Source organism: Paenibacillus sp. cl6col (genome assembly GCF_900102125.1).
GTDB classification, from domain to species: domain Bacteria; phylum Bacillota; class Bacilli; order Paenibacillales; family Paenibacillaceae; genus Paenibacillus_B; species Paenibacillus_B suaedae.
Map to the genome: position 1 here is coordinate 230,687 of NZ_FNAZ01000006.1, position 57,671 is coordinate 288,357.

55 protein-coding genes, 1 pseudogene and 1 riboswitch (2 of these 57 running past the window's edge) are annotated in these 57,671 nt (G+C 45.7%); of the genes and pseudogenes, 12 read left to right on the forward strand and 44 right to left on the reverse strand.

The features are described from left to right. Positions 1-1,172, forward strand: the 3' portion of a protein-coding gene (locus tag BLS15_RS17230) for a glycoside hydrolase family 19 protein (protein WP_028532776.1). Its footprint begins 73 nt before the window's first position; only the last 1,172 of its 1,245 coding nucleotides appear in the window; its start codon lies off the left edge, out of view; the stop codon is at positions 1,170-1,172. 136 nt (positions 1,173-1,308) lie between these two features. Here BLS15_RS17230 and BLS15_RS17235 read toward each other — a convergent pair whose 3' ends face one another. Beyond that, entirely contained in the window at positions 1,309-2,865 is a 1,557-nt protein-coding gene (locus BLS15_RS17235; protein ID WP_028532775.1) for an ABC-F family ATP-binding cassette domain-containing protein, read from the reverse strand. Between the two features lie 249 nt (positions 2,866-3,114). On the opposite strand from BLS15_RS17235, the gene BLS15_RS17240 reads away from it, so the two are divergent. The 3 genes from BLS15_RS17240 to BLS15_RS17250 all read left to right on the forward strand — a co-directional run bounded on the left by BLS15_RS17240 (position 3,115) and on the right by BLS15_RS17250 (position 4,426). Beyond that, positions 3,115-3,696, forward strand: coding sequence for a TetR/AcrR family transcriptional regulator (locus BLS15_RS17240; protein WP_028532774.1), 582 nt, complete (start codon positions 3,115-3,117; stop codon positions 3,694-3,696). Between the two features lie 62 nt (positions 3,697-3,758). After that, positions 3,759-4,109, forward strand: coding sequence for a DMT family transporter (locus tag BLS15_RS17245; protein WP_028532773.1), 351 nt, complete (start codon positions 3,759-3,761; stop codon positions 4,107-4,109). A gap of 2 nt (positions 4,110-4,111) precedes the next feature. Then, positions 4,112-4,426 (forward strand): DMT family transporter, encoded by a 315-nt coding sequence (locus BLS15_RS17250; RefSeq protein ID WP_021255599.1) that lies wholly within the window; start codon positions 4,112-4,114, stop codon positions 4,424-4,426. 83 nt (positions 4,427-4,509) lie between these two features. Here the strand turns inward: BLS15_RS17250 and BLS15_RS17255 are convergent, their stop codons facing one another. From BLS15_RS17255 to BLS15_RS17285, 7 genes are all read right to left on the reverse strand, one after another. After that, positions 4,510-5,964, reverse strand: a complete 1,455-nt coding sequence (locus tag BLS15_RS17255) for an Msr family ABC-F type ribosomal protection protein (RefSeq protein ID WP_028532772.1) — start codon at positions 5,962-5,964, stop codon at positions 4,510-4,512. Between the two features lie 206 nt (positions 5,965-6,170). Continuing rightward, on the reverse strand, positions 6,171-7,100 hold the full coding sequence (locus tag BLS15_RS17260) for an aminoglycoside phosphotransferase family protein (RefSeq protein WP_028532771.1): 930 nt from the start codon (positions 7,098-7,100) through the stop codon (positions 6,171-6,173). Between the two features lie 108 nt (positions 7,101-7,208). Beyond that, positions 7,209-8,024, reverse strand: coding sequence for a membrane protein insertase YidC (gene yidC / locus BLS15_RS17265; protein WP_021255596.1), 816 nt, complete (start codon positions 8,022-8,024; stop codon positions 7,209-7,211). Then, positions 7,979-8,329, reverse strand: coding sequence for a hypothetical protein (locus BLS15_RS17270; RefSeq protein ID WP_021255595.1), 351 nt, complete (start codon positions 8,327-8,329; stop codon positions 7,979-7,981). Before BLS15_RS17270 ends, yidC begins: the two co-directional genes overlap by 46 nt. A gap of 276 nt (positions 8,330-8,605) precedes the next feature. Then, positions 8,606-9,376: an ANT(4')-I family aminoglycoside nucleotidyltransferase gene (locus tag BLS15_RS17275; RefSeq protein WP_028532770.1), complete on the reverse strand. Its 771-nt coding sequence runs from the start codon at positions 9,374-9,376 to the stop codon at positions 8,606-8,608. Between the two features lie 303 nt (positions 9,377-9,679). Next, positions 9,680-10,654 carry a phosphotransferase enzyme family protein gene (locus BLS15_RS17280; RefSeq protein WP_021255591.1) on the reverse strand — a complete coding sequence of 325 codons (975 nt, stop codon included), beginning with the start codon at positions 10,652-10,654 and terminating at the stop codon, positions 9,680-9,682. Between the two features lie 369 nt (positions 10,655-11,023). Continuing rightward, a complete protein-coding gene (locus tag BLS15_RS17285; protein ID WP_021255590.1) occupies positions 11,024-11,761 on the reverse strand; it encodes an RNA polymerase sigma factor in 738 nt (245 codons plus the stop codon). Positions 11,762-11,998: 237 nt separating this feature from the next. Between BLS15_RS17285 and clpP the strand changes: the two genes are divergently transcribed. Then, on the forward strand, positions 11,999-12,577 hold the full coding sequence (gene clpP, locus BLS15_RS17290; RefSeq protein WP_021255589.1) for an ATP-dependent Clp endopeptidase proteolytic subunit ClpP: 579 nt from the start codon (positions 11,999-12,001) through the stop codon (positions 12,575-12,577). A gap of 555 nt (positions 12,578-13,132) precedes the next feature. Continuing rightward, a complete protein-coding gene (locus BLS15_RS17295) occupies positions 13,133-13,450 on the forward strand; it encodes a magnetosome magnetite crystal formation protein family (RefSeq protein ID WP_021255588.1) in 318 nt (105 codons plus the stop codon). A gap of 141 nt (positions 13,451-13,591) precedes the next feature. Here the strand turns inward: BLS15_RS17295 and BLS15_RS17300 are convergent, their stop codons facing one another. Further along, positions 13,592-14,209 carry a hypothetical protein gene (locus BLS15_RS17300; protein ID WP_021255587.1) on the reverse strand — a complete coding sequence of 206 codons (618 nt, stop codon included), beginning with the start codon at positions 14,207-14,209 and terminating at the stop codon, positions 13,592-13,594. 227 nt (positions 14,210-14,436) lie between these two features. On the opposite strand from BLS15_RS17300, the gene BLS15_RS17305 reads away from it, so the two are divergent. The 3 genes from BLS15_RS17305 (at position 14,437) to BLS15_RS17315 (ending at position 17,339) form a co-directional block, all read left to right on the forward strand. Beyond that, positions 14,437-14,835 (forward strand): hypothetical protein, encoded by a 399-nt coding sequence (locus BLS15_RS17305; RefSeq protein ID WP_028532769.1) that lies wholly within the window; start codon positions 14,437-14,439, stop codon positions 14,833-14,835. Between the two features lie 220 nt (positions 14,836-15,055). After that, positions 15,056-15,157: riboswitch (purine riboswitch) on the forward strand. A gap of 162 nt (positions 15,158-15,319) precedes the next feature. Next, entirely contained in the window at positions 15,320-17,071 is a 1,752-nt protein-coding gene (gene ade / locus BLS15_RS17310; protein WP_021255585.1) for an adenine deaminase, read from the forward strand. Positions 17,072-17,159: 88 nt separating this feature from the next. After that, positions 17,160-17,339: a nucleoside/nucleotide kinase family protein gene (locus tag BLS15_RS17315; protein ID WP_021255584.1), complete on the forward strand. Its 180-nt coding sequence runs from the start codon at positions 17,160-17,162 to the stop codon at positions 17,337-17,339. A gap of 86 nt (positions 17,340-17,425) precedes the next feature. Here BLS15_RS17315 and BLS15_RS17320 read toward each other — a convergent pair whose 3' ends face one another. The 19 genes and pseudogenes from BLS15_RS17320 to BLS15_RS17405 form a co-directional block, all read right to left on the reverse strand. Continuing rightward, a complete protein-coding gene (locus BLS15_RS17320) occupies positions 17,426-18,214 on the reverse strand; it encodes a class I SAM-dependent methyltransferase (RefSeq protein WP_081819910.1) in 789 nt (262 codons plus the stop codon). A gap of 3 nt (positions 18,215-18,217) precedes the next feature. Next, the gene (locus BLS15_RS17325) at positions 18,218-19,261 is read right to left on the reverse strand and encodes an AraC family transcriptional regulator (protein ID WP_231515131.1); all 1,044 of its coding nucleotides are present in this window, start codon (positions 19,259-19,261) and stop codon (positions 18,218-18,220) included. A gap of 65 nt (positions 19,262-19,326) precedes the next feature. Beyond that, positions 19,327-20,550 carry a cytochrome P450 family protein gene (locus BLS15_RS17330; protein WP_021255581.1) on the reverse strand — a complete coding sequence of 408 codons (1,224 nt, stop codon included), beginning with the start codon at positions 20,548-20,550 and terminating at the stop codon, positions 19,327-19,329. 43 nt (positions 20,551-20,593) lie between these two features. Then, a complete protein-coding gene (locus tag BLS15_RS17335) occupies positions 20,594-21,226 on the reverse strand; it encodes a TetR/AcrR family transcriptional regulator (RefSeq protein WP_021255580.1) in 633 nt (210 codons plus the stop codon). Positions 21,227-21,700: 474 nt separating this feature from the next. Beyond that, entirely contained in the window at positions 21,701-22,231 is a 531-nt protein-coding gene (locus BLS15_RS17340) for a GNAT family N-acetyltransferase (RefSeq protein WP_028532766.1), read from the reverse strand. A 20-nt stretch (positions 22,232-22,251) separates the two neighbouring features. Next, positions 22,252-23,418 (reverse strand): bis-aminopropyl spermidine synthase family protein, encoded by a 1,167-nt coding sequence (locus BLS15_RS17345; RefSeq protein ID WP_021255578.1) that lies wholly within the window; start codon positions 23,416-23,418, stop codon positions 22,252-22,254. 410 nt (positions 23,419-23,828) lie between these two features. Further along, positions 23,829-25,310 carry a protein adenylyltransferase SelO gene (locus BLS15_RS17350; RefSeq protein WP_021255577.1) on the reverse strand — a complete coding sequence of 494 codons (1,482 nt, stop codon included), beginning with the start codon at positions 25,308-25,310 and terminating at the stop codon, positions 23,829-23,831. 175 nt (positions 25,311-25,485) lie between these two features. Continuing rightward, positions 25,486-26,019, reverse strand: a complete 534-nt coding sequence (locus BLS15_RS17355; protein ID WP_028532765.1) for a hypothetical protein — start codon at positions 26,017-26,019, stop codon at positions 25,486-25,488. A 66-nt stretch (positions 26,020-26,085) separates the two neighbouring features. Continuing rightward, positions 26,086-26,511 carry a hypothetical protein gene (locus BLS15_RS17360; protein ID WP_021255575.1) on the reverse strand — a complete coding sequence of 142 codons (426 nt, stop codon included), beginning with the start codon at positions 26,509-26,511 and terminating at the stop codon, positions 26,086-26,088. A gap of 53 nt (positions 26,512-26,564) precedes the next feature. Next, on the reverse strand, positions 26,565-27,062 hold the full coding sequence (locus BLS15_RS17365) for a hypothetical protein (RefSeq protein ID WP_021255574.1): 498 nt from the start codon (positions 27,060-27,062) through the stop codon (positions 26,565-26,567). A 185-nt stretch (positions 27,063-27,247) separates the two neighbouring features. Then, positions 27,248-30,436, reverse strand: coding sequence for a bifunctional cytochrome P450/NADPH--P450 reductase (locus tag BLS15_RS17370; RefSeq protein ID WP_090512948.1), 3,189 nt, complete (start codon positions 30,434-30,436; stop codon positions 27,248-27,250). A gap of 153 nt (positions 30,437-30,589) precedes the next feature. Next, a complete protein-coding gene (locus tag BLS15_RS17375; protein ID WP_021255959.1) occupies positions 30,590-31,156 on the reverse strand; it encodes a TetR/AcrR family transcriptional regulator in 567 nt (188 codons plus the stop codon). Positions 31,157-31,229: 73 nt separating this feature from the next. Continuing rightward, on the reverse strand, positions 31,230-31,841 hold the full coding sequence (locus BLS15_RS17380; RefSeq protein WP_021255960.1) for a class I SAM-dependent methyltransferase: 612 nt from the start codon (positions 31,839-31,841) through the stop codon (positions 31,230-31,232). Between the two features lie 53 nt (positions 31,842-31,894). Next, entirely contained in the window at positions 31,895-32,809 is a 915-nt protein-coding gene (locus tag BLS15_RS17385) for an NAD(P)/FAD-dependent oxidoreductase (protein ID WP_090512953.1), read from the reverse strand. Positions 32,810-33,029: 220 nt separating this feature from the next. Next, entirely contained in the window at positions 33,030-33,446 is a 417-nt protein-coding gene (locus BLS15_RS17390; RefSeq protein ID WP_021255962.1) for an SRPBCC family protein, read from the reverse strand. Continuing rightward, a complete protein-coding gene (locus BLS15_RS17395) occupies positions 33,443-33,772 on the reverse strand; it encodes an ArsR/SmtB family transcription factor (protein WP_021255963.1) in 330 nt (109 codons plus the stop codon). The genes BLS15_RS17390 and BLS15_RS17395 overlap by 4 nt, the downstream gene beginning before the upstream one ends. A gap of 84 nt (positions 33,773-33,856) precedes the next feature. Next, positions 33,857-34,003 (reverse strand): annotated as a pseudogene (locus BLS15_RS29585) (DoxX family protein); the annotation flags it as partial. 237 nt (positions 34,004-34,240) lie between these two features. Continuing rightward, complete coding sequence (locus tag BLS15_RS17400) at positions 34,241-34,834, reverse strand: YdeI/OmpD-associated family protein (protein WP_028532763.1); 594 nt, start codon at positions 34,832-34,834, stop codon at positions 34,241-34,243. 177 nt (positions 34,835-35,011) lie between these two features. After that, positions 35,012-35,419, reverse strand: a complete 408-nt coding sequence (locus BLS15_RS17405) for an RrF2 family transcriptional regulator (protein WP_028532762.1) — start codon at positions 35,417-35,419, stop codon at positions 35,012-35,014. Between the two features lie 244 nt (positions 35,420-35,663). Here BLS15_RS17405 and BLS15_RS17410 point away from each other — a divergent pair, with 244 nt between their 5' ends. Then, positions 35,664-37,208: an FAD-dependent oxidoreductase gene (locus BLS15_RS17410; RefSeq protein WP_090512958.1), complete on the forward strand. Its 1,545-nt coding sequence runs from the start codon at positions 35,664-35,666 to the stop codon at positions 37,206-37,208. 96 nt (positions 37,209-37,304) lie between these two features. Here BLS15_RS17410 and BLS15_RS17415 read toward each other — a convergent pair whose 3' ends face one another. From BLS15_RS17415 to BLS15_RS17445, 7 genes are all read right to left on the reverse strand, one after another. Then, a complete protein-coding gene (locus BLS15_RS17415; protein WP_090512963.1) occupies positions 37,305-39,347 on the reverse strand; it encodes a M56 family metallopeptidase in 2,043 nt (680 codons plus the stop codon). After that, positions 39,340-39,726 (reverse strand): BlaI/MecI/CopY family transcriptional regulator, encoded by a 387-nt coding sequence (locus BLS15_RS17420; RefSeq protein ID WP_021255968.1) that lies wholly within the window; start codon positions 39,724-39,726, stop codon positions 39,340-39,342. Before BLS15_RS17420 ends, BLS15_RS17415 begins: the two co-directional genes overlap by 8 nt. Before the next feature lie 246 nt (positions 39,727-39,972). Beyond that, positions 39,973-41,847 carry an ABC transporter ATP-binding protein gene (locus BLS15_RS17425; protein WP_090512967.1) on the reverse strand — a complete coding sequence of 625 codons (1,875 nt, stop codon included), beginning with the start codon at positions 41,845-41,847 and terminating at the stop codon, positions 39,973-39,975. After that, positions 41,844-43,571 carry an ABC transporter ATP-binding protein gene (locus BLS15_RS17430; RefSeq protein WP_090512972.1) on the reverse strand — a complete coding sequence of 576 codons (1,728 nt, stop codon included), beginning with the start codon at positions 43,569-43,571 and terminating at the stop codon, positions 41,844-41,846. The genes BLS15_RS17425 and BLS15_RS17430 overlap by 4 nt, the downstream gene beginning before the upstream one ends. After that, on the reverse strand, positions 43,568-44,065 hold the full coding sequence (locus BLS15_RS17435) for a MarR family winged helix-turn-helix transcriptional regulator (RefSeq protein WP_021262764.1): 498 nt from the start codon (positions 44,063-44,065) through the stop codon (positions 43,568-43,570). Before BLS15_RS17435 ends, BLS15_RS17430 begins: the two co-directional genes overlap by 4 nt. Positions 44,066-44,396: 331 nt before the next feature. Further along, positions 44,397-45,182, reverse strand: coding sequence for an alpha/beta fold hydrolase (locus tag BLS15_RS17440; protein ID WP_090512976.1), 786 nt, complete (start codon positions 45,180-45,182; stop codon positions 44,397-44,399). Positions 45,183-45,403: 221 nt separating this feature from the next. Continuing rightward, positions 45,404-46,105 carry a CPBP family intramembrane glutamic endopeptidase gene (locus BLS15_RS17445; protein WP_021255973.1) on the reverse strand — a complete coding sequence of 234 codons (702 nt, stop codon included), beginning with the start codon at positions 46,103-46,105 and terminating at the stop codon, positions 45,404-45,406. 87 nt (positions 46,106-46,192) lie between these two features. Here BLS15_RS17445 and BLS15_RS17450 point away from each other — a divergent pair, with 87 nt between their 5' ends. Then, entirely contained in the window at positions 46,193-46,939 is a 747-nt protein-coding gene (locus BLS15_RS17450; RefSeq protein ID WP_021255974.1) for a MerR family transcriptional regulator, read from the forward strand. A 165-nt stretch (positions 46,940-47,104) separates the two neighbouring features. On the opposite strand, the gene BLS15_RS17455 is transcribed toward BLS15_RS17450, so the two are convergent. The 5 genes from BLS15_RS17455 to BLS15_RS17475 form a co-directional block, all read right to left on the reverse strand. Next, positions 47,105-47,740, reverse strand: a complete 636-nt coding sequence (locus BLS15_RS17455; protein WP_090512981.1) for an RNA ligase family protein — start codon at positions 47,738-47,740, stop codon at positions 47,105-47,107. Between the two features lie 14 nt (positions 47,741-47,754). Further along, a complete protein-coding gene (locus tag BLS15_RS17460; RefSeq protein ID WP_090512986.1) occupies positions 47,755-48,714 on the reverse strand; it encodes an AAA family ATPase in 960 nt (319 codons plus the stop codon). A gap of 77 nt (positions 48,715-48,791) precedes the next feature. Then, a complete protein-coding gene (locus tag BLS15_RS17465; protein ID WP_021255977.1) occupies positions 48,792-49,370 on the reverse strand; it encodes a DNA-3-methyladenine glycosylase I in 579 nt (192 codons plus the stop codon). A 201-nt stretch (positions 49,371-49,571) separates the two neighbouring features. Continuing rightward, on the reverse strand, positions 49,572-50,873 hold the full coding sequence (locus tag BLS15_RS17470; protein ID WP_090512989.1) for a WD40 repeat domain-containing protein: 1,302 nt from the start codon (positions 50,871-50,873) through the stop codon (positions 49,572-49,574). Between the two features lie 42 nt (positions 50,874-50,915). Continuing rightward, entirely contained in the window at positions 50,916-51,977 is a 1,062-nt protein-coding gene (locus tag BLS15_RS17475; RefSeq protein ID WP_090512993.1) for a suppressor of fused domain protein, read from the reverse strand. Between the two features lie 258 nt (positions 51,978-52,235). Here BLS15_RS17475 and BLS15_RS17480 point away from each other — a divergent pair, with 258 nt between their 5' ends. Then, entirely contained in the window at positions 52,236-53,237 is a 1,002-nt protein-coding gene (locus BLS15_RS17480) for a cation diffusion facilitator family transporter (RefSeq protein ID WP_021255980.1), read from the forward strand. 153 nt (positions 53,238-53,390) lie between these two features. On the opposite strand, the gene BLS15_RS17485 is transcribed toward BLS15_RS17480, so the two are convergent. From BLS15_RS17485 to BLS15_RS17500, 4 genes are all read right to left on the reverse strand, one after another. Further along, complete coding sequence (locus tag BLS15_RS17485; RefSeq protein ID WP_090512996.1) at positions 53,391-54,038, reverse strand: NAD(P)/FAD-dependent oxidoreductase; 648 nt, start codon at positions 54,036-54,038, stop codon at positions 53,391-53,393. A gap of 187 nt (positions 54,039-54,225) precedes the next feature. Then, positions 54,226-55,680 carry an MBL fold metallo-hydrolase gene (locus tag BLS15_RS17490; protein ID WP_090512999.1) on the reverse strand — a complete coding sequence of 485 codons (1,455 nt, stop codon included), beginning with the start codon at positions 55,678-55,680 and terminating at the stop codon, positions 54,226-54,228. Between the two features lie 82 nt (positions 55,681-55,762). Then, positions 55,763-56,962 carry an FAD/NAD(P)-binding oxidoreductase gene (locus BLS15_RS17495; RefSeq protein ID WP_090513002.1) on the reverse strand — a complete coding sequence of 400 codons (1,200 nt, stop codon included), beginning with the start codon at positions 56,960-56,962 and terminating at the stop codon, positions 55,763-55,765. Between the two features lie 261 nt (positions 56,963-57,223). Then, positions 57,224-57,671, reverse strand: the 3' portion of a protein-coding gene (locus BLS15_RS17500) for an MFS transporter (RefSeq protein ID WP_090513005.1). 776 nt of this gene lie beyond the right edge of the window; the window shows 448 of its 1,224 coding nt (coding positions 777-1,224); its start codon lies off the right edge, out of view — the gene reads right to left on this strand; it ends in the stop codon at positions 57,224-57,226.

Consider the following 57,671-nt stretch of genomic DNA (forward strand, 5'->3'; position numbering starts at 1 on the left):
CTGCCTTTGCTGCTTTATCTTCCCCATCGTTAACGGTTAGTTCTTCGAATGCAGCTTGTGCCTTGAGCTGGAATGCGATTAGCGGAGCTACAGGGTATGATATCTATCGCAACGGCAATTGGTATAAATGGACAAATACGTTGTCCTACTCTGATACGGGATTGACCAATGGATCAACCTATACGTATGCGGTTGCTGCGCAAAATGACAAGACTAGTCCGGTAGAGACATCCCCGCATAGCGCCAGCAAAGCTTGCACGCCAACTGCCTCAGGCGGCAGCACATTGCCAGCCCCTACTTTATCGGTAAGTGCATCGAATGGAACCTGCAGCTTAAGCTGGAATGCAATCAATGGCGCTACAGGCTACGACGTCTATCGCAACGGCGATTGGTATAAATGGATCAGCGCTTTGTCCTTTTCCGATACGGGATTGGCGAACGGAACAACCTATACGTATACGGTTGCCGCGCAGAATGACACGACAACTCCCGTTACTACTTCCCCGCAAAGCTCCAGTAAAACTTGCAAACCTGTTTCTGGCGGTACTGGTGGGGGCTTTGTCGTTACCGAGGCTCAATTCAATCAAATGTTCCCTAACCGCAATCCATTCTATACTTATTCCGGTTTAGTATCCGCTCTGTCCTCCTACCCTGCCTTTGCCAATACAGGAAGCGACACACTCAAAAAACAAGAGGCAGCAGCTTTTCTAGGAAATGTAGCCCAAGAATCGGGACATTTAAAATACATCGTCGAACTGGATACGGCAAATTACCCGTTTTATTGTGATAACACGAGTGTTCTCTACCCATGCGCACCTGGTAAGCAGTACTATGGAAGAGGCCCGATCCAATTAAGCTGGAACGTCAATTATGGAGCCGCTGGCGCTGCATTGGGACTTCCGCTTTTGACCAATCCAGATTTGGTCGCGCAGGATTCCTCAGTAGCATGGAAAACAGCCTTGTGGTTCTGGAACACACAGAACGGAGCAGGGACTATGACACCGCATAATGCAATCGTCAACGGCTCAGGCTTCGGGGAGACTATCCGTTCGATCAATGGGGCGAAGGAATGTAACGGCTTAAATCCAGCCGCAGTAGAGAATCGGGTCAATTTCTTCACGATTTTCGCTAATTTGCTCGGTATCTCAACGGGAAACAATCTCAGGTGTTAGATTTGGAACTGATGTGCATAACAAACTTTTCTTCGAGCAGGTACGGAATGGCCATATTAAATGAACTTAGTCAGTCTGTGTTCATGTACAAAAAAACGACTCCGTGGTAACAGAGTCGTTTTTTTTACATATTCAATTAAAATACTTTTGTCGTCCAAGATTCACAGTTCCATGTCTCTGTCACGATATCGCGATAGAATTCAGGTTCGTGGGAAATAAGCAGGACGCTGCCTTTGTACGCTTTAAGGGCACGCTTCAGCTCTTCCTTCGCATCGACATCCAAGTGGTTCGTCGGCTCATCGAGTACGAGCAAGTTTGTCTCCACGTTAATGAGCTTGCACAAGCGAACTTTCGCCTTTTCCCCACCACTTAGCACCGCAATTTTACTTTCGATATGCTTCGTTGTCAGTCCGCATTTCGCCAGTGCTGCACGAACTTCGAATTGTGTAAAGGAAGGGAACTCCTTCCAGATCTCTTCGATACATGTATTGTAATTCGCGTCTTTGACTTCCTGTTCGAAGTACCCGATGTCCAGGTTGTCACCTTTCTCTACAGAGCCCGAAATTGCAGGAATTTCGCCCAAGATGCTGCGAAGCAATGTCGTCTTACCGATGCCGTTCGCGCCGACGAAGGCGATCTTCTGGCCGCGCTCCATACGGAGGTTCAATGGACGGGACAATGGCTCATTGTAACCAATTACCAAGTCTTTCGTCTCGAATACAAGCTTGCTGGAAGCGCGGGAATCCTTGAAATTGAACTGCGGCTTCGGCTTCTCCTTCGCTAGTTCAATCACTTCCATCTTGTCGAGCTTCTTCTGACGGGACATCGCCATGTTGCGTGTCGCGACGCTCGCTTTGTTGCGTGCAACGAAGTCTTTCAGGTCAGCAATTTCCTGCTGTTGGCGCTTATACGCAGATTCCAGCTGCTGCTTCTTCATTTCATAGACTTCCTGGAACTTGTCATAGTCGCCCACGTAGCGGTTAAGCTCCTGATTCTCCATATGGTAGATCAGGTTAATAACGCTATTCAAAAACGGAATATCGTGTGAGATGAGGATGAATGCATTCTCGTACGCTTGCAGATAACGCTTCAGCCATTCGATATGCTGTTCATCCAAATAGTTCGTAGGCTCGTCCAAGAGCAGGATGTCTGGCTTCTCAAGCAATAGCTTTGCGAGCAGCACCTTCGTACGCTGACCGCCACTCAAGTCATGTACGTCTTTGTCCAGGCCAATATCAACCAAGCCAAGTCCTCGAGCAGTCTCCTCGACCTTCGCATCGATCAAGTAGAAGTCTTGATTCGTAAGTGTGTCTTGAATCGTACCGACTTCCTCTAGAAGCTTCTCTAGTTCCTCTGGCGTTACGTCACCCATTTTGCCATACATGTCGTTCATTTCTTGTTCCATATCAAATAAATATTGGAACGCGCTTCTCAATACATCACGAATAGTTAGACCCTTGCTAAGTACGGCATGCTGATCGAGGTAGCCGACGCGCACGCGCTTGGACCATTCAACTTTGCCTTCATCCGGCTGTAGTTTGCCAGTAATAATATTCATAAAAGTGGACTTGCCTTCTCCATTGGCGCCAATCAGTCCAATGTGCTCGCCCTTGAGCAGGCGGAAGGATACGTCCTTGAAGATCGCACGGTCTCCAAAGCCGTGGCTGAGTCGTTCTACGTTTAATATGCTCATTCATGACACCTTTTCTTATAGTCTTTGTACTCGATATATTATAAACGTTATCGAGCTTAAAAGTAAGCGTAAAATAGGTTTCTTCAATTTTAAAGAATGTATTGTGCCTTTTTGCCGATATTTGCATGAAATTGATTGTTGCTAGCGTATATTGTATAAGCATGTTTGTTCATTTGACAACAGTTCGTCTTCTCCTATAAAATGAATGATAGTCAGTCATTTGTGATCGAGTTAGAGGAGGTCATACTCATCGAAGACAAAAAGGAACGTATTGTTCGTGCGGCTATCGAAGTATTGTGCAGCAAAGGCATCGAAAAGACGAAGGTATCTGATATCGTGAAGGGAGCCGGGATTGCACAGGGCACATTTTATCTTTACTTCCCTTCTAAGCTGGCTGTCATGCCTTCTATTGCAGAAGTCATGGTGCAGAAGATTATAGAAGCGCTTCAGAGCTCAGTAGATCAGAACGCCCCATTTCAGGGTCAGATCAAGTCTTTTATTGCAACGGTGTTCCAACTTCACCATGATAGCCGAGAGCAACTAGCGCTGCTGTATGCAGGATTAGCCTCCAGTGAGCATCTTAAGGAATGGGAATCCATTTATAAGCCTTATTATGACTGGGTTACTGCACTGCTCGATAGAGCTCAAGCTAACGGATCAATCCGGAAATCGCTCAACACTGCTAGAACGGCGCGAATTGTGATTGGGGCCATTGAATCCGCAGCTGAGCAAGTGTATCTGTTCGATCAAGCGGATGAATCAGAAATACAAGCGCAAGCGGAGGAAGTATACGCCTTCGTCACTCACGCACTAGGGATTCAGGTCCTGTAGTTCAAGGGCCTATCTTTTTGTCTACAAAATGACTGAATGTCATTCATATTAAGAGAGGTGTTATCATGAATCGTTCATGGATGTATGTGATGCTCACTTGCCTGTTCGAGCTGCTGTGGGTATTCGGCTTTAATATGGCCTCATCGTGGTGGCATTGGGCCATTATTCTCGGAATCATTACTGTTGATTTTCATTTCTTGGCTAAGGCTTGTGAGAAGCTTCCTACCGGTACCGTATATGCGATCTTCGCAGGTGCAGGGACAGTCGGTACGGCACTAATGGATGTATTGTTTTTCGGCGGAAGTCTTAGCATAGGCAAAATTGGTTTTATGATTGTGCTTGTTGCAGGCGTAATTGGACTTAAATTGGCAGATCAAGCTGCCACGGATCATAAACAGAAAGGAGTTGCGTAACGATGGGATGGCTGTTTGTTTTCCTAGCGGCAATGTGTGAAATGGTCGGTGTAGTCGGACTTAAAAAGTATTCCCAGCATAAAACGCTGCAAAATGGAGTGATCTTCTTAGGTGGATTCGGAGCTTCTTTTGCCCTACTCTATACTTCATTCCTATATCTTCAGGTTAGTGTCAGCTATGCAGTATGGGTCGGAATTGGTACTGCTGGAGCCGTTCTTCTCAATATGATTTTCTTCGGTGAAAGCAAAAGCCCAGCGCGTATCGTGAGCCTCATCGCCATTATTATTGGGGTTACGGGTCTGAAAGCTTTGTCCTAAAGAACTTCTGAGAACACAACTGAACAAATAACAGAAAGCCGCCAAGTCGAACTTGGCGGCTTATTTTGGATGCTTAACTACGTTTACATTACATGCAATTTGCGATCCGAGAGATGGAAGTGGACATCTGCGGCATGCTCCACGAACTTCTTGTCATGAGACACGAAGATGATCGTTCCCTCGTATGCGGCAATGAACCGCTCCAATGCTTCTATAGCAAGAATATCTAAAAAGTTGGTCGGCTCGTCCAACAATAGTATGTTATATTCCCCTAGGAATAGCTGGCACAGCTGGAGACGAATCGCTTCCCCACCACTTAAGGATCGGACACTCTTCTGAATGTCAGTCCCGACGAACTGCATAGCATGCAGCACACCTCGCAAAAAACCTTCCTCATAGTCGGAACGGTTTTTGACGAATTGCAGTACGGACTCATTGCTTGTATATTGATAACTCATTTGACGGAACCAGCCTATTTTCGCTTTTGGGGAAATGGTTAAGCCTGCCCCCGCATTTGCTATTTGTGCTAATAGAGAGCTTTTCCCGCTTCCATTTGCACCCGTAATCGCTATTTTCTTCCCCTGAGGGAGCTGGAAATTTACATCTTTAAGTAATACAGTGTCACCCAATTGGAGCGTGAGTCTGTCCGCCATAATGGGAAACTTATTGTGCAATTCTACTGTTTTCGCTTGGCGAAACACGATCTGTCTCTCTTCCTGTACGGCCTCTACTTCTTGAAGCTTTTCCATACGATGTTCAATAGCGCGAGCGGCACGATGGACTGCTTTTTGACTGGTGCCTTTCGATTTGGTTTCGAACATGCGGTTTGCCAATGCCTTCGACTCTTTCTTAGACATACTGCCTGCTTGCGCAATCTTTTCGGCTTTCTTCATTTTCTCTTGTACAGCTTTTTCTAGGCGGGTTTTCTCCTTGATAAACTGCTCGTGTGCTTGCATCTGCTGTTCGCGCTCCAGACGCTTCGCCTCGACGTAATCGCTGTAGTTCCCTGAATATACACGCACCTTGCCTTCATGCACTTCCCAAATCGTCGTGACGAGCTCATCCAGTACTTCACGATCATGACTGATCAGGACAAGCGCTCCGTAGTAATAGCGAAGCTCATCGAGCAGGAACGCAATGCCCGCTTGATCTAAATGGGTTGTTGGCTCATCGATGAGCAGCGCTTCATAATAATGAGTCAGCATGTGCGCCAGTTTCAGCCTTGTCTGCTCCCCGCCGCTTAAACCCTCAGTATGATTCGGAATCGCCAATCTGCCTAGTAACGCTGGATCTGCTTCAGCATCTGCAGGCGCCTCCATTTGCTCAAACAAGCCATACTCGACATGCCGCTTCACGTTCCCGCTCGTGGGTTGAACAGTACCTGCAATCAACCTCAGAAGCGTGCTCTTCCCTGCCCCGTTCTTGCCAACGATGCCAATGCGGTCAAACTGATGTACAGCTAACCGGTCAATCTTGAGTATCTCTTTATCTAAATACGTCATTTCGACGTTTTCGAGTTCAAAACAAATGTGTTCCATCTATTTGCTACCTCCGAAATATCATCATTTCGTATCGATAGCCATAGGAATGGTTACGATACGAGCTTCTATCTGGTTAAGAAGAAGCCCGTATTAATAGAACAATAAAAACTGCATGTATCTTACCTCCTGCGTCGCGTAAAAGCATGGGAGCCTATTTGACTCCATTCCAACATATAGCATTTGGTTTGATGCGTCAATCATTCTTACCAGGTACCTTGCTCGTTCATGATTGCCTCGGCAAAGGCTACCTTTTGGAAAAGGGCAGTATATTCCTCAGGTGTCGAACCGTCTTCTACACACCAACACATTCCCATTGTCGTTTCTACATATAAGCACTTCCTAATCATAGGATGCGGAATCGATAGCCTGCGTGCCAGCGTGATCATGATACCATCTATCTTCTCATAGGATGCTGCAGTTATTTCGTTGTCGAACTCATTTAAAATAAATCGAGGAATATCGAATATAGGATCACCGATCACACCCTTCGGGTCGATGATCACGTATTCCCCATCGCTGCTGAGCAGCATATTATCATGATGAAGATCGCCGTGCAGCAGCAGATTTTGGGAATAGGACGAAGCAATGGTCAAGCATATATCTCTTGCTCGTTGCATGTGTCTAGTTAATTCAGGGCAATCGTGACGCTGACTCATGTAAACTGATATTCGTTCTACCCAACCGATATAGGTTGGGTACTTTTCTTCCTCAACAGCCGATATATGTAAATTCGAATATAAGGAACAGAATACTTCCAATCGTCGCTGTATGGAACTCTCATCCCGCAAGGTAGTCCCCGGCTGCAAACGTTCTAATAGGATTACGCCATTCTCTATATCCGCCTCATATACCTTGCAGAATCGCTGCCCCTTATATTGACGCAATGTCGAAACTTCCGTCCAAATCGTTTCCGATGGTTGTCCTATTTTAAGTATCGCATGCCCAAATTGTTCCGAGAAGCAAGTGAACACTACGTTTGCTGAGAAGGATGGAATCAGCTGCAATGAGGACAACGACCACTTCTCGGCATAATCATCGAGATGGAGCAGCATCTGTTCATAAAATGTATTTCCAAATCGCTTCACGATAGTTTCGATTTGCTCCTGCGTAAATATGCTAGATTGGCACTCCATACCCATTCCCTCCATTGTTTAAATATCTTTTTATCCATTTTCAAGTAAATAAAAAGCTGCCCCACTAATTCATTCAGGACAGCTTTGATTGCCTTGTTGTTACGCTATTTAATTGTTGCTGATCGTTGCGGCAGGTTCTATCTTCGTCTGATACAACTTTTTCGCAAGCAGTGTTTGCAGAATAACGAACACGCCGCCTACACACCAATACATCGGTATGACTGCGGGAGTGGTCAGGGAAAACACGGTCATCATAATGGGAGATAAGTATCCCATAAATGCAAACTGCTTGCTCTGCATCGGATCCATGCCGATTTGTGTAGCCTTATATTGAAAGAAGTAGATGATCCCAACGAGCAGTGGGAGCACAATGTCTGGTCGTCCGAGCTGGAACCATAGGAACGAGTGTGCAGCTACTTCCGGTGTGAACTTAATGGCATAATACAATCCGGACAAGATAGGCAGCTGGATAAGCAGCGGCAAGCAGCCCATTGCCAGCGGATTCACCTGATGCTTCTGATACAATTGCATCATCTCTTGCTGCATCTTTGCTTTTGATTCCGCATCCTTCTTATCCTTATATGCGTCTTGAAGAAGCTTCAACTCTGGCTGCAAAACGTCCATCTTCTGTTTCATCTTCTGCTGATTGCGATACTGTCTCATCATGAGCGGCATCAGCGCTAATCGTACGAGCAGTGTGAGCAAAATCAATGCCAGACCATAGCTTCCTCCGAAAAATGCCGCGAAATGTTGGATCAGATACACAAACGGGTACACAATATAATGGTTAAAAAATCCTGGCGTATTAGCATCAACGGTGGCATTAGCCCCGCTTATCCCGCATCCGCTTAATAGCACGAGGAGCACCAGTGCCCCGATTAAAATGAACTTTCGCTTGTAGGTGAATACATTGAACTGCTCCATAATCGTCCTCCTTGATTGGGTAACGTTCTGATTCCAATCAAGGAACGGCAGTCTCCAGAATCTCCATCCGGCGCTTCTTTTCGCTTCACGCTTCTGGTTAGCCAGTGATGTATCTCTGTCCGACCGACGATCCGTTCCTGATGAGGAACAATCGCGACTCGGCCTCTGTATGCAGGGACTAAGAAGCGATCGACTGCGACATACAGATGTGCAACGTAAGCATACGTCAGTGAGCATATTAGACCGATCGAGATCAAATACGGAATCAAATCAGAAGACATCAGATCCTGGAGTTCCAACAGCAATGCATTCACCTCCCTTTTATGCAGATGACTACAGTATCTCATATGGTAAGACAAGTTTCAATTCGGGGAAAAACGAACAGTTGGATACAAACTCGAAAAACAAGTATGGATCTCGAAAATAGGAAGAATCGTCTTCTATCTATTGAAAGAACCATCGGTTCATTGGCCGCCACCAGTTGAAAAATAAAAAAGCCCTGCTTAGAGCAGAGCTTGTGTACATAAAGTCCATATTGTGATTTGATGAAAGGTCAGCAATCGCCATTTAACCAGGAATTCTTAGAATGGAATACGTTCCGAATGAATCTTGTAACCATACTCTGCAGCCCATGAGACGAGTCCATTCCAGAACTGTTCGCACGCATCAATAATTCGATCCGGTTCAGACAACTGACCAGACATGACCATATTGGCGACCGCGTCATAGCCATCTGGGCGCTCTGGCAGCTCCAATGATTCTGGAAGTACCCTAGCTCCTGTCGAGTACAGCTTCCGATTGTGAAGACCGATTAACATGGCGCCGTATTTGGCAAATTGCATAGCTAAGTAAGGAAGATAGCTTTGTGTGCCGGTTCGATTTGCATTCCGGAGCTTTCCAATGAACTCATACATTTCTCCCACGAGCACTTCATTAATTGAATTAGAGAAATCAACACTTGAGGGTGAATGTGCCGCTTCCTTCAGCTTAGAAAAAAATCCATCCGGATCGTACAGACTTAGCGGTGAGAAGAATGGCCCGTGTGTTAATGGCCAGTCCCCTTCCACTGTGGCAGCATCGTTTAGAACCACACTCGCACTTCGAACATTCACTTCGGCCTTCCAAGGCCCCGATGACCATTCGTAACTGAAGTCTACCTCATCGTCAGCGTCTTTCAGCACACAGAACATCTCAATGTCCGAGTAAGGGCCGTCCGTGCCTCGGGATACGGAGCCGTACACCCCGATTGCAATAATTTGCTCGCCGTATACCTCCTGCAAACGGTCGGCGATCTCATAACAGGTTGCCAGTCTTTCTTGTCTTGAAATTTCAACAGGTCCATTCATGTTCATTTGCGTATCTCTCCCTTGGACTGTGTAATTGCAATGAGTGGATACAGTTCATGAATGGCGGGCCACGGGCTTAACGAGGTACTTTCTTCGCGTGCATAGGAACCCCTCCTCTTAATCCTACCGATTGTCCACGGAATAAATGTTCTTCCCCTATCTTATCAAACCTCTAGGCTGACTAATTGGATGTAGATATGCAACAAAACACAATAGCGCCTCAATCTTCACGTATTTATCTTAGGATGGAGGTGCTTTTAGCTATCATATCTAGCTATTGTCATTGCTTTAAGCCTTTCTAACCTACTCCTATACCTGATAAAATATTCGCTCCCCTGCTAAGAATGGCAAACAATGATCAACACAAAACTTCGGCATTTTCTCCCGCATCCAATTATGTACGGACTCGTTCCCCATTTGAAACGCGTAATATCCGATAATCGAAATCAGCATCATGCCTTCGATGAGAACAAGCTCGTCCGCAGCTTTGTTCGCAGTTCCGTAATATCCCTCTAGGAATATATCTCTGTGTGCTGCGGGAGCCATCATCGCCCCCATGGCGATGTCTGTCCAATCGTATCCTGGGCCGAAGAATCCGAAGTCAATGAAGCTTAATTGTCCTTTAGGAGAAATAATCATATTACCAAAACCTAAATCACCGTGAATAAGTCCCCATCTATCCTCGGTTCCGAATTGCTCAAGTTTATCGTTGATAAGATGAATGCATTTCTCGATGATCGCGACATCTGAAGGCACAAATAAACCGAGTTCCAACCCTTTATGTATTGTTGAAATTAAGCCAACATTATATGCAATCCCTTGCTCTGGTCGATTCTTTACCCGATCGCGCGGATACTGACGGTAAAATCCATGGAGTTCAGCAACTTGAGATCCGAGCAGCTTGACCAATTCTGGCTTCTGAACGTCTTCTTTCTGAAGATCCCTGCCTTCCAGCCATGTTAGAACCGAACAGTTCAATCGCTGCCCTTCATGTTCGATGACGGTAATCAATTCCCCATCTCGATTGCGCAGCGGCGATTGCACCAGCAGGCTGCTCTCCTTCGCCAAGGCTTCCAGCATGAGCAGTTCACCTAGCAAACCTTCATAAGTATGTTGCAAGCCTGTCATACTTTCTTTAAACGGCTGATGAACACGTAGGACATAAGTTCTGCCGTCAGCGTCGCTCACTTTATATGTCCGATTCTCATTATGCCTCAGGAAAATGATCTCAGGCTTTTGGAAGCGAAAACAGTGTAAAATGTGATGTAATTGTTCATCTGTCATCTTCAATATTTCCTCTCATTGTTAAAAATGTAGACATGTCTGAAATACTATATAGTTAGTCTACTTCCTAATGTTGGGATTGTCTACGACAGGGGTGAAATGGATCGATTCAAAAGCGGCCATGCTCGAAATTGGTACGAACAGCAATTAGAAAGAATGAGCAAAGGGAAACGTCCATCCCGATTATCGTGTTTGGTTATCATTATTGAAGTATTTTATGGAAGAGGAACACGGACAATCGCCTTCAGCACCAACCAAGTGACACATGCTGAAGACGTTTGCCCATATCGACGTGTATGCATGAGGCGGGCAAAGCGATTCACAGATTATCCAGAAACAGCATGCTGCATTGCTCCATACGAGCTTATTTTATGCAGCTAGTAAGGCTTCGAAATGATGGAACATCTGCTTATAAGCCCGCTGCTTCTGTTTATAACGCATCTGATTCGACCTAGAGTACATATTTAATACAGGAACGAGATCCTGTTCTCCCTGCACAAGTCTCAATACCTCATTGACTTCTCCATTGACAAATGCAATAGCGAGTGCCCGTATGTGGCTTTGAGCTTCCACATTATCTGGCAGGGCCGCTTCTTCCATGTATTCATCTCCCTTCACATCAAGCAGCACCTTCCGTGCTCGATGATATGCAGCCTTCACCGCCCCTTCCGTTGTCTTCAGCTTATTTGCAGTGTCAGCAACAGAATACCCGAGTACGCTGCGCATAAGGAGGACGGTTCTTTGCAGAGGAGACAAGTGTGTCATCATATATTGGAAGGCGGCTTCGATGTCAATTGTACTATTCTCTTGTATAGGATCATTGTGTTCTTGAGATTGAAGCTGCTGCTTTACCAGAATTTGATCCAATCGATGTCTTCGGCGCACTTGGTCAATCCAAGCGTTCTTGGCTGTACGCAGCAGCAGCGCTTCAGGATTGTTGTGTTCTATCTCCTTGTTACGGGCTAGAATCTTGACCCACGTATCCTGTACGAGATCCTCAGAATCCCATTTGGAATGTGTGAGAGAGAGGCAATATCTGTTCAGTACGTCGTTCAACTGCTCCAGATTAGGTTGTTCGACGCTCTGCACTTGATCTAGATTGGTCATCCTTCACAGTCAACTCCTTCATTCGCTCGTTCTCGCTTTCTCTTCATCAGCCTTCTTCATCCCTAACATGAATCGTTCATGGCGGCAATTATTTATCTTCTAATCAGTAAACGAACGAAGCATGCATTGCGTTACGCAACCTTGTGAAAAAAACTTTTGTCCTCTGAAGCGTATCTTCTGCTGCGATCCATTCGTTTTCTGAATATTCCACAGTGGAAAAACAGAGGAGGTATTACCATGTCCAACTATATCCCATATGTTGTTGAGCAAACGAGTCGAGGCGAACGCTCCTACGACATCTATTCCCGATTGTTGAAGGATCGAATTGTTTTTGTCGGTTATGAAATTAATGATAGTCTGGCCAATAGTGTTGTTGCGCAACTCCTTCTTCTTGCAGCAGAGGATTCAGACAAAGACATTTATATGTACATCAATAGTCCAGGAGGCTCGGTCACTGCAGGATTTGGCATCTATGACACAATGCAATACATTAAGCCGCAGGTTCATACCATCTGTACAGGATTAGCCGCCTCCTATGGCTCGATTCTGCTGTTAGCTGGAGCCAAGGGCAAGCGCTTTGCACTACCCAATAGCGAAATCATGATTCATCAACCCCATGGAGGCGCTCAAGGACAGGCAAGCGACATTGCCATCAGCGCCAAACGCATTCTCAAGATGCGTGAGAGACTTGTGCAATTAATGGCTGGCCATACTGGTCAGCCCGTCGAACGAATTGAGAAAGACATGGATCGCGACTACTTTATGACTGCAGAAGAAGCGCTGGAATATGGGATTATTGACAAGATACTCAAGTAGTACGTGACATAAAGCGATCAAGCTGCTATCCATGTGCATTAGTCAGCTTGATCGCTTATGATCTGCTTTCTTTATTAAATCTAGCCAATCGACATGCTTGTAATTCCTCCAATTGCACTTTATCAATAATTTCCTTAGCAGCGAGTCAGCTGATAAGCGAAGCTAATATGATGGCGGAATGCATGACGGCAAGATACAACCCCTTCTTAGATTCGTGATATCCGATTATCGGATACCCATCCCCAGGCAGGCCTCAAGCTAACCTCGATGCTTCTCAGATGAAGCTCTTCCCCACCTTTTATCGTATGGCGATGCGTCTCATAAGCGCGATGGACAAGTTTCGTTGGAAATGAATTCCCTTGAACTTATTATAGGAATCATGCATGTAAGCAGTCAACGGATGGACTACGAGGCGATTCGAATGATGAAACTTGCCCCAGGCTTACAAATTCGTAATGATATTGAAAGCTTGATCGATAGGTAGAGCCAAGTTCTTATTGTATGATTTATGTATCAGAACAAGACAAGAACAATAACTACTAGAGGTGAACATAAATGAAAGAAAATAAAGTAATATCGGCATTATCGTACTGGAGCGTTCTCTTTGCGCCTATCTTATTCCCTGTTTTAGCCTGGATTGTTGGAGATTCGGTAACAAGAAGCCATGCCAAACGTGCGCTATGGACTCACCTTATTCCAAGTATCGCGGTCATTATTGCGGTAATGTTGTTTGGCTTAATTGGGGTTAGTGTACGCGACATTGGCGTCGCATGGGGAATCGGTGCAATTATCGCATTTTGTATATGCGGAGTGATAAGTGTGTACTACTTTGTATGGAATATTATCAAAGGGATTCAGGTTATCAATTCTTAATTCATTTCGAATAAGATTCTTCTTCCCTGCATGACTTGAAATTATATACGCCACACAAAGGTACCTCTTTCGAAATGGGATAGAGGTACTTTTTGTGGCGTATCCTATTTATATTCAAATGATAGCATTTCCCTTAATTCTCTACAAATTTCCCCGACATTCATATTGGAACGAAGGCTCAGTCTGTATAAAATAACCATTTCTAACCCTAGCGACCCAGTTCTGGAACAACTCTTTCCATTCTACAGTTCCGAAGAAATCATTGAGCGGCTTCGTCGAATCCCATTCGATAATAAAATAAGGTTGAACTAAGGGATTCCAGATTCCGATACTGTTTACTCCCTTTTCCTTAATCAACAGCATAGGCAATCCGTATAGATACGCCATAGAAGGTTCAATTTGCAAGAACGGTGCTCCCTCCCAAGACGGCGCTGGTGGTTGTGAGCCAGTATTGGTCTGCGTATACATTGCGAACACCTGCTGCAAATTAGTGGCGATGAAACCGTAGCTGGATAGGATCATACGGCGTACACTCGTTAAAGTTTTCTCCGGGTACTGTTCTGTATCGGGCAGCGTACGAGGAAAGAGAAGCGCGTTCTGAATCTCTGTAATTAAGCGACTTAAAAATCTCAACTGTGTATTATTTAGTGTGCTAGGATGGCTGAGAAATACAGGAACACGGAATGCCATATCAGCAGTACTTTGCAATATTTCCATCGAGCTGTTGCAGTGGTCATCTTCAAACCCATGATTGCACAAAATTACCCCCCCTATCATTACAATTATATGAAATGATCATGAAAGATGACGCGGTCAACCAGCTAGAAATAGAGGTGAAATACGCCTGTTTTGCATGTGCTGTCCAGGTTCAAGACATAATTTCATTATTCTTTTTTCAAAATTATTAAGCAATAAGCCGTTATTTTCCGATAGATAACATGAAAGCAAATTACTAATTACATGCAAAATGATGGAGGGTTACATAGATGCGTATTGAATCTTATTATCGAATCCCGCCTACCGCGAAGCGATCCAAAGCACAATCTGAGCCGTTATTTGCGGACACAATGAAGGAAATTCAAAAGCAGGAATCAGATGAAAAAGAGAACAAAAAAGGAAAACTCGTAACGGCCCGTGAAGACGGCTATATTCGGCAATATCTCGTCAGACCAGACGGCAGCAAAGTATTGTTAGGCGAAACAAAACAGACTTTTGGTGAATTCATTGGCAATGCTGAGTCGTCCGTAGCTCAACAGCCGGTTAACAATCTATCCAGCAATTCCAGTCAAAGTACGCAAGATATGATGGCATTATTGAATTTCTATGCTGGAGCAGTAATTACGTCACCAGTGAATCAACAGCAGCTAAATGCTTTGAAGGATTAGAAGTGAATTCACAAACGAACAGAGGGATACTCACTCCCTCTGTTCAACTACTTCCCCATTTTCCATATGGACCTACAATGATGGTTTCATCACTCATTTCCACTTTACCCTATATTGCTTCCCATTCCTGTGTTTTCTCTTCCTCTTATTACAAACAATTGATCTGCTAGGAACAAGCTCCCGGGTTGACGGGAATAATGGCGCCCTATACAATGTAGAGAATTACAACCGTATACTTCTTCGTATAACTTTGGAAATATGGTCCAATCGTCTCTACCGAGCTGCCGTAAACAGTTTGACTACGAGGAAAAGAATGCTTGCTATGTGGAATCGGATTGAGCGCTAACTCTTCTATCTATCATGGACAGGCTGTTCTTGCTCCTTAACGTCAAACTTTAGTTATCAGAACTAAAGTTTTTTTGTATTTATATGGGTGCTTTATCCCCACACTATTCATACAACGAGAAAAGGAATGTGATTTCGAATGAATTGGAGCAAGCAGCATTGGAACAATCGAATTGCCGCAGCGGGCAGAATGAAGTCTGCTGATCTTGTCATTACGAACGGAAAGATCGTTGACGTCTTCAATCTAGAAATTATGGAAGGTGATGTCGCGATTGTAGATGGCATTATCGTAGGAATTGGCGGCAGCTATGAAGGAGATCGCGTCATCGATGCGAAAGGCCGCTATATTGCACCCTCTTTCATCGATACGCACGTTCACATTGAATCTGCTATGGTTACGCCATCCGAATTCGCTCGTGTTGTACTTCCGCATGGAGTTACGACGGTCATTACAGATCCCCACGAGATTGCAAATGTTGCGGGAGCGGATGGCATTCAATATATGCTCGATGCCTCTGAAAATCTGCCGCTGGACGTCTTTGTCATGCTCCCATCGTGTGTTCCTTGTACGCCATTCGAGCATGCCGGAGCGAAGCTGGATGCTGCCAGTCTGGAACCCTTCTACACTCACCCACGCGTCCTAGGATTGGCGGAAGTGATGGATTACCCTTCTGTACGCCGTGGTGATGCGGATATGGTGGACAAGTTGTTATCATCGCATCGGCACGGCAAGCTGATTGACGGCCATGGTGCTGGATTAGATGAAGAAGCTATCAATGTGTACCGAGCTGTAGGCATTCGCAATGACCATGAATGTGTGACAGCTGAGGAAGCAAAGGCAAGACTGCGCAGAGGCATGTATGTCATGCTGCGCGAGGGATCGGTTGCGAAGGATGTTGAGGCGCTCATCCCGGCTGTTACAGCGAGCAATGCCCGCCGCTGTGTGTTCTGTACCGACGATAAGCACTTGGATGAGCTGCTCCATGAGGGCAGCGTTGATCATAATGCACGCCTTGCTATTCGATACGGTCTTGATCCGCTGCAAGCGATTCAGATGGCTTCTCTGAATGCAGCTGAATGCTTCGGCTTGCATGCGAAGGGTGCGATTGCCCCAGGGTACGAGGCAGATCTGTTATTGTTGGATGACCTGCAGGAACTGACGATTGCTCAGGTGTACAAAGGCGGAAGCTTAGTCGGCGAGAATGGCCAGTATACAGGGCCGAAGATCCAAGCAGCTGATATCCCTGCCCCTTTATTGAGGACCGTACATCTGTCTGAGATTACGGAGCATGATCTGCAAATTGAACTGGGTGAAACAGAACGACACTGCCACATTATCGGTATTAATCCGAATAGTCTAATCACGACACATCTTATCGAGGAAGTAGACGTAGCGAATGGGTACTTCTGCCCTTCTACCAAGAAGGATCAATTGAAGATCGCCGTGTTCGAGCGACATCACCATACTGGCTGTGTTGGACTAGGCATTGTGAAGGGATTTGGCATACAATCCGGAGCGATTGCCTCTACCGTAGCACATGATTCGCACAATTTAGTTGTAGCCGGAAGCAATGATCAGGATATGCTGACAGCTGTTCAGGCGCTGCGTGACATAGAGGGCGGCTTGGTTGTAGTAAGCCAGGGCGAAGTTCTCGCATCCATCGAGCTTCCACTGGCAGGATTGATGGCGAAGGGCGAATATACGGAGGTACTTGATCGGATGGAGCGTCTCAATGATGCATTGGCACACATTGGAGCTTCTCAGGAGTTCAATCCTTTTGTCACCTTGTCATTCCTCTGCTTGCCGGTTATTCCGGAACTGAAGCTGACCGATATGGGCTTGTTTGATTTTACTAGCTTTACGCATATTCCAGTGTCCGCTCATTCATAAATCAATCTGATATTACCATCCCATTCCTACACGTTTTGACCTGCAAATAAGAGAATGGATGCTGCTCTATCACATAAGGAGGAGCAATATGTTGCGAAGAAAGTTAATCGCTGAAATCGCGGATCGAATCGTAGATTTGAGATTAGACCATCCGATTCGTGTGGGGATTAGTGGAATCACTGCATCTGGGAAGACAACACTTGCAAATGAGCTAGCTGAGGAACTTCAATGTAGGCAGAGGCGCGTGATTACGCGGATATCATTGTGATCAATAACGATACTAGCAATCCTTACGTGGTTGCATGAACCGAAGAGGGCGGCTCTCGTGTGTAGAATGAGGCCGCCCTCTTCGATTTATTTATGAAGCTCGTAATAGATCTCTTCTGCCTGCTGGAAATCAACATTATTTTTATCAAAATCGGCATATTTATGAGCGATCACGAACCCGCATTGCTCAACGATGCTATCGAATTCATTCGGTTGATAAAGTCTTAAATGAAAATCCTCGTATTCGGTACGTACAGATCTATTATCGATATACAACTCATAGGAAATCATCGAGTACAAAATTTGTTGATCCGTATCGTAAGCATGCTTGCTTCGCAGTGCTACTTCTACGGAGTCCTTCCCTACCCTCCTGCCTTCCTCGAACGCTGCCAATTCGAATTGCTGTTGATTCATGCTAGTTTCTCCAATTCCACGATAAGGAAGGTCGGATTCAACACTTAACACGATGCGACCTGTCGGAGTTAGACAATTCTTCATAACTTGGAGAGCCTTGATTACCTCGTCCCGATCCGTTAATAAGGAAAATGATCCGGCTGCAATAAAGATTAAATCATACTTCGCAATCGACGTATCAAAGTTGTTGAAATCACATATATCAATGCGTGTACTGAAGCCTAATGATGTGAGCTTCTCTATACATCTATGTATCATATCCGCAGACAAATCGAATCCATCGATCTGATAACCTTGTTCAAGAAATGGGACTAGAAAACGGCCTGACCCGCACATAGGCTCTAATATTCTCATAGTCTTATCGGCATAAGACATCCAGAAGTCCATTTGTTCCTTCGGTGCCTCTGGCTTATCCAAATCGTAAAATAAGGAGCATAACTCTCCATAATATTGCTTCTCCATACTCTATTCCCCCTGAGCAGTTGATTTTTGGACTGGGACATAAATATCCATGACGACATTGCGATGTCCGTGGCAGCGTTCATCATAAAATTCAAAATCGAGCTTGGATTCATCGTATACATATTCACTGTTCGGGAACCATTCCTCGAAAATGTAGGTCCAGGTTGCTTGAACGGCCGCAGCTAGCGGATCTGCATCATAAGCTGCATCGCTTCCGAAATAATCGACTGGCGGTGTTGTGAAGACGGCATAATGTGCCTCAGGAACTTCGACAGTTATCATGTCGGGAGTAACCTTGCTATAATCTTTAACGATAACGCCAAATAAATAGACAATATTCCCTTCATCTGATGCGGGGATACAGATTCCTACCTCGCCGTGCTCCGGCGGAGTTAATTGCTCATACATCTTACTTTCCAAATTGTCTCCGATATACATATCCCAATAGGCTGCGATGTCTTTCGTATACCCGTTCGCCAGATTCGTGTAAATGCCATAGCCAGCTACTTTGAATTCGGATTTCGTTACAAAAATAGGGTGCATTCTGTCTCCCTCCAAATGAATGTATAGATTGCTTGAATGCCATGCTTTGAACTTAGTAAGATAGACGGTCGGACTGTAGCCAAATTCTTTGCGGAAGGCTTTGGAAAAACCGCTTGCTGTTTCGAACCCGTAATCTAGGGCAATATCAATAATTTTACGGTTCGTGAGCAGCGCTCTCCTTGCCTGAATCAATCTTTTCTTACGCACAAAATCCATCAGAGGCATACCTTGGTGGACGCTGAATACTCTGCAAAAATGATATACCGAGTATCCGATATGCTCTGCAATTTCAATGGCAGTAAGCTCTCTGGTTAGATTTGTTTCGATATACTCGATACTGCGCTGAATATCGTCCTTGTAATCCAATGCAAAATCTGTCCTTTCCTCTAGCAGTGGTTCGTTGTTACCTTTATTGTATCTGTTCTGTGGGATAGATGCTGTTCCAATCTTGCTAAAGGCTTGTATGTTTGCAAAAAAAGAAATGTCCTCAAGCTTGCGTATCATTGATACGACAAAACCTGAAGACATGTGAACGTCGAATTACAGTCAAGTGAACCGTGATGAAGAGCCTAAAACAATACAGGCAAGCTCGCAAGTGAACGCATTGAGTCCTTGTTATAGGTCAGATGCTCGGGATCAATTGCCAGGCGCAGATTAGGCAGTCGTCGCAGCAGTGTGCGGAAAGCAACCTGACCTTCCAATCGGGCCAATGGGGCGCCTAAGCAGTGATGAATTCCCTTGCCAAAGGTTAAGTGCTCATTCTCTTCACGCGTAATGTTCAGAGTACCGGGATTTGCAAACTTATGCGGATCAAAATTGGCTCCGTTCAGCGTAATCACAATCATTTCGCCTTTGCGGATCGTCTGGCCGTGAAGCACTATATCTTCGCCCGCAATTCGGCTGCCAAGCAAGACTGGACCAGCGAAACGCAATAATTCCTCCACTGCGGAAGGCACCAAAGAGGAATCGTTCTGGAGCAGACGCATCTGATCAGGGTGCTGAAGCAGAGCCAGCGTGCCGTTGGCGATCAGATTGAATGTCGTCTCATGTCCGGCGGAGATAAGCAGCCATATGGTCGATAGGAGCTCATTCTCGCTTAAATGATCACCTTCGTCATAGGCCTGAACGAGACTGCTGATTACATCGTTCCCAGGATGTTTGCGTTTCTCGACTAGAAGTAATTGAATATATTGAATAAATTCATTCAGTGTGGCAACAACCGCCTCACTTTCCTTCGGATCCAGTGAGGCTTGCCCAAGTGTACGCGTCCATTCTCGAAATTGACTTCGCTCAGCGACGGGAATGCCAAGCATTTCCGAAATGACGGTGATAGGAAGCGGATAGGCAAAATCCGATACAAGATCCATCTTTCCCTGCTCCTGCACAGCATCCAGCAATTCATCGGCAATCTGCTGAATACGGGGATGTAGCTCCTCAATCATGTTGGGGGTGAAGGCTCTGGATACCAGCCTGCGCAGCCTGGTATGATCGGGCGGATCAACAGTGAGCATATTCGGCATGTTGATCACCCATTCCATCAAGGCATTCACGGATGCGTTCTCCTCTATGGGTTGTTCCCTTGGTGTCAGCTTGCGGATGTCTTTGATGAAGCGCGGGTCTTTCAATATTGCAACAACATCATCGTGGCGAAATGCGAGCCATGCTTCCCCCATGCCAAAAAAATTATCAAGGCGGTACAGCGGTTCCTGCTGCTCATAAAATTTCGCATAAAATGAGACGACATCGTGCATTGGTTCCGTAGAGATAAAATCGTCACTCGTTAATCTCTTCATATTTTCGCTCCTTTTCACATTCGCCGTTTCCATAATCATTGGGTCATGCATTCGTGTCAGTCGTGTCCGATGCAATTCCATGACGGATCATGCAGCAGAAGCTTTTCATCTCATCAAGCAAGACATCAAGGCATTCTTCCTCAATGTTATCAATATCCTTGAGCTCCTCAATAAACTTCCTTTGGAAATGCTCTAGCGTAATCTTGATTAGCTCAAAAGCTTGCTTGCGCGGAACGCCTTCTCGCAGCTGAACTTTTTCAAATAATCGTTCCCACTCTTGATACCTGAGGGCAATTGCGTGCCCATACTTCAGCTCAATGTCTTCTTTCAGTTCATCAGGCATCAAATAGAAAGCCTCGTACACCAATTTGTACTCATTCGCGTGTTTACGAAAGTAATTGAGTTTTAAGCGGCTTATCGTATCTATAGCCTCAAAAAAATCCTCGTTATCGAGTATGTAGTCCGCTCGAATTTTGCTTGATAACTTTTCAATGCAATGATCCAATAAGCTGAAATACAGCTTCTTCTTGCTGGTGAAATGATGAAATATTAAAGCCTTCGATGTGCCGGCTGCTTCAGCCAGCATCCCGGTCGAAGTGTTTTTATAACCATTGCTCGCGAATACGGATATGCAGGCCCTCAACACTTTTTCTCTTTCGTAGAGCCTTACAGGCAAAGCTTCTCCTCCTTCACTTTTTACTAACCTTTCGGTCAGTATCGATCATATGATGAAACGATCCAAATATGCCGCCCTCATCCTTTTTCATTATGAAATTAATCTCAAGACAAAAAGAGTTCAAGCCAATCCCCTCTAGGGAGACTGGCTTGAACATCTAAACATAAAATACGAGTGTAAACACCCGATTACTTCGTTTATTATTTCAGCAGAAATAGAATTACATGATTGTACTCGAAATCGATATAAAAGCTTAACCCGATGGATCATTTTTTAGTTCTAGATGCAGCAATGGAAAAGGTCGGCCTGTTCCATCGAGAGCTGAACGCCCTATCTATACGTACGAAGCCATATGTCTACTAATTGTTCATGGCATTTCGCATCATACGCGACAATTGGGTACCTCATTATCGACTCTCCCATGTATGGCTCGCTACCTGGCCTGATCATCTGCATACCGGCCAGAACGACCATTTATTCAAAAAATTCACTTGGATACTGCACAACCCCGGAAGCGTGATTCAGAGCGTGCTCTTGCAGCTCCAATGCCATAAATACCTCGTCAGGCACTTCAAAAGGTGGTTGTATCCCCCATATTGAGGCTTTCTTGAAGCCGAACTTCGGATAATACTGAGGATGACCCAATACGATCACAGAACTGTATTCCAACTGTACAGCTAGTTGCAGTGCATCGCGGATCAGCTTCTCTCCAATTCCGAGAGCTTGGTATTCCGGTAACACGGATACGGGAGCCAAGACGAGTGAATCTACGGTGTGCTGATCTCCACGAATTGTTATTCGAGATAACAGGATGTGACCGACGATACGATCACTGAGAACAGCGACTAAGGATAACTCCGGAATGAATGCGTCGGATTGCCGGATACGGGATACTAATTCATGTTCCTTTTGATCACTGAATTCCAATGAGTCGAATGCCTGTTTCACAACGGATTCAGTCACTTGGTAGTCTGCTTGTGTTTCTTTTCGAATGATGATGTTCATGTTTTCTCCTTCTTGATATATCATAATGTTTTCTTATTCATGAAATCAAATGTATCGTTGCCGCATGAGTGGCAGCCTCGGTGCTTGAGCTGCTCTATCGTTGCGATATCACATTGGCAGCCAACCGTGATCTTGTTCCCGCACTGTTTACATTTGTACGTACGCATCGTCTGCCTCACTTCACCTGTGTATAATGCATCCTCAAATGTCCCTGAGCAATCCGGTATGGTACGCTCAGTCGTTTTGAGAATGATCATCTGGCTCCGATTCGCGATAATCTCTGCTCCTTCGTATTCATTAAATCGCGGCATTGTTGCACTGGTCGTCACCCCCATTCTTAGGAACTCACGCTGCATCGTAAACATGTAATCAGGTGACTTATGTGCGAAGGATAAGAAAATTGGCAAGCCTTTTCTCTTCCGCAGTGCGCTAATACCTCGAGATACGAAGAGGCTCATCCCCTGCAGCGTATACGGGGGATCTGTGAAGAAACAATCGAACTTCCCTTGCAAGTTTGCCGGCAGTGGTTCTCTTAAATCGTGATAGATGCATTGAATCGGCAATCGTTTTTGCTGTGCCACATCATGAATGTAATGTAAAAATCGCTCATCCATGTCAACGACATGCACTGCTGTTTTGGAATGTCTCCTATTAGGGAATAGAGCTTGAAGCAGCAGTCCAATTGATACGCTAACCAAATCGTCGTCGCCCACACACATAATCTGTTTCCCAATTAAGAATTGCTGCTTCAAACAAAGCACTGCTCTGCGTAAGCTAGTCTCCGGTGTACATTTGGATTGATCGATCCGAGTATCGGCCTGTGGACGATACTTCATGATTTCCCGCAAATCGGCTAATACATGATCCAGATCGGGATGAATCCCATTTTCGAGAGACATCAGCTCTTGATAAAGGTTTCTTTGGATTCCACGATACCCCCATTGTTCCTCAACCCATGCTTTCCCTTTCACGGTACAGCGTGCTCCTTTATCCTGAACAATGGCTCCGACCTTGATAAGTTCCCGTTTAACGGCAGCAGCAGTTGGTATCGGAATAAGAGCTTTCCGGGCCAATTCTTTGGTAGAGATTCCAGGGTTCAAATAACATTCCAACAAGAGCTGCTCAATGACAGTGATCCCTTCTTCCAAGCGTACGCCTTCATTTGCGATATCGATAAAATTGCGCATTCGGTAATTCCTCCTTGTTGGCGGAATGACGCTCATTCATGTCACATAAAAAAGGCGCAGAATGAACAAACGTCATTCTACGCCCTTCTTGATTGATGCCTAAATAAGCCCCCAAATAAAGCAAAAATCCGTGCTTCAAGAAGCACGGATGCGGGTTCAATAAATAGGCATACTTATGACCTAAGGCAAGTATGATATCCGTTGTTCTTAACTAATTCCGAGGGTACGCAAAGCCACAGCAAATAAATATTGCTAAGCAGCAACACTTCTCACTGGCATTACATATTCCTCACTATGGAATTTGATTAGTTAAGAACGACCGCCAACATCAACATCTCTCCCTAGAAAATTTATGCATTTATCGTAACACCTTGTAATTGTACATGTCAAGTTACTGATTGTACTCTCTATCACGTCCCGCAATAAGTTCGGTAAGGACGGGAAGGCGTAGGCGGCAATTCGCAGTATTCATCCTGATCCGCAGAGTACGCAAATGGATTAGCGAGAACATCCAACAGCCGCTTCATCACGCTGAAATCCCCTTCTTGCGACGCTGCATCCAAAGCTTCTTCAACTCGATGATTGCGCGGTATGACGGCTGGATTGCTGCTGCGCATAAGCTGAAGTGACTGTTCCTTGGATTGCGGTTGTTTGGCTAGTCTTGCTTGCCATTGCTTATGCCATTGTCCATACTCGGTGCTAGCGAATAAAGATGACTCTTTCTCGCCCGTATTGAGGGTCAATGCACGGAACGTATTGGTATAATCAGCATGATGCTTCTGCATCAGATTCAGCAGGTCGTTAATCAAGGCTTCATCGTGCTCTTCTTCATTGAATATGCCTAACTTTGCTCTCATTCCAGCCAGCCAGTGACTATGATACAGCTCAAAGTATTCATTCAGGGCATCCTCGGCCACTTCCACGGCCTTCAACTCGTTGTCATGCAGCAGCGGCAAGATGGATTCCGCGAACCGGGCAAGGTTCCACCCGCCAATATTCGGCTGATTGCCATATGCATAGCGGCCTTCTCGATCAATAGAACTGAAGACGGTATCTGGATTGTACGCATCCATGAAGGCGCAAGGGCCATAATCAATCGTTTCACCGCTAATCGCCATATTGTCCGTATTCATGACTCCGTGAATGAATCCGACAAGCTGCCATTTAGCGATGAGCGATGCCTGGCGCTTTATAACCTCTTTGAGCAGGATCAAATATCGGTTGTCACTGTTGTCTGCTGCTCCTGGGAAGTGCCTGTTCAGCGTATAATCAGCCAAAGTATGCAAATCCTCGGCACCGCACCAATTGGATACGTATTGAAATGTCCCGACTCGTATATGACTCGCAGCGATACGAGTGAGTATCGCGCCCGGTAGCTCTGATTCACGTATGACTCCTTGACCGGTGGACACTACCGCTAAGCTGCGTGTCGTTGGAATGCCAAGACCGTACATCGCTTCACTGATGATGTATTCTCGCAGCATCGGCCCGAGGGCGGCTCGACCATCACCACCTCGTGAATATGGGGTTCTGCCGGGGCCTTTCAATTGAATATCGAATCGTTCATCCGTAGGCGTAATATGTTCGCCAAGCAGAATTGCTCTTCCGTCCCCCAGCATATTGAAATACCCGAATTGATGTCCAGCATAAGCTTGGGCGAGCGGCAGCGCCCCTTCTGGAATCGTATTGCCGGCAAGCGTAGCTACGCCATACTCGCTTCTTAATGCTTCTGCACTCAATCCGAGGGAGGCTGCGAGTGATTCATTCAAAACACGAAGTTCCGGCGCTCGGACAGGAGTTGGATTCAGCTTGGAGTAAAATGAATGTGGAAGACGGGAGTAACTGTTGTCAAAGTTCCATCCTGCGTCTAAATTAGAAGGTTTCTCGTCCATTGTATCTCCTTTTCATTCCTGCTATTTCGTATGTATCGTGCTGTTAGGGTTTGCTAACGTATATTTATTATACCTGTTCAGGTAAGCATGCGGCCAAGGTAAAGATAGATAAATCACCGAAATTACGCATTACCCTTCTCTATTCTTCTATTGATGGTGATAAGTTCTGTATAAATTAGCTTGCAAATAACTGAAGAATCTCAGCAATAGTGGGAGCAAGCTGGCGATTGCCATTCTTGATTGCAGTGAAAGTAGGCACTGCCTGCTTCAATAAGTTATAGCTATAGTAATAATAACTAAAGAACGGAATTGGATCATATCCAGGCGGTTCACCTTCCTCCCACTGTTCCTCATCCTCTTCCTCGCTCTCCGGCCATAAGTACTTTTCTTCTAGTAAGTCTTCCATCTTGTCAACCGCTTGCCCCACCTCCATGTCTTGAAAGGCTAATGCGGAGGCAACAGCCGGGTAAGGCGTCATTTCGTTTTCCGTAATTTGTTCTGGTTGGCTAGCTCGATCCGCCAGCTTCTGCAGCAACACAAGCAGTACCCATGGCGTTACCTGCCACAATGTCCCCTGATGCTCGATTAAATTAGCCAATTCATGATATTGTCCTTCTTCAATCAGTTGAGGAATGTCCGTTCCCCTTCCATAAGCGGTTGTCATTCGCTGCCATGGAATACAGTCTAATGAGGCAAGCTTGCTATTCATCGCATTCTCTCCAATCAAGTGTATGTATTTCCCTCGATATACCCTTGGTTCGCCTTCACGCTTTGCTTATTTCTCTTGATTGTTCAAGTATTCTCGATATAACCATAGTGCTTCATCCAATTGATCTTCGCTTTCCAATAATACCATCACTGCATACGAGATCATGTCTACCCATTCATCCATTTTTTGAACTTGTTCTTGGGAAAGCAGGCCATTGCTCTGCAGCATGCCGTCAGGATATAAAGCCCATGCTCGGGATAGCTGACAGATGCTCCAGAAGCACGATATCAAGATTCTGTTTACTTGCGGCTTCGCGAACTCATCAGCCAGAACTTCAATGATCTTCATCAGCTCGTGGAAATTATCTTCAATCAATTCACCGCGAAAAGGTCTCAGCATGCCCAAAAATCCATTCGACATTTTTTCGTGTTCGAAATCGTCATGATGGAAAGCATGGCATTTAAGAAGAAATAGCGCCTCGTCTTTCGTCATCTCATCTCCTCCTTTCTGAAAAAAGTTAGGTTCAATAGAAGCACTGTTACTACCTACAAAGAGTTTTCTCCCGTTATCTTACAGTTCTCGATAACCAGCCATAAATTGATCTCGTCGTAGTCTACGACGAACCCTTCTATACAGTAGCTTGGATATAAATATTGTGCAGGCGTTAGTTCTCTTAGTTTATTATAATCTGTTACGGCATAAGCATCATCGCTCAAACGGATGATCGCTCCTTGCGGATAAAACATCGCAATTTCCCCGCTTACCGGACTCCCTGGGGGATACTGCTTCTTCGTTATCTTCCATGCCGCTAGGTTAGGCTCAATCGCTTGCTGCCACTCGATTTCAAATTGTTCCTTCGTAATGATACGATCACCCGCCTCAATAACTACTTCTTGATCGCACAACACAAAATCGGGCGCAGTGGAGACCTCGCTATGTAAATCGCCATGTTTGCTTATTTGTCGATAAGCTGTTCCGTTCTCGTCAATCTCAAAATAGTACATTTCGTCTTCCTCGACCCCGGCAGCTTCAATATATATCATTGTTATTCCCTCCTACTAGTCTGCGATGCTAGAAAGTCTACCGTGCTGTCAACCTCCAATCAAGTATATAAAGCCTGTTCTTGCAACACAATCACACGAATGACCTAGTTAGCTGTCTAAATGGTAAAGGACGCCCATCTAGGGCGCCCTTGTCCTGCAACTCGTTTACAACTTGTTTTGGCTAATTATACTTTCCTGCCTGCCCATACATCCTTCACATATCTCCCGTCGGATCCAAGCTGCTCCAGCCATCTGTCTGCTTTCGTCTCGCTAACACCATGAACGTCTTGATACATTTGCTTAAGTGTTGCCTCCACATCTGGTGACATAGCGCTCCCGTCTCCGCACACATAGAACTGTCCCCCTTGATCAAGGAGACCGATCACTTCTTGCTGACGCTGCTTGATCAGGTGCTGGACATAGGTTTTTGATTGACCCTCGATACGAGAGAATGCGGTGTGTACCGTAACAATCCCCTCTTGTTGATAATGCTCCAGTTCTTCTTCATAGATGTGATCCGTCGCATCTCGACAGCCGAAATAAAGATATGCGCTGCCGAGCGGAATCCCTTGCTCCTTCATGGCTTGCCGAGCTTGAAGAAATCCACGGAATGGCGCAATTCCTACCCCCGGGCCTACCATAATAATAGGTGTGCTTGGATCCTCTGGCAGCCGGAAATTGGACTGCGGTGGCTGAATAAACATCCTGATGGATTCGCCTGGTTGTCTGTCGGCAAGATAGTTAGAAGCAACTCCACGATATTCATGGCGTCCATCCCAAGCCGGACTCTGTACGACCCCTACCGTAAGACTAATCTGATTCGGCTGTACACGAGGAGAGCTGGATATCGAATAGTATCGTATTTTTAGTGGCGGGAGCAGCTCTAGAAAGCGCTCGAATGTCATTGAGCAAGCTTCATATTTCTCAAGTAAATCTAACATTGATATTCGCTTCTCTAGGATATTCCGCCTATAGTCTTCTGCCTCAAGCAATGCTTCTAATTCAATTCGATGCGGAGGACATACCGTCAATGCGGCAAGCTCGCGAATTTGCGCTCGGCTGGCAGGCTCCTGAAGTTCGACGCTCCGGCTTAGAAGATCATGTATCAACACAGGTCGATGTAACGGCAAATGGGAAAAACGGTTCTCTATTGTTCGCAACACCACGTGATCGCTTCCATTTAAGTCAAATCTGCTTATTACCCGTTCGACTAGATTATCCGAATTGATAGGGAACACACCTAAATGATCCCCTTCAAGATAAGACACTCCTTCAGGTAGTTCAATCTCGATATGACGTGTACTACGCCCGTTTCCTCCCCTTTGCAGCTCGTGATTGTCTATGACCGTTGCACAATGGACATGGTATGATTCGGCAAACGGTGATTCAACCGATATGTTTACAACCTCTACAGTTAACGAAGAAGCTGTCGATTCCTCTGTTCCATCAATTCCATCAAATTCTAATTCCAGTGAACGCATAACTGCTGGCCACAGCATAGCGCGCCACTCCTCCACTTCGGTTTCGAAGTCACCGCTGGCATCGCCATGGCCGACATGCAGCAGTCGAGTTGCTCCTTTAGCCGCGAGTTGTTCATCCATGAACATGGGAATGCTCTGATAGGTACTAGGCCAGTTATGATCGCCGCAACCGAAGACGCAATAGCGAATTCCTGTCAATGCTTCCGGCCCCACTTCCTTCAGCCACTTCATGAAGCGTCGTGCATTGCTGGGCGGTTGACCGTTATATGATGCTGTTATGATATAGGTGATGCCTTCCTTGGGAAGACCATCTGCATAATCGTTAAGGGGTGCGACTTTACTTAGGAAGCCTAGTTCACGTCCTTTCTCTGCCAGTTCGCGGGCAACGCCCTCTGCTGTGCCGAAATTAGAGCCGTATAATACGAGGAGCGGCGTATTGTGAAGGGATCGTTGAGGCTCTCGGCTTAAGGCGACTCCTTCATTAGACGGGTCACGATTTTCAATGTGAATGGCTGCGGCTCCGATTTTAGTGCGTCGCGGACGGACTTGCATGGTAAACCCTTCGGGCTTGATGGTCAGCGACTCCATAAGCTTCAATTGATAATTGGTGTGATCGATGAGTTCGAAATGTTTCAAGATTAAACCAAGCATTAGTGTCGCCTCTTGAAGAGCAAATTGCTGACCGATACAAGCGCGTTGACCGATTCCGAAAGGCTTATAAGCATCATGAGGGATTTGGCTTGGATCCTCGAATCGCTCTGGACGAAATTCGTTCGCATCAGATCCCCATACTGCAGCATCTCGGTGCAATTGAGGAAGCAGCAGGAGCAAGCGATCTCCCTTCTTCATCTCATATCGATCCGCGAGCAGCGTATCTTGCTTCACATGCAAGTTGAACGCGGGTGCTGTTGGCCATAATCGCAGCGATTCATCGAGAATCATGCGGATGTATTTCAAATTCTTGATCTGTGTGTAGGTGGGAACGGGATCTTTCAGTACACGATCTACTTCCTCATAGCCTTTTTGCAGCTTATCGCGATTGTTCAGCAGAAAATACAGGGCGAAGGACAATAATCCGCTTGTTGTCTCATGTCCGGCTACTAAGAACGTAATAATTTGATACCGAATGTTGGCGTCGTCCAGAGCTTCACCTGTGTCTGGATCCTTGCCTTGCAGCATGTAGGCTAACAAGTCATCTGCCTCTTCGTGTCCGTGCGCTTTGCGTTCAGCGATCATTTTATCGACTAAGGAGAACATGACATCAATGTCCTGCTGGAATTGCCGCCGGGTTTTGACCATAAGCTTATCCTGAATGCCAAGCCGCTGCGCTTGATTCAAGGATTCATCCAATGCCCGAACCATACTTGTTACAAATGGGTGGGGCTGATCACGGTAGAAGCTGTTAAAGCGGTAATTGAAGCCGCATAGCCCGATCGTATCCATCGCCAGTCTTGTCATATCCTCCGGCACCTCGATATGATCATCGGGATTTAGGCGCCACCACTTCTGGATTAACTGCATGGCGAGATCCAGCATCTTGTCAAAATAGCCCCGCATTGCTGTTCGGCTGAAGCTCGGGAGCAAAATATTATGGGCCTTCTTCCAATTGGGCTCCTCCGTCTCAGAAGTAAATAAACCATCCCCTGCAAATGCTCGCACATTGTTTAATACGGTTTTATCTACGATTTTGCCGAAGCGAGCAGTGTCGCTAAATTCCTTGGCCAACTCGTACCCGGAGACGACATGAAGCGTTCCAAATGGCAGCTTCATGCGGTAGATTTCACCGTATTCATCAGCAAGATTCATGAAAGATAAGATGGGGGTATTCGGATTCAGTTGAGGAATGTTGCCAAGAGGGCCGTAGGTTTTGGGTTGTGGAATCGCAATAGACATATGATATTGCCTCCTCTATATGGAATACAGATTCGTTCGTAAGAGGTAGCTCATGGATGTCAGTGTTACATTGCAGCAATAAACGATTGAAGTCAACAGTAGACAGGTAGGAATGAATATTCATTCCGTGTTGCAGAAGGGAACACAATCGAGTTAATGAACTCGGATTGCATTCCAGCAGCATTCCTCCACTCCTACAAGGAGTTCGTGCGTTTCATCGAGCACTTCTGCCCGGATTGTTTCGAACAATTTGACAAGCGCCCCGTAGAAGATAGAGATTAACGCATTTGGCGGCAATGGAGAGATAACGTTCTGCTGCTGGCCGTTGAATAAGAAGTGGCGAATAAAATCCATGCCTATTTCAAATGTTTTGAGGCTTTTCTCGTCCAATAATCGAGGATTCAAGTGAGAGTCAATGAACGAGAAGGCTTCCCTGTTCTCTTTCGCGAAATGAATGGTCTGAACAAAAATGTGATGAAATTGTTCGCGGACGGTTGCAGAATCAGGAAAGCCTTGTTTAACGGCACGGAAGAACTGCTCGGTGCATTCTTGAAACAAAGAATTCAGCAGCTCCTCCTTGTTCTCAAAGTAACGATAGATGGTGCCTGTGCCAACCTTGGCTCGTTCAGCGATCATCGGTACGGTAGTCGCGTCGAAACCGCGGTCAGTAAATAAATGCAATGCTGCGAGTAAAATATCGTCTCTTTTGTTCGTGGTCACTAGCTATCACCCTTTTCGCAGAATGAACGTTCATTCCCTTACATAATATCCCATCAAAAAGGGCGGTTCAAGATCAAATTGTGGCGGATCGATGTCTAGCGATCACTTGAATCACATGAGCTAATCCGGTATGGCCCTTTCCTTCCACTCGGTTCTGTTCCCCATAATAGAAGTGCAGAACCTCAAGCTCCTTGCACCAAGCTAGCATCCCAGCTGGGTCATATAGCATATCAATATCCGGGGGGCCGCCTGTTCCATAACGCAGCTGCTCCTTCGAATATACTTCAAGCATAATGATGCCCCCTGGCTTCACGGCCTGCTTCAGCTTATTCACAATTAAGCCTTGCTCACGTTGGTGAAAGTGGCCGAAAACCATAATTGCAGCATCGTATTCTTGTTGAGCGATATGATCCGTAAGGAGATTTGCCTGCTTGGTATGCACTCGAACATTGTATTTATGAGCCAACTTCTCCGTTTTGTTGAGACCGTTCTCGGAGTAATCAATCGCTGTCACTTGATGTCCAGCACGAGCTAAATAGATGGCATTTCTGCCCTCCCCCTCCGCAAAAGCAATGATAGTTCGGCAATTCTCAAGATGATGAGCTTGTTCTCGGATAAATGCATTTGGCTCTTCTCCGTAGTAATATTCTGCTGAACCGTAACGCTCATTCCATGGAATGTTCATGTGTTACCCCTCCAATAAAGGTTTGAATGACTACCAAAGTGATTTCGTCCTATCTAGTGCTCCCCCTGTTCGAATTCCTCCTCGGTCAATTCTCGATTAATTTGCATTGCGATTCGACTGCCGTCTGCTGCAGCGAATACAACTTGGGAGGGAGAAAAGGAAGCCGCATCCCCTGCTGCGTAAACACCCGCTATCGTAGTTCGCCCTGAATCATCTGTTTTAATCCCTCCAGTCGCGGTCAATTCACAGCCCAACTGTGCAGCAAATGGTGCACTTTGTTCAAACTTGGGAGTGACGAAGCCACCTGATCTTGCAAGCTCTGTTCCATCTGCAAATCGGAGATGTTGTAGTTTGTCATTATGTCCGATAAAAGCGGCTATCGGTTGTTCCATGACCTTCACCCCTTTGGATTGAAGCTGCATCTTCTGCTCGTGTGTAAGGGTTGAGTGCCCGTTCGTACATAGGGCCAAATCCTTGCTCCATTGATAGAGCAATTTGACGGTGTGAAATCCAGCAGCATGCTCAGACACGACCACAAGTGGTTGATCGCGCAATTCCCAGCCGTCGCAGTATACGCAGTTGAACAAGCTTTTTCCGTATAGCGGAGTGAATCCTTCAATTTCCGGGAATATCTCCTTGACCCCTGTCGCAAGTATCAATTTCTTCGCTTGAATGCGCTGACCCATTGTGTCGTGTACGATAAAGACACCATCCACGTTAACAACTGTCGTAACTTCAACATGCATCAGACGGATGGATGGATAGCGGCCTAGTTCTTCGTGCGCGATGCGCCGGAATTCTGGAATCGTTACCCCGTCCCTCGTAATAAAACCATGGGATGCATGTGTCACCGCATTTCTAGGGCGATTGTGGTCGAACAATACGATGCTTCTTCTTGCTCTTCCGAGTACAAGAGCAGCGTTCAATCCTGCAGGTCCTCCCCCAATGATGGCGCAATCGTAAATCATGATACTCATCTCCTCACTAAATAGGATATTACAGACTGATAATATCTATGATAACATATTCTTCTCCGATTTATGAAGCAGATAATACTCGCGTTATGGCGGTGAGGTTGTATCATCGAAAATATACAGAAAGAACCCTCCTGACTTGGAGAGTTCTTCTTAATAAGTGATAACTGTGCCCATCATGCTGATTGCTGCATTATTGTGTATTTCTTTATTACTAAGCGAACACTTTCTCAAGCTCGCTGCACCACTTCGTCCAGCCATACTTAGCACCTGCAAGTGCTTGTTCATTGGAGATTCCGGTTTGTTCGAGATGAAGGTTAACGCTTCCGTTCCCTAAGTCTTGCAGTGTCCAAGTGATCGTGTGCTTCTCCCCGCTTTCCCATGTATAGGACAGCTTGTTGGGTTCGTCTACAATCAGTACTTCTCCATCAATAATTCCATTCCACCATTCGTTCGGCTGCGTGCGGAACTGAAAATGGTGTCCAACGACGGCTTTAAAATCATTTTCCATTGCTTCACCAGTGTGGATGTTGTGAACCCACTTGGCAAGCTTGCTGGAATCGGTTAATGCGGACCACAACTTCTCAATTGTAGTCTTGTATTGAAAATCCAGTGTTAATGTTACACTCATTCTTCTTCCTCCTCTAATAAATGTTGCAAGCGCAACATATTCAAACCCCAGAACTTGCTGTAGAAAGCCACCCAGTCTTGGACTTCTCTCAGTGGTGCGGCATTCAGCCTAAATCGTGTCTCTCGGCCGACTTTGCGGTCATATACCAGTCCGGCTTCTTTAAGAATTGTCAAATGCTTGGATACCGCTGTACGCCCCATTTGAAATTGTGCCGTTAATTCATGAAGCGGTATCTCCTCTTTCTCTGCTAACAAACGAATGAGTCTCCGCCTAGTTGGATCTGCAATCGCGTCAAACACATCCCGCAACTGATTATTCTCACCCACAACAACCTCTCCAATATCTTACATTCTGTAGTAGAAATCTGTTGGTGATATGAGGGATCAGCTATGACTACTTCTATCACCTCCTTAGAGTTTACGGCTATTTTGACACAGTGTCCATGAGGCGATGTTCAGTGCTGCATAAGAAAGCGGGAGGATCGCATAAAAACCGTAATCACCATAATCATTAGCAAACGCATGAGAGAGATCTGCACCAGTCATGACAAAGAATATTTCAGGTGAAACATAATCAGGTTCGCAAATTTCGCTATGACTGTCTTCAAAAGAGACACCTTTTGGTGTCGGTTTTATTATAAGACACCAAAAGGTGTCCTGTCAACGGTTGATTTTCATGCGCCCGATCCAACCCCTATTGTTTGTATTGGCATGCATATAAATAAAAAAAACCGCGCAATGCGCGGATCTACATGAAGGTATGTTCTTGTCCACCTACGATTATCGTCAAATAATCTAATCTTTTAATCCCTTTCCATCAAGAATTTGCTGTGTATATTTCTCTACCCTTGATGTTCGCGTTTTGGATTGTTTGGGTTCTGAGAAATAATACAGGTATTGTCGTTGACGCCCTGGCGTTAACGCCTCAAATGCTTCTTTCAAGGCAGGGTTTTCATCGAGTTTAACTTGAAATTCTTCGGGAACTGTGTACTCTGCCGTTTGCTTAAAGTTCACTTCCAACCCCGCTTTTTCAACGTCAATGGCCTCCTTAATATAGGCCTTCAAGATATCTTCCATCTCAACGATTTCTTGAACATTGGTGAACCGAATCTGACGGGCTGCTTGTACATTCTCCGTCTGTTGGATGAGAATTCCGCTTGGATCTTTTAACAGGGCCCCTTTATGAAACAGAAGTGCACAGTACTCTTTAAACCCATGTATTAAAACGATGTTTTTGTTCTCATAGGTGTAGCATGGGTGCATCCACTTATAATCTTCGGTCAGCTCGCAGTCAAGAACGATATGTCTAAGCTTCTCATATTCTTCTTTCCACGTTTTCGCTTTCCGTAAAAATTCATCGACCTTCGGATTCAATTGACGATTTGACATCAAGACACACACCTCTTCACTTTTCGTTCAGCGGACAGTTCAAATCCCATGAGATTTATTCTATCCCCCTGCATGAACACTTCATATTAATTTGTAGTTTGGAACATTCGACATTTCGAGATACACATATTAACAACAACATTAGGTACTAGACGAAATGATCTCCATTTCAGTAGATTACGAATGCGATTTTTTATGGAGTTGTTGAGCGATATCGACTAATTTCTTATTCTTCAGATGATTCTCCATCTTCTCTTCTGCTTCCTTCATCACGGCTTGAATCAGGCATTCTTCGCCGTGGACGAAGTTACATTCGAATAACGAGGTCGAGCCTTCGATAGCATGGATAATATCCAGAAATGTGATATCGTCTCGATGACGAGTCAGGCGATATCCCCCATTGGCTCCCGAGATCGATTCAATCATGCCGGCTTTCACAAGTCTCGTTAATATTTTGGACAAGTACGTTGGGGACACGCCCTGGGATTCTGCTAACTGTTGTACGCCAACTGGCTTAACGGTAGAAGCCTCAATCAGCATGAGCATAGTATGGAGCGCATAATTCGTTGCTTTTGTAAATTTCATGGACAACCCTTCTTAATCATAGATTTATGATATCGATAATATCCGCGAATGGCTAGCATGTCAATTAGACTGCAAGGCATCGAACGATTCGAATTATACCCTAGAAGCGCTGATATTTCCTTTCTTCGTCATACGATGTTTGTATTCCCTAGTCTGTATGTATGATTTCAATCAGATACTGATTAAACACGGATTCCCAAGGAAATGAATAGACAAAGACAATCTATATAGGAGGTTCGCTACTATGCACAATGATTCATCGTCCATTCAAGATCTCCCCCAATTTCCTGAATCCTATTGGCGGGACTCCGCAACGATTCCCTCCTTCCCGAAACTTGCTAAACATACGGAAGCAGAAGTTGTAGTAGTTGGAGGCGGAATTTCCGGCATAACAACGGCCTACCTCTTGGCACGGGAAGGACTCCGCGTCGTGCTTGTTGAAGCAGGTCAGCTGCTGAATGGCACGACTGGTCATACGACGGCCAAAATAACAGCGCAGCATGACCTTATTTACGACGAGTTCATTCAGCATTTCGGTCAAGAACAGGCAAAGCTGTACTATCAAGCGAATATCGAGGCAAAGCAATTTATTAAGCATATGGTTCATGAACATAAGATCCCATGTGATTATGAGGAACGGGACGCTTATATTTATACAAATTCGGATGAGTACCTGCCGAAGCTTCAAACGGAGTTCGCTGCCTATGAGAAGCTCGGGATTGACGGTGAATTGGTCACTCAAATCGATCTGCCTGTGCCGATCAAGGCGGCCCTCGTAATGCGGAATCAAGCCCAATTTCACCCGGTTAAGTATTTGGACAAGTTAGTTCAGCTGTTTGTGGAATTAGGCGGGCAGATCTATGAACATACCACTGTAGAAACCATCGATAAGGGTACGCTGCCGACCGTAATTACGCAAGATGGCTTCAAGTTAACCTGCAAGCATGCCGTTTCATGCTCCCACTTTCCTTGTTATGACGGGATGGGATTTTATTTTGCAAGAATGCATGCTGAACGCTCCTATGTTGTGGGCATCCCCAATAAAAATGTTCAATTGTCAGGCATGTATATTAGCGCAGAGAACCCAAAACGCTCGATCCGTACAGCGGCATTGGATTCCGGTGAAAGACTGATACTTATTGGTGGTGAAGGTCATAAGACCGGACAGGGCATTTGCACCATTAAGCACTATGAAGCACTGCAAGCATACGCGAATGATGTATTTGGGGCAGCAGAAATATCGTATCGATGGTCGGCTCAGGATTTAGTTACTTTGGATAAAATGCCGTATATCGGACAAATATCTTCTTCAGTACCGAATGTTTACGTTGCAACCGGATACCGGAAATGGGGCATGACCAATGGCACGGCTGCTGCGCTCCTGTTGAGGGATATGATTATGGGCAGAGAGAATGCCTATCAGGAACTATATACACCGTCGCGCTTTCATATCGATCCTGATGTGAAAACATTTTTCGCTCAGAACGCGGATGTAGCCAAGCATCTCATTAGCGGCAAATTGGAGCGTGTTCACAACAAACCTGAGAATCTAACGAATGATGAAGGCGCTGTTGTATCGATTGACGGTAGAAGAGCTGGAGCTTATCGAGATGATCAGGGCATGCTTCATATCGTTGATACCACTTGTACACACATGGGTTGTGAGCTGGAATGGAATCACGGCGAACGAAGCTGGGATTGTCCTTGCCATGGGTCAAGGTTCTCCTATGAAGGCGATGTATTAGAGGGCCCGGCAGCCAAACCATTGACCAAAATACAGGAATCCTGAATCTTGATGATTCAGGACTCCTGTCATGGATTTATATAATACTTGTTATGCACGACTATGTCTGAGGTCGTCGTTATTTGGATATGAAGGTCTGCTTCAATTCGTGTAGTCGTTGATCATCCATATATCACCGTTCTCGTTAAACTCTATCGCAAATATACGCTCTCCATCTTTGACAAATTGAGCACTGCCGGGAGCCTTTGGATTTCTCTGCATTTCATATTCATGTAGATTATATCCGAGCAATTCAGCAACAAGAGGGAAAGCAGCTGTTTGTAATTGCTCATCCGTGATTTCAAGCTTTTTCTGCTTTTGGCTCGCGCTTGTTTTAGGATTGCTCGAATAGGTAGATAATGAAGAATCATAAATTTGACGAATCTTATAGGTTTTCGGATCGAAGCTGACACCGCCGTCAGAACCATAAGACAAATACACGGTATTGTAGCTGTCAGAGAAAAGTTTGGATGCAGCGGTGAGCTGATCAGCTTTTTTGCCGCGCAGTACAGCAAGCATGTATTGACCTTTTTTATTTTCATCATCCGAAATTTGGTCAGGACCTACATCATAGGACGTAGTGATTGTGTCATTCGAAAATCGCACTTCAACTCGATGATCGTTCTGATTATCTATCAATTTCGTTTGAACCGTATATTCATTCGTGTTTGGATCATTGAAAATGGTACGACTGATTTTAAAATATGGATTCCCTTTGTATCCACTGTCTTGCAGCGCTTGCGCAGCCTTCTTCAACAATTCAGAGCCGGCTGCTTCTGGCGTCAGATCCAACCCTAGTTGTACTCTCGATAGCTTGCCGGTGTCTGCGTTTACCCATATGTAACGCTGACCGGGTCCGTCATTTGGAGAGCTTTTGAATGCAAGGAACAAATCCTTCGTGTCTTCTGTGGGCACGATCTCTTGGAGCGGAAGCGGCTTGCCCAACTGCTGCATGACATCACTAACCGTTTGCTTAACCGTAGTGCGGATTTTTTCATTAACCTGATTAAATAATGGTTCATTTGCATACAGCTCAAGGATTTCGGATTTCTTCGGCCCTGGTTTATCCGCTGCCGCGTTCGTTAGGGCAATGCAGGCAAAAATGGAAATGATCGCGATCCCGAGAATGGTCCATTTATACGAACCTCGTTTGAACAAAGCAATCATGTTGATTCTCCTTTTAATGAGGGATTTGTCGGTTGAGAAGCTTGTCGCACTGACAGAACGAAAGCCGCTTGTCATATTCGCTTCCACCAGCTTGACAATGGTGTATCCGTATTGCTTGACCTCATCTTCTTCCAAACAAGAAATGACGCGATCGTCACAAGACAGCTCCTGGTCTTCCCTCATTTTCCTGGATGCGTACCATAGAATCGGATTGAACCAATTCAGGATAAGCAGGATGGAGAATAACCAGTTTGTCACAATATCCTTGCGTATGTAATGAACAAATTCATGAAGCAAAATATGTCTTAGTTCTTCATTGCGAAACTGCGCAAAATACTTGCCAGGCAGCAATATCTTCGGTTGTAATACCCCATACAGTGTAGGACTGCTCACTCCTTTCGATATCAGCAGCGGCAGCGATCTCTTTATCTTCAAATCCTCGCGACATTGCTGAAGTACGCGCAAGCTATCTTCATCGGATACAACATAGGCTTCCTTCACCATCCTTCGCGACAATTTGCGGTTCGATACAAGCACATAGGCTGTGATTGCCAGTACGCCAAGTAACCAGCTAAGTGACAATGCGGAATGAATGAATGCAGGACTAACGTTATTCGTGACATCTGACCGCTCAGCACCAGACATGCTATTGTCCAGAATACGGCTGGATTCGTTTATTCCTGATGCATGTTCCACCGATAATCTGCTCATATCATCATCCATTGACGAGATAGGAAGCGTAATTGGTTTATCTGCAATTGAAAATAGATTATATAAGCTGAACGAGCTTTCAGGTACCCAAGGCAGCAGCATCCTGGCAAGCAGAACGAACCAGAGCATGTACTGCCATTTGATCGGGAGACGATCCTTCAATGCGGCCCTCACAAGCAAGATAAGGACAACAATGATTGATGCCATTAAGGAAGTCTTTGTAACCCAATCAAAAATTATAGTTAACCATGTTAATATGTTATTCATCTCTACGCTGCCCCTCGTCGAGTATTTTCTTCAGCTCCTCTACTTCTTCTGTGGATAGCTTCTCTTGCTTCAGGAAATTAACAAACATCGGCTTCAAGGAGCCTCCATATAGACGCTGCAAGAAGGAATTACTCTCTGCCCTGACGCACTCTTCTTCACTGACTACAGGATAATATAGATAGGTTTTTCCTTCCTGTTCATAGCCGAGTGCATTTTTGTTGAGCAATCGATTAATTAACGATTTAATCGTAGCTGGCTTCCAGTCGCTATTCTCACTTAGCTTCTCGATTACATCGTTCGCTGACAGCTTATGGTTTGTCCCCCAGAATACCTTCATGACTTCCCATTCAGCATCCGAGATTCGCGGAATATCTGGCATATTTTCAACCTTCTTTCTATTGATTACATATGTAATTAACATCCTGAGGTATAGATTACACTCGTAATCGGAAATTGTCAAATTTTATTTATAACTGTACCTCGTATTTTACTCTGTAATAGAGATCTTGCGATTAAATCATAGTAACGTAATATATATTATGTAAACCAGTTGCTAGTTTCATTTGCAAATAAAAAGCCCAAGTATGCTGATCCAGCATGGAACGACATACTTAGGCTATAAATATTAAATTGCTTCTGCCGTTGATTCTTCGAATTGACTATTATATAGATCCGCGTAGAAGCCTTTTTGTTCGATCAGTTGATCGTGTGATCCTTGTTCAATTACGGTACCTTTGTTCATCACAAGGATCAGATCAGCATTGCGTATCGTCGATAATCGATGGGCAATGACGAAGCTCGTTCTTCCATTCATCAATTCGTTCATCGCGCGCTGGATATGAACCTCGGTACGTGTATCGACACTGCTCGTTGCTTCATCCAAGATAAGAATGGATGGATTCGCAAGAATCGCGCGCGCGATCGTAAGGAGCTGTTTCTGGCCTTGTGAAATGTTGGAGGCCTCTTCATTCAGAACCGTATCATATCCCTTCGGAAGCGTACGGATAAAATGATCGGCGTGAGCCGCCTTCGCTGCGCGAACAATCTCCTCTTCCGAAGCTCCTTCCCGGCCATATGCGATATTTTCACGAATGGTACCATTGAAGAGCCATGTATCCTGAAGCACCATACCGAACATCGACCGCAGACTGCTGCGTTCCATGTCGGTTATATCCACGCCATCGATCTTAATGGCGCCGCCATTAATTTCATAGAAGCGCATCAGCAGGTTAATAAGCGTCGTCTTCCCTGCTCCAGTAGGGCCTACAATCGCGATCATTTGTCCTGGTTTTACGTGGATGTTCATATCTGTAATGAGCAACTCGTCTTCTTTATATCCGAATTGTACGTGCTCGAATTCCACTTGACCGACTGGATGTGCGATTTCAATTGGCTTCGCTGCTTCTGGAACCTCTTCTACCTCATCAAGCACCTCGAACACCCGCTCTGCCGATGCAATCGTTGATTGAATGACGTTCGCAATGTTGGCTGTCTGTGCAATTGGCTGCGTGAATTGACGAGCGTATTGAATGAATGCTTGAATATCACCGATCTCGATCGATTTCTTCGTTACGAGCAATCCGCCTACCACGCAGATAAGAACATATCCGATATTGCCGATGAAGTTCATTAGCGGCATAATCATGCCGGAAATAAATTGTGCCTTCCAACCCGATTCGTACAAGCGTTCATTAACCTCGTTAAATTCTTCGAGTGATTTTTCTTCATGACCGAACGCTTTGACAATATTATGCCCCGTATACATTTCTTCTACATGACCGTTTAGCTGACCAAGTGATTTTTGCTGTCCCATAAAGTGTTTTTGTGACCGAGATGCCACCATCTTAATGACGATCGCACTAAGCGGCAATGTCAGCATACAGATGAGGGTTAACAGCGGGCTGATGGTCAGCATCATCACGATGACGCCAATAATCGTAATGATCGATGTAATTAACTGCGTTAAGCTTTGTTGTAATGTTGTACTTATGTTATCTACATCGTTCGTAACTCTGCTTAGAATCTCGCCATGCGTGCGTCCGTCAAAGTACTTGAGTGGCAGACGATTCAGCTTATCATTGACCTGCTGGCGCATGTCATACACAATTTTCTGCGCTACACCTGCCATCAAATATTGCTGTATATAACTGAAAAACGCACTGAACAGGTATAAGCCAACAAGCAGCAGTAGGATATTAGTTATAAAGTCAAAGTCCATGGCAGCTGGGAGTCCGTTGAACTTCGCCATTGTGAATTCAAACAGCTTGGTTGTTGCTTTACCCATAATTTTAGGACTGACGATTGAAAATATGGTACTGAGTATAGCCATCAAAAAGATGATGAAGAGCTTGGTTCGGCTCGGTTTCAAATAACCGAGAAGCCTGCGCAAGGTACCCTTGAAGTCCTTGGCCTTCTCACCCGGCATCATCATCCCCGGCCCCATCGGTCCACCGCCACCATGCTTACGGCCGGAATTCGCTGCTTTATTTTTTTCACTCATGCGATCTCCTCCTCCGACAGCTGCGAGGATACAATCTCACGATACACTTCACTAGATTTCAGCAGTTCTTGATGCGTGCCAATATCTGCGATTCGTCCTTCCTCCAGCACAATAATCTGATCAGCGTCCTTCACCGTACTTACACGTTGTGCGACGATAATTACAGTTGCGTTAGTTGTTTCTCCTCTTAATGCTGTCCGCAGCTTGGCATCTGTTTTGAAGTCTAGAGCGGAGAAGCTGTCATCAAAGAGATAAATCTCAGGCTTGCGCACTAGTGCCCGCGCAATGGATAAGCGCTGCTTCTGTCCGCCTGATACGTTCGTTCCCCCTTGGGAAATAGCTGAATCGTATCCTTCCGGCATAGCTGCAATGAAATCAGCAGCTTGTGCAACTATTGCTGCATGCTGCAATTCCTCATCGGTCGCATCCTGCTTGCCATAGCGAATATTATCTGCAATTGTGCCTGAGAATAGTACGGCTTTCTGCGGCACGTACCCAATCTTCTCCCGCAAGCCCTCCTGAGATAACTCTCTGGCATCTACACCATCAATCAGGATGCGCCCACTGTCAATGTCATAGAATCGCGGAATGAGATTCAGCATCGTAGATTTACCGGAACCTGTACCGCCAATAATGGCAGTCGTCTCTCCAGGGCGGGCGCTAAATGAGATATTGGACAATGCTGGATTCTCTGCACCCGGATAGCTGAACGTCACGCGATTGAACTCAATGTATCCGCGAAGTCCTTCCGCTTTCTTTACATGATCCTGATCACGAATGACTGGTTCCATGTCAAGCACCTCGTTAATTCGTGTGGCAGATGCGGAGGCGCGCGGTATCATAACGAAAATGATCGATACCATAACAAGAGAGAACATAATCTGAGCCGCATATTGGATAAATGCCATCAGATCACCAACCTGCATGCTGCCTGCATTAATTCGATCCGTTCCGAACCAAATAATCGCAAGAGTCGAGAAGTTAAAGGCAAGCATAATGACTGGCATTAGCGATGCCATAATGCGGTTTACCTTTACCGCTGTCTGTGTTAGGTCTTTATTGGCTTCGTTGAAACGATCCTTCTCATGCTCGGTGCGATTGAAGGAACGAATTACCCGAATACCAATTAAGCTTTCACGAAGCACTTGATTCAGCCTATCGAGCTTTTTCTGCTGTGCCTTGAACAGGGGAATCCCTTTACTAGCTACGAGAAAGATTGCAAGTGCCAAGATTGGGATAACAACGGCTAGCACTAACGTTAGCTTGGCATCTTTATTAACGGCCATAATAATCCCGCCGATACACATCATCGGAGCGCTGATCATCATGCGAAGAATCATCACAAGCACCTGTTGTACTTGTGTAATGTCATTGGTCGTACGCGTAATAAGCGAAGCAGTACCAATGTTGTCGAACTCCTGCAGGGAAAAATGCTGAACGTGGTTAAATACCTTGCCGCGCATTAATTTTCCATACCCCATTGCAACCTTGGCTGACAAATAACTGCTCACAATCGCACAGATTGTTCCTCCAATTGCTACCGCTAGCATGAGACCGCCAATTTTCCAAATGTACGGGACATCTCCTTTTGAAATCCCGAAGTTTACAATATCAGACATAAGCGTCGGCAAATACAGCTCCGACAGCGATTGTACAAAGACAAGCGCTAATATGACGCCTATCGGCATTCGGTATGGTTTCAAATACCGAAACAACTTCATCATGCTTCCTCAACTCCATCTCCATCATCATGTGTCTTTTCTTTTTCTCGTTGTTGGCTGCGGATGTCATAGTATTCGTATACTTTCTTTAACAAATCCGCGAGATGAAGGCTATCCTCCTCACCTAGATGCTGAATCAGCCCGTTAATCTGTTCCTCGAATTGTTTCTGACCTTCTTCTGTTGTCTTCAATCCCTCTTCGGTCAGTTGTACTCGAACGGCACGCCTGTCTTCCTTATCCATAAACCTCTCCACAAGTCCCTTCTTCTCCAACACATTCAAGGTCTGAGTAACCGTCGGAGAAGTGAGCCGCAGATGGTTGCTGATGTCGGATACCCGCATAGCCGGCTCTCCCTCTTGCGCATGGCGCTTGATGCAGAACAGCATCATCATCTCACTGCGCTTCTTGCCTGCTGACATCCGTTGATTCCACTCGGCCCGATTGAATCGCATGAACGATTGGACGAGCTTATACGCCGTTGTATCTGGATCGAACATTTCCGCATCACCTCATAGATTCTAGAACACGTTTCATCTCTATATTAGGTTAGCTAACTATTAGATAATCAAATAATTAGGTTACCTATTATTTTACCACTGAATTATATACCTCTAAAATAGTTGATGTCAAATTCAGATCCTCCCATGTTCTCAATCATTCTGTTAACAGGTAAAGCACGATTAACTCCATTCCCCCTTCTTAGAGTCGGTAGTCACTGTTAGGAAGTATAGAAAAACCCCGCCCAAAAGATGGACGAGGTTCGTCAGAATAATCACCTGTATGGAAAGATAACAGGCTCACATATGCCCACTTTCTCAGCGTACATGGCTATGTGTGGCATACTGCACTTGCTTGTTCATTCTCACGTTCTACCTCTTCCAAGAACGCCAAAATAGTATCGTTAACCAAGATAGGTTGTTCACGAATCATATGGGGGCGATGACTTGCTCCCTCTATAATGAGGTATCGTGAATTGGGAATAAGAGAAGTCACTTTCAATACATCTTCTTCTGGTGCATAAGGATCATGCTGACCAGCAATGAACAAGGTAGGACAACTTATGCCTCTGAATTGTTCTTCACTTAGCTGTGGATACGTTCGCCAATCTTTAAGCTTTTGGCGCAAAAATTCCTGCCAGTTACCCTTATGTGCTTCTCTATGTCTATCTTCCATTAACCGGATAAATGCATGGCCATCATTCTCAAGCAGCCACTCCGGTTCAAATTCCTCAGATCCATACGAAGCAACATACCCGCTCTGACCAATTGAAGCTAACGAAGTTACACGATCAGGATGGTGAATCGCACAATACAAGCCGACCCCTCCTCCCATGCCGTAGCCGATTAGATGCGCCTGTTGAATCCCTAATCGATTCATGAGTGCAATGATGTCATCAGCATGCTGCGGCGTACTCCATTCCAAGCTGCCACTTCTTGTTCTGCCATGCCCACGGAAGTCGGGGAAATAACAAGCATATTTATTTTGAAAATCAAGAATCTGGCTGGCAAATGCGAGAATCCCTCTTGAAAATCCGCTATGCAGAAAAATAACGGGAAATCCAACGCCTAGCTGCTCGACAAACATGTCCATATTATTGCAAGTAATATGCGGCATATTGCTCCATCTCCTCTTTTTATTTTTTATAAGGTGAGATTCTCCCCTAATTCCCGGTTGAATGATACATGGTGTTGAAACTCGCTCATTTTCATAAGTAAGTATAGAATAGTACGACAGAGTTAGATGATCAATACATTTCCTTCCATATAAAAAGACAACCGCGTGATTAGACACAGTTGCCTTTGTCGTTGAAAAATGATGATAACAATAAATCAGCATCAGCCTGCCACCGTTAATAGAACACCAATCGTATTCGTTATGCCATGGACAAGGATTCCAGGCCATACTGAACCCGTACGCTCATACGCCCATGCGAATATGACTCCGCCAACAAAATTAACGGGCATCGCATTTGTCGTCGGGTAGTGCGCTGCAGTAAAGATCAGCGCGCTTAGAAGGATTGCTCCTCCCATTCCAACACGTGTCCGCAGCCAGCGATAGATGAAGCCGCGATAGAAGATTTCTTCATATACTGGCGAAATGATCCCTGCCGATATGACACCAAGCAGCAAGGTAAATAACGTAACATGCTGTTTTAGGCTCTCTGTTTTACTATTCTCCACCGTAGTCCCTAGAAAGCTGGTAAGATAAACGGTTGCCAAACTGAGTATAATAAGTGCAAGTATCCAGAGTATGATTCTCCACCAATCTTTAGCCGAAAATGACTTTACTCCAACTTCTGCCCAGCTCAATTTCTGTGGCCGTAAGGCAACGAAATATATGCCCAGCATTAGCGTTATGGCTATAGTAAGTCCCGTCATCGTGCCTGCATATAGTGTGTTCTGCATCCAATCAGCGTACAATTGCTGCAGTGGATATTTAATCACACAAATCACAAATACGAATTCCAGTGCCAGCAAGGCCAGCATTTGGCGCCAAGTCCAAGGATCACTTTTCTTCCACATTTCGGTTGTCTTCAATCTTCATCCCTCAATCCCCTGTGTTATAATCCAACTATATTAGGTGACCTTACGTAACCTGCAAGCACTTTTTTCAGGAGGACTGACATGAATCGCTGGACAACAGGACAAGTATCGAAGATGAGAAATGTATCCGTACGAACATTGCGTTATTATGATCAGATTGGCCTGCTTACGCCGAGTCATAAGGAAGACAACGGTCGACGCTATTATTCGGAAGCAGATTTATTTACACTTGAGAAGATCACGCTCATGAAGTCATTGTCGCTCCCACTGGAGGATATTCAGAAATTGATAGACAAGCTGTCTTACCGTCACATCCTAACTGCCCATTATAATCAGCTTCAGGAGCAGTTAACATCGCTGCAGACGAGTATTTCCAATACAGCTACACTTATACATATGATTGATATAGAGGGAAATCTCTCTTGGGAGAAGGTATCGAGTCTTGTGCAGAACGCACCGGAGAATCCGAAGCAGTGGATGGATTACTTCGGAGAAGAAGAAAGCGAGTTTTTGCGCCAGACTCTTCCGAATCTAGGCAATAGCGACCCAATCACTCAACAGTATGTGTCCTTACTGCGGCGGATTGAATGGTGTATCCAGCAGTCTATCCCGCCAGAATCGGTTGAAGGCTGCAAAATTGCAATTGAGCTGAATGAGCTGTCGATGATCACATTTAAGGGTGATGAGGAGCTAATCGAGAAGTTCTGGGAAGTAAGAAAACGTCCTGCCAGTGAGACGGGGTTATTTCCGATATCAGATGAGGTATTGGAGTTCTTAGAAAGAAGCACGACCTATGCCTTGGAACAAGAAAAAGCAGGGGTAAAATAAATACGGTATTCGATAGCAGACCAGCTTGCTTGCCACTTATGGAGGAAGCTGGTTTTTTAGTTTTGTTGTCGGATAAATCCTCTGATAGATGGGTACTTCCAATATGAATTACATGATTCCCATTCCTTTCTTGTAATCTAGTTTTGTAAATAAGCGAAAATCCGATTATCGTCTCACAAGACCATTTGGTTCGATCGGCTTACTTAACCAATGTTCATCGGTTTGAACATGATTGCGGCGGACAAACTTAGCTGCACTTTCCTTGAATGCATCATAATGAAATGCAGACGCGAGACGAACAACATAGCCCTCCTGTTCCCCACCGCAGCGGGATTGCATCGTATAGCACTTCTTGACGGCTTCCTCATCCCATATTCCCCGATACAGCACTGGAACAACAGTAAGCTGAAGCTGTTCAGCCCATTCGAGGGTATCGTCCCAAGATAGGCATATGTTCTGCTCATTCCATACCGAGAACAGCATGAAATAACTCGGCAAGTCCGTATAAGATAGCGAATGCTTCGCATATACATTTTCACCGCATAATCGATAGCCTTCAGGGATCATGTATTGAATGCCGCCATGCTGCATTTTGACGATGTGCCGAGAAGGGTGATCCTTGCTGTCCAGGGAACGAGCGTGGATGCCATTGTTATACATCGTTGTATTCTCCCCGTCCATTTTTTCTGTAACAACAACCTCGCGGCCGATGAAATGATCCGTATTCCGCAAGATTTTATCATCATTCGTATAGCTTCTGGACCAGGGAAGGTGCATCGTTTTCGGATATTTGATTTTCATGTCGTTTCACCTCCTTATTTCGCGAAAGTGTCGGCTTCCGCAAAAAAATACAATTGGGCCAACATCTCATCGCCTAACAAATGATAAATATGAGATGCTCCAGCATCCCCGCCGTGCAGGATCTCCATATGGAAGCTAACTAGATTGACAACCTGCAGGACAAATTCCTCGTCGTACCCCATTTGCTTCAGAACATGGCAGGCGATCGCTGCGGATACATGTTCATGACCATAATAGGAGTAATATCCCCGGCTTTGCTTCCACACCTTGCAGAATGGCTTGCCTGCATCATGAAACAGTGCAGCGAACTGCATTGCCAGCATGTTATCCCCTTCGTAGAATGCACGTACATATTCCAGCACCGCATAGGTATGCTCGGACAACGTTCTCGAATGATGCGGATTCTGTTGATCATATCCTACCATTACCCGAAAATGCGGAGAGCTGGACAAATAGTTGAACAATTCGTCGTGATCCGGATTATCCGCAAGCAGCTCTTCCAGCTCCGGGCGCGAAAGCATAGCATCAGCTGGAGCATGCACGATATGAAGTTGTTGAAAGCCTTCAGCAAGGACCGGAAACTCAAAGTGCTTAGCAAACTTGGACATTACACTCTCGTCGATCCTACGCTTCCTAGATTGAGCCCGCTGCATGGCGATATCATAGGGCGTGCTGCACACATGACATTCCACCGGAACCTCCCTGAACCGCTTCAAGAACTTCAATCTTCGTTCTCGGCTGACATTGGTTGCGTCAAATACTACATTGCGCCCAGAAGCCAATGCTTGCTCAATCTGAGAGAACGCTTCATCAAATACGATATACGTATTCTTTTGCTTCGCCTCATCTCCGAACAGTTTCTGACGTATGGAGTCGGTTGCTACATGAACAGCCCTGTGCTGCTTGCACAACTCCTTCGCGTAATGGCTCTTCCCGCTACCCGGTATGCCGGCCAGCATGTGAATGGAACTCATCGATTTCTCACCTCCTTTCAAATCTCTTTTCATAATCGAAACCTCTATTCATACATAAATAGACATCTATCCAAAAACTAAGATCGAATTGTTTGATGTGACGTATGGCAGAGGCAGTCCAGCGTATGATCATTCACCATGCCAACCGCCTGCATGAAGGAATAGCAAATCGTGCTGCCTACGAATGAGAACCCGTCTTTCTTAAGTTGCTTGCTCATTCGATCACTAATATCGGTTGTAACGGGAACTTCCTTGATGGTCACCCAATGGTTTACAATGGGTTGGTTATCGACGAAGCTCCATATGTACGTGGAGAAGGAGCCGTGCACTTTCTGGAGCCGCAAAAAAGCGTGTGCGTTTTTAACGACACTGTGAATTTTCAATTTGTTGCGAACGATCCCTGCATCATCGAGCAAGGATTCCAGCTTCTCTTCCGTGTACTTCACGATTTTCTCTGCCTCGAATTGATCGAAGGCTTCACGGTAATGTTCTCTCTTCTGCAAGATTGTCCACCAACTGAGCCCCGCCTGCGCACCTTCCAAGCACAGCATTTCAAATAACTTTCGATCATCATATACGGGAACTCCCCACTCTTTGTCATGGTAGTCCACATATAAAGGCTCATTTTCTTTTACCCAAGCGCATCGTTTACACATCGTTGTAGACCAGTCCTTCTTCAATAAATCTTTCTTCAATAAGAGATTTTACATCATGATTTTATAGTGTGATGCTGACAACTTACAAACTCAGAAACTCACTCTGCGCAGATCATCAATATTATATTCTTATCTGGTTAGCAGGTTCGATCAGTAGAGCGTTTTATGCCATACTTCTTCCGTACTTCTACCTTACTTCAACTACCAACGCAGCGGTTCCTCATCTCGCCATAGAATCCAGCGGTCAATCTCTATGATATTCGCAGTACCGATGCTGTACTCACTCTTGACACCGCTCTGTAAATCAATGAGATGCAGCATTCCTCCATATGTGCCTACCGCTAATCGTGATTCATCTGGTGATGCGACAATACCGGATAAGGTGCTGCCGACAAAATATCGCCATATCTCATTACCTTCACTGTCTATTTTGCGCAAATATCCATAGGCATCACCCAATATATGACCATCTATCAATGCAGCAGCGGCGTATACACGCATCTCATCATTCATGATCGGCCACTCGTGTTCTGTCCCAGCATCAAGCTGCCCCAAGTCTGCAAGCGGGACTTGAATCGTTGCCCCATTATAGAAATGGCATGCATTATACCACACTTCGCTACTGTCCTTGGCGAACAGCGCATAATGCGGATAACTGGATTGCGGCTCGATCGTATACACCTTCCCACTCGCCGCATCTCGCAATAGATGTTCACTGCACTGGCTGCCATACGCAAGCCAGCGTCCATCTGGAGACACAGCGCCGTGCACCATATCGATGTGAGTATCCTCGTAATCATATTGCTGCATCTCCGTCAGTTCAGGATGAAGCAGCTCGACTTGGTCTTGGCTAAGCAAATAGATGCCGCAATCGGTTACGAGAAGAAGACGTGAGCCATTGTCGAATGGAATAGCCTCCTCAATATGGCTAGCCGGATGTTCTGAATCGGCAAGTGATTCACAATCATTCAAGATTGCCTTAATACGTTGCTGTATAACTTGCCAGGACCAAGCGGAAATCTCTTCGCCCTCCCCCAAGCTTGTAACGATTCCTCGTATTATACGTATTCCTTGTTCATTACTAAGCGCGAAATAGTTTCCGTCCGAGGAGCATCCAATATGATAGAAGTCAGGAAGCTCAGTAATTCGATCCTGTTGAATGAGATAGATGCTGCCGCCATAAGTACGAACAAGAACAGTACCATCATTCAGACAGACAATTGGTTTAATCGCTTGCTGCTTCTCCTCATAATCGGGTGTAATTGGCCAGGATGCTGGCGGAATCTCCTGTCGCAGCCGTTCGGTATCACCTGCTTGATTGGCAGCCCGTATCATGTCAACGATGTCTGCGGCCATGCCCGAACGCTGATCATCCCCTGGCTCTTGTTGTGCCTGTTCCCAGTTGCTTTCCATCCCGACGCGCACATATTCATTAATTTCCGAGGCATACCGCTTTCCTTCTGTGCGCCACTTCATCGCAATTTCTTCTCTTAGCCAGCTCATGACAACTCCTCCTCATACCCATTCATGTCTCTCGTGTCAGCCTTATCCAATAACCTCGACGACGTTGCCTTCTTGATCCTTAATTTCTGTTATCTCAATCTGAAAGACGATGCTCTGTGTAGACGCAAGTTCGATCATGCCCGCCTTCGGCTCCAGCCTCGTGCTTAGTTCAGCAACCGTACGATCATCTACGAACAACTGAATCGCATTTTCCGTCGTTTCGTGAGAAGTACGATCGCCCGATTTTATTACGATTGTAACCTCTGGGCCAACCAGTGTAAGTTCTTTGCGCTTCAAGATCCGCCCCTGCAGCAGCTTCCCTATTAAGGCCGCCTGCTTTGCACCGATGAGGAGTTTAACCGGCTTTTTGCCTAACCATCCATTTTTGCCAGATTCCCATCCTAATTGCTGAACGAATAAGATACCGGTGTTCGAACCGTCATTCTGCATTCCTCGCTCTGCAGCTTCGGCCACTTCTGGCATGCGAAGAAGCGACTCCCGCTCCAGATCGGTAATGTAATAAGGCAGGTGCGTTTCGGATGCATTCAAAAGGCCTAATGTATTCCAAGTTTGCATCGCTTCAAGCTCATCATTCGTAATCCCTACCATCTGAATGAACTCTACCTTGCCATTCGGTGTATCGATTGCACGCAAATCGGGATCTTCAGCGAAGGCGAGCGCTGTTAATTGGGTATCTGCATCCAAGCATATCGGCCCGTTCGCATCCAGATAATCTCCCGATCGAAATACATTGCCGGAGTTGAATACGTATCTCCCCATATTTTGCAGCAGGTTAAGCGCCCACGCGGGAGGTTCCTCATCCTCAGCCTGCCTAACCAGTCTGAATGTAAGTTCAAACCCGTATCCGCTACATTCTTCATCGTCTAATTCTTTATCATAAAGTTCTGAAAAACCATAGGTTACAAAATGCCAATGCGGGTATGGAAAATCCGCCTTGTATGCACTTAATCCATCCAAGGGGTCATGTCCACCCAAAGCATATGAAATGATCGTGCCGTAATGCTTAGGCTCCTGCTCGCCATAAATTGCTGTGACTGCTTGATCAATCGCATCCCATCCGGCGGTGCTTGCTTCTTGGTTCATGTAGCGTTTCCTCCCCAAAGGCTCAATCTATGTAAATTGGTAATACGAACAAACAGCTTACAGCGGACACGCTCTGTTGCTGTAATTCTATCAATCTCCTATCTTGGTAATTATATCAATGATAGAAGCAAAAATGAAATCTTGAAACTATTTTTGATTTAATCGTATTAATAATTGATTGCATTTAGCTTCTTGTAATAAAATTAGTAAGCTTAGGCAACAATTTCAGTTATCTTATTCATCATTTAGGAGGAAGCAATGGATCCCGAATCGGAACGAGAAACGGTATTACAGTTAATTAAGAAAGGAAATAAGTCCTCTGCAATTGCAATGATAGGAAATGCCATTATTGCAGCTGCAAAAGGCGCAGGTGCTGCAATGAGCGGCAGTGGGGCGATGTTCGCATCTTCCATGCATTCTCTGGCGGACAGCGTGAATCAAGGCTTTGTATTCGTCGGCAGTATACTTGCGGAGAAGAAGCCCACTCGCCAATTCCCTACTGGATTCGGTCGAGTCATCAACCTCTTTTGTATGGTGGCTGTTATCGTTGTAACGATTATGGCCTACGAGACGATACGTGAGGGCCTGCATTTACTTCAGCACCCCGTACAAGCGAGCAGTGGGGCGTTCTGGATAAATATCGCGGCATTAGTATTCAATTTAGTTGTTGATGGAGCTATTTTGCTCAAAGCGATGAAGGAAATTACGAAGGAAGCAAGAGTTGAAACAAAAGGTATTGCATTCATCCCCGCTTCATTTAAGCATGTTAGTCGTTCTGCACCACCTACTCGCTTGGTATTCTATGAAGACCTGGTTGCTGTTACGGGTGCCTTATTGGCCATGAGCGCAGTTGTCGTCACTTCCTTGACAGCATTTAAGGCTTTGGATGGAATTGCGACGCTTCTAATCGGGATATTAATGATTGGCGTTGCTTTTCGAGTCGGGTATGACAATATGGTTGGACTTATCGGGGTCGCAGCTCCTCGCGATGTTGCGGAGAAGGTAGCTTTCCTTATTCTTGCTGACTCGGACGTTACGGATATTAATGATTTGCGAATTACGCAGGAAGGGCGCTATTATCACGTCGATGCGATGATCGAACTGCGCAAGGGCTTAACCTTAGCCGACGCTGATGATATTATTTTCCGCGTTCAAGACAAGCTGATGGCCGATCCAGATATTACAGACGTTATTTTGGGTGTTTTAGAGGATAACGGGGTTACGGACTGGACGCCTGAAGCGTTGAACGAATTCTCATAATCCATATACAAGAGCGGTACGATTCAAGAAGATTCTTGATCCGACCGCTCTTTTTTATACACAAGTGTATGAAGCATCATTCAACTATAAATAAGAGGTTATCAGAACGATAAACGATATCATATACATGCAGATCTTCCCTAGCGTGCAAGGTTAACTTGATTCAGTTTTACTTTCGGTACGCACAGCTTCTTCGATAATCTTTTCGAACGACATGCGTTGAATAAACGTAGCGTATTTCTCCTTCTTCTTGCCATTCGCTTGAAAGAAATCGATCATTCGGGTGACGCAAGGGATTAACTGCTCCGCTGTTACTCCGGAAATCGCCAATTGGCCGAGGGTTGGCTTGATTGTTTTCGGCTCTCCGCCAATGTATATATCGAATACATCCTTCATTTTCACAATCCCAATATCCTTCAGCAACGGTTCACCTGTTCCGAGTGCACATCCAGAGTAGCCTACCCGGAGCGGGTACGGAACCTCGATTCCAGCTATCGCTTCATTCAGCTGCTTGGCAAGCTCCATATTCGTGTCTTCTGCTCCTCTGCAGAAATTACAGGTAATCAAGCTCTTGGTGTAGAAGCCTGCTGGATAGATCTCTAACCCTACTTCCTTCAACCGCTGCTGTACCTCATCCATCCGCTCTTCTTCCATTTCGACATACAGCTGCTTGAAGGTAGTCAGCTCGATCTTTGCCTGATTGCCTACGATAGAACCAAGCAGTGACAACTGTTTAGGCGTAAAAAGACTTCCTCCTTCTTCAAAACCCGGAGTTACTGCAAACTTCGCGAGATGCGTCATCCGATCCCTCCTCTATATACTTAGGGCGTATGTTCGTGTTTTGTTACTTATATAGTATACCCCCCTATAGTATATAGTCAATGGGTTACTCCCTGTACAGCCAATAAAAAAAGCGAGCATGCTTTGCCCGCTTTTTACTCATTATTTTATGGTATTCCTTGAAATGTATGGGCCAAGATCTAGCCATCTATCGCGTTACAATAGGCAACCCCTCCTCTTGCCACCTGACGATGCCTCCCTGCAGGTTGAAGACATTCGTAACGCCATGCGCCTGAAGAATGCTGACTGCAATGGCGGAACGCATTCCGGTTCGGCATTGGACGAGCACGGGCATTTCAGTCGGAACCTCCCGAACGCGTTCCGGAAGCTTGCCAAGCAGTATATGTTTGGCATGTTGAATGTGGCCTTCCTCCCATTCTGCACTTGAGCGCACATCCACAACTGCGATCTCGCCGCCAACTACCTGGTCTGCGATACTCGCAGGAGTAACGTCAAGATAAGATTCCAGCAATTCTTTGGAAGATGAACGGAGGGCGCTATCCACCCACATCTTCGTTGCTTCGATCAGACCTTCAATTCGATCGATGCCAATGGATCGCAAATCTCGGGCAATGTGAGGCAATTGTTCCTCTTCCCCCATCACATACAGCGGATGCTCGTCATTCAGGAGCCATCCGGCCCATGAAGTAAAGGAACGGTTGTATGGCACATTAATCGTCCCCTTTACATGCGCGGCTCCAAATGCAGCACATGGGCGAGTATCCACGACGATTGCTCCTGCTTGAACGAAACTCGCGACTTCTTCCACACTCCCTTCGATCTGCTCTGGAGCACCAAGCTGGCCGAGTAATGCAGGGCCTATCCGGTTCATGTGCTTCATTCTCGGAAAATAAGTTGGCGGTTCGGGTTGCCCAGCCAGTAACGAGTTAACGAACTCATTTTCGTTCGTGAAGGACAGGGCCCAATTGAAGCGCTTCTCATAGCCTACCGTCGATGAAGGAACTGCGCCCAGCGCCTTGCCGCATGCGCTTCCCGCACCATGGGCAGGCCACACCTGCACGTATTCGGGAAGCTCCTTGAAGCGCTGTAAGGAGCGGAACATTTGCCTTGCTCCCTCCTCTGCCGTGCCTGCCAGCCCTACTGCCTTCTCCAGCAGATCAGGGCGTCCCACATCACCGACGAACACGAAGTCGCCCGTAAAAATGCCGATCGGAGAATCGGCCCCTCCGCCCCGATCCGTTAGCAGGAACGAAATACTCTCAGGCGTATGGCCAGGGGTATGAAGCACTTCGAATTCGAGATTGCCGATGTAGAATCGGTCTCCATCCTGCACAAGGCGATGATTGACCTCGTTCCCGCTCTCATCGCTCACATACGAATATATCCAATCCGGGCCGCCTTCGCCCGATAAGTAAAGTGTTGCTTCTTGCTCCACTCCGAATTCGCGCATTCCGGACACGAAATCAGCGTGGATATGGGTTTCGGCAGCAGCGATAATGTTCAAGCCTTCGGATTTAGCCGTTGTGATATATGGCGTTACATCGCGAGCCGGATCGATCACGATCGCTTCCCCCGTAGCTTGGCAGCCGACCAGGTAGGAAGCATGAGCTAACTTGTCATCATAAAAATAACGCAGCAGCATTAGGCAATACTCTCCCCTTTCTAAATAAAACAACCACGGGTACTTGATTAACTTCACACCCTGAAATTTTCGTAGACTTCCCTTACATTCGACCCTTCAGCATGCCGTGCCAGTACATTTTAGGCAGCAGATTTTTTTTCAGCATATACATGCTGTACCGTTCCTTCGACTGATCAAATGGGAATGTTTCCTGCGGGGACAGATCATAATCGAACTCCGCCAGAATAAGCCGATTATAGCCGGTAACGAGCGGACATGATGTATAGCCGTCATAACGTGCGGCAAGCGGTTGTCCAGCCAGCAAGCTGATGATATTTTGTACGGCGACGGGAGCCTGCTTGCGGATGGCTGCTCCCGTCTTGGAAGTCGGGAGATTGCTGCAATCTCCGAGCGCGAACACGTTCTTGAACCGGACATGCTGCAGCGTATGTTTGTCGACTTCGGCCCATCCTGCGGCTCCTGCAAGCGGGCTATTTCGAATGAAGTCGGGAGACGACATGGGCGGCACGACATGAATCATGTCGTATCGGAGTGTCTCCCGATCCTTCGTAACCACGTGCTCGAACACGGCTTCCTTCCTCACCGAATCAATCGAGATCAGATCAAGCTGATATTTGGTCGCAATGTCTTTTCGTTCGATCACCCGATTAAGTGCCGCAGCATATTTCGGAACGGCAAAGATAGACGCATTTCCCGAAGCGAAGATAATGTTCGTCTTATTTCTAATCCCTGCTTGACGGAATGCATCGTCGGCCAAATACATAATTTTCTGAGGCGCTCCCCCGCATTTGATTGGCGAGTTCGGCTGCGTGAAGATCGCATTGCCGCCACGGAACTGGCGAATGGACTTCCACGTGCTATCGACGTATCGATAATCATAGTTGCTGCACACCCCATCCCGTCCGATACACTCCTTCAGTCCCTTGATCCGCTCCCAGTCCACCTGAATTCCCGCCGCTACGACGAGGATCTCATACTGGATGATGGTGCCCTCCTTGGTAACGAATCGGTTGACCTCCGGATTGAATTCCTCAACCGCCTCCTGAATCCAGTCGGCTCCCTTCGGGATCAGCGATTGCTGGCTGCGTTCGGTCGTCTCCTTGCTGACGACGCCTCCGCCGACAAGCGTCCACAAGGGCTGATAATAATGTTTGGTTTGCGGATCAAGTAGCACGACTGAGCCGTGAAGCGCTTTCGATTCGCGTAGCAAGCGGGCCGCGACCGACAATCCGGCGCTGCCTGCCCCGACAATTGCAATGGTATAGTGAAGCTTTTTTGGCATTCAATGTCCTCCCCCGCTTACACGTGCTGCTAGCTGGTGCACATGGGTATTTTCGCGCATTCTTGCTTGCCTCATTTCCAAAGGAGTTATTGTGGGATAGTGAATCCACTTAATGTACCGATGGTCAAAATATATGGCTGGAATCCTCATTCTATGATTGCATAACAAAAAAGCAATTCCGCTTCCATCTTGCGAGGCAGGAATTGCTTTTCATTCGATAAATTTTATTATCTTAGCTTTGCATGTGCTCTAGTAATAACGCTATGAATGGTTTTTGCTAATCGCTTCAGGAGCATGGATTTGGCTCGTTTGTTTGCTCGTTGACAGGAACATGTTCAGGCGCTTTGAACCAAATACAAGCAGCAGCATCGTTATCATCACCCCGAAGAAAAGCCACATGACGCTTTGAACCGGCCATATGTCCATCATTCTACCGACTGCAATTGGAAGAAGCGAACCACCTAGTCCATTTGCCGCCAGCAAAATACTCGTTGTCCGCTCAGTCATGCCGGGAAGCGCACTGTTTGCATAAATCAGCATGATCGCGAACATGCCTGCCATTCCAAGCCCGAGGAGAAAACTAATGACGTACCCTCCCCATGCCTGTGAGATGAAAGGCAGAATGAGCAATGCAAGGACACTGAGTGATGTCGTCAGCCATAAAAATCGATAGTACGTTATCTTCTCGGCAAGTACACCGCATAGCGCA

Bases quoted from the DNA above. Each gene is read 5' to 3' on its own strand.
- BLS15_RS17235 (WP_028532775.1), bottom strand. From the start codon at position 2,865: ATGAGCATATTAAACGTAGAACGACTCAGCCACGGCTTTGGAGACCGT.
- BLS15_RS17250 (WP_021255599.1), top strand. From the start codon at position 4,112: ATGGGATGGCTGTTTGTTTTCCTAGCGGCAATGTGTGAAATGGTCGGT.
- BLS15_RS17255 (WP_028532772.1), bottom strand. From the start codon at position 5,964: ATGGAACACATTTGTTTTGAACTCGAAAACGTCGAAATGACGTATTTA.
- BLS15_RS17260 (WP_028532771.1), bottom strand. From the start codon at position 7,100: ATGGAGTGCCAATCTAGCATATTTACGCAGGAGCAAATCGAAACTATC.
- yidC (WP_021255596.1), bottom strand. From the start codon at position 8,024: ATGGAGCAGTTCAATGTATTCACCTACAAGCGAAAGTTCATTTTAATC.
- BLS15_RS17275 (WP_028532770.1), bottom strand. From the start codon at position 9,376: ATGAACATGAATGGACCTGTTGAAATTTCAAGACAAGAAAGACTGGCA.
- BLS15_RS17280 (WP_021255591.1), bottom strand. From the start codon at position 10,654: ATGACAGATGAACAATTACATCACATTTTACACTGTTTTCGCTTCCAA.
- BLS15_RS17285 (WP_021255590.1), bottom strand. From the start codon at position 11,761: ATGACCAATCTAGATCAAGTGCAGAGCGTCGAACAACCTAATCTGGAG.
- clpP (WP_021255589.1), top strand. From the start codon at position 11,999: ATGTCCAACTATATCCCATATGTTGTTGAGCAAACGAGTCGAGGCGAA.
- BLS15_RS17295 (WP_021255588.1), top strand. From the start codon at position 13,133: ATGAAAGAAAATAAAGTAATATCGGCATTATCGTACTGGAGCGTTCTC.
- BLS15_RS17305 (WP_028532769.1), top strand. From the start codon at position 14,437: ATGCGTATTGAATCTTATTATCGAATCCCGCCTACCGCGAAGCGATCC.
- ade (WP_021255585.1), top strand. From the start codon at position 15,320: ATGAATTGGAGCAAGCAGCATTGGAACAATCGAATTGCCGCAGCGGGC.
- BLS15_RS17315 (WP_021255584.1), top strand. From the start codon at position 17,160: ATGTTGCGAAGAAAGTTAATCGCTGAAATCGCGGATCGAATCGTAGAT.
- BLS15_RS17320 (WP_081819910.1), bottom strand. From the start codon at position 18,214: ATGGAGAAGCAATATTATGGAGAGTTATGCTCCTTATTTTACGATTTG.
- BLS15_RS17325 (WP_231515131.1), bottom strand. From the start codon at position 19,261: ATGATACGCAAGCTTGAGGACATTTCTTTTTTTGCAAACATACAAGCC.
- BLS15_RS17330 (WP_021255581.1), bottom strand. From the start codon at position 20,550: ATGAAGAGATTAACGAGTGACGATTTTATCTCTACGGAACCAATGCAC.
- BLS15_RS17340 (WP_028532766.1), bottom strand. From the start codon at position 22,231: ATGAACATCATCATTCGAAAAGAAACACAAGCAGACTACCAAGTGACT.
- BLS15_RS17345 (WP_021255578.1), bottom strand. From the start codon at position 23,418: ATGCGCAATTTTATCGATATCGCAAATGAAGGCGTACGCTTGGAAGAA.
- BLS15_RS17350 (WP_021255577.1), bottom strand. From the start codon at position 25,310: ATGGACGAGAAACCTTCTAATTTAGACGCAGGATGGAACTTTGACAAC.
- BLS15_RS17355 (WP_028532765.1), bottom strand. From the start codon at position 26,019: ATGAATAGCAAGCTTGCCTCATTAGACTGTATTCCATGGCAGCGAATG.
- BLS15_RS17360 (WP_021255575.1), bottom strand. From the start codon at position 26,511: ATGACGAAAGACGAGGCGCTATTTCTTCTTAAATGCCATGCTTTCCAT.
- BLS15_RS17365 (WP_021255574.1), bottom strand. From the start codon at position 27,062: ATGATATATATTGAAGCTGCCGGGGTCGAGGAAGACGAAATGTACTAT.
- BLS15_RS17370 (WP_090512948.1), bottom strand. From the start codon at position 30,436: ATGTCTATTGCGATTCCACAACCCAAAACCTACGGCCCTCTTGGCAAC.
- BLS15_RS17380 (WP_021255960.1), bottom strand. From the start codon at position 31,841: ATGAACATTCCATGGAATGAGCGTTACGGTTCAGCAGAATATTACTAC.
- BLS15_RS17385 (WP_090512953.1), bottom strand. From the start codon at position 32,809: ATGATTTACGATTGCGCCATCATTGGGGGAGGACCTGCAGGATTGAAC.
- BLS15_RS17390 (WP_021255962.1), bottom strand. From the start codon at position 33,446: ATGAGTGTAACATTAACACTGGATTTTCAATACAAGACTACAATTGAG.
- BLS15_RS17400 (WP_028532763.1), bottom strand. From the start codon at position 34,834: ATGTCAAATCGTCAATTGAATCCGAAGGTCGATGAATTTTTACGGAAA.
- BLS15_RS17405 (WP_028532762.1), bottom strand. From the start codon at position 35,419: ATGAAATTTACAAAAGCAACGAATTATGCGCTCCATACTATGCTCATG.
- BLS15_RS17410 (WP_090512958.1), top strand. From the start codon at position 35,664: ATGCACAATGATTCATCGTCCATTCAAGATCTCCCCCAATTTCCTGAA.
- BLS15_RS17415 (WP_090512963.1), bottom strand. From the start codon at position 39,347: ATGAATAACATATTAACATGGTTAACTATAATTTTTGATTGGGTTACA.
- BLS15_RS17420 (WP_021255968.1), bottom strand. From the start codon at position 39,726: ATGCCAGATATTCCGCGAATCTCGGATGCTGAATGGGAAGTCATGAAG.
- BLS15_RS17425 (WP_090512967.1), bottom strand. From the start codon at position 41,847: ATGAGTGAAAAAAATAAAGCAGCGAATTCCGGCCGTAAGCATGGTGGC.
- BLS15_RS17430 (WP_090512972.1), bottom strand. From the start codon at position 43,571: ATGATGAAGTTGTTTCGGTATTTGAAACCATACCGAATGCCGATAGGC.
- BLS15_RS17435 (WP_021262764.1), bottom strand. From the start codon at position 44,065: ATGTTCGATCCAGATACAACGGCGTATAAGCTCGTCCAATCGTTCATG.
- BLS15_RS17440 (WP_090512976.1), bottom strand. From the start codon at position 45,182: ATGCCGCATATTACTTGCAATAATATGGACATGTTTGTCGAGCAGCTA.
- BLS15_RS17450 (WP_021255974.1), top strand. From the start codon at position 46,193: ATGAATCGCTGGACAACAGGACAAGTATCGAAGATGAGAAATGTATCC.
- BLS15_RS17455 (WP_090512981.1), bottom strand. From the start codon at position 47,740: ATGAAAATCAAATATCCGAAAACGATGCACCTTCCCTGGTCCAGAAGC.
- BLS15_RS17460 (WP_090512986.1), bottom strand. From the start codon at position 48,714: ATGAGTTCCATTCACATGCTGGCCGGCATACCGGGTAGCGGGAAGAGC.
- BLS15_RS17465 (WP_021255977.1), bottom strand. From the start codon at position 49,370: ATGTGTAAACGATGCGCTTGGGTAAAAGAAAATGAGCCTTTATATGTG.
- BLS15_RS17470 (WP_090512989.1), bottom strand. From the start codon at position 50,873: ATGAGCTGGCTAAGAGAAGAAATTGCGATGAAGTGGCGCACAGAAGGA.
- BLS15_RS17475 (WP_090512993.1), bottom strand. From the start codon at position 51,977: ATGAACCAAGAAGCAAGCACCGCCGGATGGGATGCGATTGATCAAGCA.
- BLS15_RS17480 (WP_021255980.1), top strand. From the start codon at position 52,236: ATGGATCCCGAATCGGAACGAGAAACGGTATTACAGTTAATTAAGAAA.
- BLS15_RS17485 (WP_090512996.1), bottom strand. From the start codon at position 54,038: ATGACGCATCTCGCGAAGTTTGCAGTAACTCCGGGTTTTGAAGAAGGA.
- BLS15_RS17490 (WP_090512999.1), bottom strand. From the start codon at position 55,680: ATGCTGCTGCGTTATTTTTATGATGACAAGTTAGCTCATGCTTCCTAC.
- BLS15_RS17495 (WP_090513002.1), bottom strand. From the start codon at position 56,962: ATGCCAAAAAAGCTTCACTATACCATTGCAATTGTCGGGGCAGGCAGC.